Origin of the sequence: Sulfurovum sp. (assembly GCF_036568385.1) — a bacterium.
In the GTDB taxonomy this organism is placed as follows: domain Bacteria; phylum Campylobacterota; class Campylobacteria; order Campylobacterales; family Sulfurovaceae; genus Sulfurovum.
On record NZ_DATCSP010000061.1, the window covers coordinates 1 to 49,257 of the forward strand.

Annotated in this window: 52 protein-coding genes; 18 read left to right on the plus strand and 34 right to left on the minus strand. The window is 46.8% G+C overall.

Features of this window, described 5'->3' with window-relative positions; all coding sequences use genetic code 11:
• On the plus strand, positions 1–1,964 hold a 1,964-nt coding region (locus VIM88_RS06570; RefSeq protein WP_331862089.1), incomplete at its 5' end, for an ATP-dependent Clp protease ATP-binding subunit.
• Between the two features lie 65 nt (positions 1,965–2,029).
• Here VIM88_RS06570 and mltG read toward each other — a convergent pair.
• Positions 2,030–3,115: an endolytic transglycosylase MltG gene (gene mltG / locus VIM88_RS06575; RefSeq protein ID WP_331862090.1), complete on the minus strand. Its 1,086-nt coding sequence runs from the start codon at positions 3,113–3,115 to the stop codon at positions 2,030–2,032.
• 140 nt (positions 3,116–3,255) lie between these two features.
• Here mltG and VIM88_RS06580 point away from each other — a divergent pair, with 140 nt between their 5' ends.
• Positions 3,256–3,828, plus strand: a complete 573-nt coding sequence (locus tag VIM88_RS06580) for a class I SAM-dependent methyltransferase (protein ID WP_331862091.1) — start codon at positions 3,256–3,258, stop codon at positions 3,826–3,828.
• 17 nt (positions 3,829–3,845) lie between these two features.
• Here the strand turns inward: VIM88_RS06580 and VIM88_RS06585 are convergent, their stop codons facing one another.
• The 3 genes from VIM88_RS06585 to VIM88_RS06595 are packed head-to-tail and all read right to left on the minus strand — an operon-like array spanning position 3,846 to position 5,002.
• Positions 3,846–4,310 carry a YaiI/YqxD family protein gene (locus VIM88_RS06585; protein ID WP_331862092.1) on the minus strand — a complete coding sequence of 155 codons (465 nt, stop codon included), beginning with the start codon at positions 4,308–4,310 and terminating at the stop codon, positions 3,846–3,848.
• Complete coding sequence (locus tag VIM88_RS06590) at positions 4,307–4,501, minus strand: YwbE family protein (RefSeq protein ID WP_331862093.1); 195 nt, start codon at positions 4,499–4,501, stop codon at positions 4,307–4,309. Before VIM88_RS06590 ends, VIM88_RS06585 begins: the two co-directional genes overlap by 4 nt.
• Before the next feature lie 3 nt (positions 4,502–4,504).
• The gene (locus VIM88_RS06595; protein WP_331862094.1) at positions 4,505–5,002 is read right to left on the minus strand and encodes a hypothetical protein; all 498 of its coding nucleotides are present in this window, start codon (positions 5,000–5,002) and stop codon (positions 4,505–4,507) included.
• Positions 5,003–5,168: 166 nt separating this feature from the next.
• Between VIM88_RS06595 and VIM88_RS06600 the strand changes: the two genes are divergently transcribed.
• A complete protein-coding gene (locus tag VIM88_RS06600; RefSeq protein WP_331862095.1) occupies positions 5,169–5,957 on the plus strand; it encodes a hypothetical protein in 789 nt (262 codons plus the stop codon).
• Between the two features lie 56 nt (positions 5,958–6,013).
• Here the strand turns inward: VIM88_RS06600 and VIM88_RS06605 are convergent, their stop codons facing one another.
• The 4 genes from VIM88_RS06605 to VIM88_RS06620 form a co-directional block, all read right to left on the minus strand.
• Positions 6,014–6,322: a sulfite:cytochrome C oxidoreductase subunit B gene (locus VIM88_RS06605; RefSeq protein ID WP_331862096.1), complete on the minus strand. Its 309-nt coding sequence runs from the start codon at positions 6,320–6,322 to the stop codon at positions 6,014–6,016.
• The gene (locus VIM88_RS06610; protein WP_331862097.1) at positions 6,322–7,527 is read right to left on the minus strand and encodes a molybdopterin-dependent oxidoreductase; all 1,206 of its coding nucleotides are present in this window, start codon (positions 7,525–7,527) and stop codon (positions 6,322–6,324) included. Before VIM88_RS06610 ends, VIM88_RS06605 begins: the two co-directional genes overlap by 1 nt.
• Before the next feature lie 183 nt (positions 7,528–7,710).
• The gene (gene upp, locus VIM88_RS06615) at positions 7,711–8,340 is read right to left on the minus strand and encodes a uracil phosphoribosyltransferase (protein ID WP_331862098.1); all 630 of its coding nucleotides are present in this window, start codon (positions 8,338–8,340) and stop codon (positions 7,711–7,713) included.
• Positions 8,341–8,388: 48 nt separating this feature from the next.
• Positions 8,389–9,618 carry an APC family permease gene (locus tag VIM88_RS06620; RefSeq protein ID WP_331862099.1) on the minus strand — a complete coding sequence of 410 codons (1,230 nt, stop codon included), beginning with the start codon at positions 9,616–9,618 and terminating at the stop codon, positions 8,389–8,391.
• 134 nt (positions 9,619–9,752) lie between these two features.
• Between VIM88_RS06620 and VIM88_RS06625 the strand changes: the two genes are divergently transcribed.
• The 4 genes from VIM88_RS06625 to VIM88_RS06640 all read left to right on the plus strand — a co-directional run bounded on the left by VIM88_RS06625 (position 9,753) and on the right by VIM88_RS06640 (position 13,720).
• The gene (locus VIM88_RS06625; protein ID WP_331862100.1) at positions 9,753–11,099 is read left to right on the plus strand and encodes an AAA family ATPase; all 1,347 of its coding nucleotides are present in this window, start codon (positions 9,753–9,755) and stop codon (positions 11,097–11,099) included.
• Between the two features lie 134 nt (positions 11,100–11,233).
• The gene (locus tag VIM88_RS06630; protein WP_331862101.1) at positions 11,234–12,199 is read left to right on the plus strand and encodes a TIGR00341 family protein; all 966 of its coding nucleotides are present in this window, start codon (positions 11,234–11,236) and stop codon (positions 12,197–12,199) included.
• Between the two features lie 87 nt (positions 12,200–12,286).
• Positions 12,287–13,486: a cation:proton antiporter gene (locus VIM88_RS06635; protein ID WP_331862102.1), complete on the plus strand. Its 1,200-nt coding sequence runs from the start codon at positions 12,287–12,289 to the stop codon at positions 13,484–13,486.
• A gap of 90 nt (positions 13,487–13,576) precedes the next feature.
• Positions 13,577–13,720, plus strand: coding sequence for a hypothetical protein (locus VIM88_RS06640; protein ID WP_331862103.1), 144 nt, complete (start codon positions 13,577–13,579; stop codon positions 13,718–13,720).
• Between the two features lie 41 nt (positions 13,721–13,761).
• Here the strand turns inward: VIM88_RS06640 and VIM88_RS06645 are convergent, their stop codons facing one another.
• The 11 genes from VIM88_RS06645 to VIM88_RS06695 all read right to left on the minus strand — a co-directional run bounded on the left by VIM88_RS06645 (position 13,762) and on the right by VIM88_RS06695 (position 26,301).
• The gene (locus tag VIM88_RS06645) at positions 13,762–14,133 is read right to left on the minus strand and encodes an HIT family protein (protein WP_331862104.1); all 372 of its coding nucleotides are present in this window, start codon (positions 14,131–14,133) and stop codon (positions 13,762–13,764) included.
• Positions 14,133–14,579, minus strand: coding sequence for a Sua5 YciO YrdC YwlC family protein (locus tag VIM88_RS06650; RefSeq protein WP_331862105.1), 447 nt, complete (start codon positions 14,577–14,579; stop codon positions 14,133–14,135). The genes VIM88_RS06645 and VIM88_RS06650 overlap by 1 nt, the downstream gene beginning before the upstream one ends.
• A gap of 92 nt (positions 14,580–14,671) precedes the next feature.
• A complete protein-coding gene (gene carB, locus VIM88_RS06655; RefSeq protein ID WP_331862106.1) occupies positions 14,672–17,935 on the minus strand; it encodes a carbamoyl-phosphate synthase large subunit in 3,264 nt (1,087 codons plus the stop codon).
• An 84-nt stretch (positions 17,936–18,019) separates the two neighbouring features.
• Entirely contained in the window at positions 18,020–19,081 is a 1,062-nt protein-coding gene (gene mreC / locus VIM88_RS06660) for a rod shape-determining protein MreC (RefSeq protein WP_331862107.1), read from the minus strand.
• The gene (locus tag VIM88_RS06665) at positions 19,071–20,105 is read right to left on the minus strand and encodes a rod shape-determining protein (RefSeq protein ID WP_331862108.1); all 1,035 of its coding nucleotides are present in this window, start codon (positions 20,103–20,105) and stop codon (positions 19,071–19,073) included. Before VIM88_RS06665 ends, mreC begins: the two co-directional genes overlap by 11 nt.
• Before the next feature lie 27 nt (positions 20,106–20,132).
• Complete coding sequence (gene clpX, locus VIM88_RS06670) at positions 20,133–21,353, minus strand: ATP-dependent Clp protease ATP-binding subunit ClpX (protein ID WP_331862109.1); 1,221 nt, start codon at positions 21,351–21,353, stop codon at positions 20,133–20,135.
• Positions 21,350–22,150 carry an acyl-ACP--UDP-N-acetylglucosamine O-acyltransferase gene (gene lpxA, locus VIM88_RS06675; protein ID WP_331862110.1) on the minus strand — a complete coding sequence of 267 codons (801 nt, stop codon included), beginning with the start codon at positions 22,148–22,150 and terminating at the stop codon, positions 21,350–21,352. The genes clpX and lpxA overlap by 4 nt, the downstream gene beginning before the upstream one ends.
• A gap of 8 nt (positions 22,151–22,158) precedes the next feature.
• On the minus strand, positions 22,159–22,608 hold the full coding sequence (gene fabZ / locus VIM88_RS06680; protein ID WP_331862111.1) for a 3-hydroxyacyl-ACP dehydratase FabZ: 450 nt from the start codon (positions 22,606–22,608) through the stop codon (positions 22,159–22,161).
• Between the two features lie 56 nt (positions 22,609–22,664).
• Positions 22,665–23,744, minus strand: coding sequence for an epoxyqueuosine reductase QueH (locus VIM88_RS06685; protein ID WP_331862112.1), 1,080 nt, complete (start codon positions 23,742–23,744; stop codon positions 22,665–22,667).
• Between the two features lie 62 nt (positions 23,745–23,806).
• Positions 23,807–24,850, minus strand: coding sequence for a lipid-A-disaccharide synthase (lpxB, locus tag VIM88_RS06690; protein ID WP_331862113.1), 1,044 nt, complete (start codon positions 24,848–24,850; stop codon positions 23,807–23,809).
• Between the two features lie 104 nt (positions 24,851–24,954).
• Positions 24,955–26,301 carry a Na+/H+ antiporter NhaC family protein gene (locus VIM88_RS06695; RefSeq protein WP_331862114.1) on the minus strand — a complete coding sequence of 449 codons (1,347 nt, stop codon included), beginning with the start codon at positions 26,299–26,301 and terminating at the stop codon, positions 24,955–24,957.
• 51 nt (positions 26,302–26,352) lie between these two features.
• On the opposite strand from VIM88_RS06695, the gene VIM88_RS06700 reads away from it, so the two are divergent.
• On the plus strand, positions 26,353–27,051 hold the full coding sequence (locus VIM88_RS06700) for a hypothetical protein (protein WP_331862115.1): 699 nt from the start codon (positions 26,353–26,355) through the stop codon (positions 27,049–27,051).
• 40 nt (positions 27,052–27,091) lie between these two features.
• Here the strand turns inward: VIM88_RS06700 and VIM88_RS06705 are convergent, their stop codons facing one another.
• A complete protein-coding gene (locus VIM88_RS06705) occupies positions 27,092–27,997 on the minus strand; it encodes a TonB family protein (RefSeq protein ID WP_331862116.1) in 906 nt (301 codons plus the stop codon).
• A gap of 108 nt (positions 27,998–28,105) precedes the next feature.
• Between VIM88_RS06705 and hemL the strand changes: the two genes are divergently transcribed.
• From hemL to VIM88_RS06730, 5 genes are all read left to right on the plus strand, one after another.
• Positions 28,106–29,401: a glutamate-1-semialdehyde 2,1-aminomutase gene (hemL, locus tag VIM88_RS06710; protein ID WP_331862117.1), complete on the plus strand. Its 1,296-nt coding sequence runs from the start codon at positions 28,106–28,108 to the stop codon at positions 29,399–29,401.
• A 78-nt stretch (positions 29,402–29,479) separates the two neighbouring features.
• A complete protein-coding gene (locus tag VIM88_RS06715; RefSeq protein ID WP_331862118.1) occupies positions 29,480–29,794 on the plus strand; it encodes an AtpZ/AtpI family protein in 315 nt (104 codons plus the stop codon).
• Entirely contained in the window at positions 29,781–30,332 is a 552-nt protein-coding gene (locus tag VIM88_RS06720) for a hypothetical protein (protein ID WP_331862119.1), read from the plus strand. The genes VIM88_RS06715 and VIM88_RS06720 overlap by 14 nt, the downstream gene beginning before the upstream one ends.
• A 27-nt stretch (positions 30,333–30,359) precedes the next feature.
• Positions 30,360–31,073, plus strand: a complete 714-nt coding sequence (locus VIM88_RS06725) for a peptidoglycan recognition family protein (protein WP_331862120.1) — start codon at positions 30,360–30,362, stop codon at positions 31,071–31,073.
• Positions 31,073–32,593, plus strand: coding sequence for a sodium:solute symporter (locus tag VIM88_RS06730; protein ID WP_331862121.1), 1,521 nt, complete (start codon positions 31,073–31,075; stop codon positions 32,591–32,593). The genes VIM88_RS06725 and VIM88_RS06730 overlap by 1 nt, the downstream gene beginning before the upstream one ends.
• A 2-nt stretch (positions 32,594–32,595) precedes the next feature.
• Here VIM88_RS06730 and VIM88_RS06735 read toward each other — a convergent pair whose 3' ends face one another.
• Complete coding sequence (locus VIM88_RS06735; RefSeq protein ID WP_331862122.1) at positions 32,596–33,681, minus strand: S1C family serine protease; 1,086 nt, start codon at positions 33,679–33,681, stop codon at positions 32,596–32,598.
• A 114-nt stretch (positions 33,682–33,795) separates the two neighbouring features.
• Positions 33,796–34,212 (minus strand): hypothetical protein, encoded by a 417-nt coding sequence (locus tag VIM88_RS06740; protein WP_331862123.1) that lies wholly within the window; start codon positions 34,210–34,212, stop codon positions 33,796–33,798.
• A 126-nt stretch (positions 34,213–34,338) separates the two neighbouring features.
• Here VIM88_RS06740 and VIM88_RS06745 point away from each other — a divergent pair, with 126 nt between their 5' ends.
• From VIM88_RS06745 to VIM88_RS06755, 3 genes are all read left to right on the plus strand, one after another.
• Entirely contained in the window at positions 34,339–35,424 is a 1,086-nt protein-coding gene (locus VIM88_RS06745) for an anhydro-N-acetylmuramic acid kinase (RefSeq protein ID WP_331862124.1), read from the plus strand.
• A gap of 34 nt (positions 35,425–35,458) precedes the next feature.
• Complete coding sequence (gene murU, locus VIM88_RS06750) at positions 35,459–36,127, plus strand: N-acetylmuramate alpha-1-phosphate uridylyltransferase MurU (RefSeq protein ID WP_331862125.1); 669 nt, start codon at positions 35,459–35,461, stop codon at positions 36,125–36,127.
• A 61-nt stretch (positions 36,128–36,188) separates the two neighbouring features.
• Positions 36,189–36,410: a hypothetical protein gene (locus tag VIM88_RS06755; protein ID WP_331862126.1), complete on the plus strand. Its 222-nt coding sequence runs from the start codon at positions 36,189–36,191 to the stop codon at positions 36,408–36,410.
• A gap of 41 nt (positions 36,411–36,451) precedes the next feature.
• On the opposite strand, the gene VIM88_RS06760 is transcribed toward VIM88_RS06755, so the two are convergent.
• Together VIM88_RS06760 and VIM88_RS06765 are read right to left on the minus strand one after the other, a co-directional pair.
• Positions 36,452–37,276, minus strand: coding sequence for an HAD family hydrolase (locus tag VIM88_RS06760; protein ID WP_331862127.1), 825 nt, complete (start codon positions 37,274–37,276; stop codon positions 36,452–36,454).
• Positions 37,276–39,021, minus strand: a complete 1,746-nt coding sequence (locus VIM88_RS06765) for a YgiQ family radical SAM protein (protein WP_331862128.1) — start codon at positions 39,019–39,021, stop codon at positions 37,276–37,278. The genes VIM88_RS06760 and VIM88_RS06765 overlap by 1 nt, the downstream gene beginning before the upstream one ends.
• Before the next feature lie 140 nt (positions 39,022–39,161).
• Here VIM88_RS06765 and ftsH point away from each other — a divergent pair, with 140 nt between their 5' ends.
• The gene (gene ftsH, locus VIM88_RS06770; RefSeq protein ID WP_331862129.1) at positions 39,162–41,006 is read left to right on the plus strand and encodes an ATP-dependent zinc metalloprotease FtsH; all 1,845 of its coding nucleotides are present in this window, start codon (positions 39,162–39,164) and stop codon (positions 41,004–41,006) included.
• Between the two features lie 33 nt (positions 41,007–41,039).
• On the opposite strand, the gene VIM88_RS06775 is transcribed toward ftsH, so the two are convergent.
• The 4 genes from VIM88_RS06775 to VIM88_RS06790 all read right to left on the minus strand — a co-directional run bounded on the left by VIM88_RS06775 (position 41,040) and on the right by VIM88_RS06790 (position 44,757).
• Complete coding sequence (locus VIM88_RS06775; RefSeq protein WP_331862130.1) at positions 41,040–42,713, minus strand: potassium channel family protein; 1,674 nt, start codon at positions 42,711–42,713, stop codon at positions 41,040–41,042.
• Positions 42,714–42,717: 4 nt separating this feature from the next.
• Positions 42,718–43,095, minus strand: a complete 378-nt coding sequence (locus tag VIM88_RS06780) for a DUF6394 family protein (RefSeq protein ID WP_331862131.1) — start codon at positions 43,093–43,095, stop codon at positions 42,718–42,720.
• Between the two features lie 171 nt (positions 43,096–43,266).
• Entirely contained in the window at positions 43,267–44,286 is a 1,020-nt protein-coding gene (locus VIM88_RS06785) for a cytochrome-c peroxidase (RefSeq protein ID WP_331862132.1), read from the minus strand.
• Positions 44,287–44,373: 87 nt separating this feature from the next.
• Positions 44,374–44,757 (minus strand): S24 family peptidase, encoded by a 384-nt coding sequence (locus VIM88_RS06790; protein ID WP_331862133.1) that lies wholly within the window; start codon positions 44,755–44,757, stop codon positions 44,374–44,376.
• A gap of 88 nt (positions 44,758–44,845) precedes the next feature.
• Here VIM88_RS06790 and VIM88_RS06795 point away from each other — a divergent pair, with 88 nt between their 5' ends.
• The gene (locus VIM88_RS06795) at positions 44,846–45,241 is read left to right on the plus strand and encodes a hypothetical protein (protein ID WP_331862134.1); all 396 of its coding nucleotides are present in this window, start codon (positions 44,846–44,848) and stop codon (positions 45,239–45,241) included.
• Positions 45,242–45,352: 111 nt separating this feature from the next.
• Here VIM88_RS06795 and VIM88_RS06800 read toward each other — a convergent pair whose 3' ends face one another.
• From VIM88_RS06800 to VIM88_RS06825, 6 genes are all read right to left on the minus strand, one after another.
• On the minus strand, positions 45,353–46,228 hold the full coding sequence (locus VIM88_RS06800) for a formylmethanofuran dehydrogenase subunit E family protein (protein WP_331862135.1): 876 nt from the start codon (positions 46,226–46,228) through the stop codon (positions 45,353–45,355).
• 230 nt (positions 46,229–46,458) lie between these two features.
• Positions 46,459–47,178: an arylamine N-acetyltransferase family protein gene (locus VIM88_RS06805; protein WP_331862136.1), complete on the minus strand. Its 720-nt coding sequence runs from the start codon at positions 47,176–47,178 to the stop codon at positions 46,459–46,461.
• 287 nt (positions 47,179–47,465) lie between these two features.
• Positions 47,466–48,167: a DNRLRE domain-containing protein gene (locus tag VIM88_RS06810; RefSeq protein ID WP_331862137.1), complete on the minus strand. Its 702-nt coding sequence runs from the start codon at positions 48,165–48,167 to the stop codon at positions 47,466–47,468.
• Positions 48,168–48,308: 141 nt separating this feature from the next.
• Complete coding sequence (locus VIM88_RS06815; RefSeq protein ID WP_331862138.1) at positions 48,309–48,767, minus strand: nucleoside deaminase; 459 nt, start codon at positions 48,765–48,767, stop codon at positions 48,309–48,311.
• A 77-nt stretch (positions 48,768–48,844) separates the two neighbouring features.
• A complete protein-coding gene (locus VIM88_RS06820; protein WP_331862139.1) occupies positions 48,845–49,054 on the minus strand; it encodes a hypothetical protein in 210 nt (69 codons plus the stop codon).
• Between the two features lie 13 nt (positions 49,055–49,067).
• Positions 49,068–49,257 (minus strand): fumarylacetoacetate hydrolase family protein (locus VIM88_RS06825; protein WP_331862140.1); only part of this gene is annotated, 190 nt, incomplete at its 5' end.

Genomic DNA, 49,257 nt, shown 5'->3' on the forward strand with positions numbered 1-49,257 from the left:
TGATAGGGGAACCGGGTACAGGTAAAACGGCGATCGTGGAAGGACTTGCGCAGCGTATCGTGAACAAAGAGGTACCGCTCAGTCTGCAGAACATGCGCGTGGTCTCGCTGGACATGAGCAGGCTCATCGCCGGTGCCAAATACAGAGGTGAGTTCGAGGACAGGCTCAAAGCCATCGTGGATGAAGTCAAAAAAGCTGCCAATGTCATCCTGTTCATCGATGAGATCCATACGATCGTCGGTGCAGGTGCAAGCGAAGGAAGCATGGATGCTGCCAACATACTCAAGCCAGCACTGGCACGTGGGGAGCTGCATACCATAGGTGCCACCACGCTCAAAGAGTACAGAAAGTATTTTGAAAAAGATGCGGCGCTGCAGAGACGTTTCCAGCCGGTGAAGGTGGATGAGCCGAGCATCAATGAGGCACTGCAGATCCTTAGAGGTATCAAGGACAAGCTCGAAGCACACCATAACGTCAACATCACTGACTCTGCACTGGTAGCCGCTGCAAAACTGAGCGACCGCTATATCACCGACAGGTTCCTGCCGGATAAGGCCATCGACCTTATCGATGAAGCTGCAGCGGAATTGAAGATGCAGATAGAGTCTGAACCGACGGACCTTGCGAAATCAAAACGTGATATATCAACACTGCAGGTTGAAAGAGAAGCGCTCAAAATGGAAGAGAGCGATAAGAATACCGCCCGTCTTCAAGAGATAGAAAAAGAGTTGGCCGACCTGGAAGAGAAACGTATCTCGCTGCAGAACCAGTTCGACAATGAAAAGAACGTCTTTAATGAGATCGCTGAAGTGAAGACCAATATCGACTCACTTAAAACACAGGCAGAACATGTCAAAAGAGAAGGTGACTTCAACAAGGCGGCGGAGATAGAGTACGGACTTATCCCTGCAGAGAAAGAGAAACTCAAGAATCTTGAAGAGAAATGGTCGCAGATGATGTCTGAAGGTACGCTGCTCAAGAACTCTGTGGATGAAGAGATGATCGCCAGCATTGTCAGCCGTTGGACCGGTATCTCAGTCAGCAAGATGCTTCAGGGCGAGAAAGAGAAGATACTTGCGATCGAAAGTATCCTCAAAGAAGAGGTGGTCGGTCAGGAAGAGGCACTGAAAGCCGTGGCACGCGCCATTAAACGTAACAAGGCCGGATTGAGCGATGTCAACCGTCCTATCGGCAGCTTTATGTTCCTTGGGCCAACAGGTGTAGGTAAAACGCAGGTCGCGAAAACCCTTGCGAAATTCCTCTTTGACTCGGAGAAGTCACTGATCCGTATCGATATGAGCGAATATATGGAGAAACATGCAGCCAGCAGACTGGTCGGAGCACCTCCGGGGTATGTAGGGTATGAAGAGGGCGGACAGCTTACCGAAGCGGTCAGAAGAAAGCCTTATTCGGTCGTACTGTTCGACGAGATCGAAAAAGCACACCCGGATGTCTTCAACACCCTCCTGCAGGTACTCGATGATGGACGCTTGACGGACAATAAAGGTGTCACCATAGACTTTAAGAACACGATCATCATCATGACGTCGAACATCGCATCTGACAAGATCATGACGATCACGGACAAAGAAGAGAGAAGGGCAGCGGTCAGTGATGAACTGAAGCGACATTTCAAACCGGAGTTCCTGAACCGTCTTGATGATCAGGTGATCTTCAACCCGCTGGATCTGGATGCCATTACGAACATTGTGGATATCCTGTTCAAAAGTATCCAGGCAAAACTGGCCGAGCGTGACATCAGCATCACATTGAGCGACAGTGCCAAAGCATACATCGCAGAAGCCGGATTCGATCCTGTATACGGTGCCCGTCCGCTTAAAAGAGCACTCTATGAAGTGGTGGAGGACAGACTCGCAGAGCTGATACTGGAAGACAAAGTGGTCGAAGGTTCAAGCGTTGAGTTTGATGTACAGAACGGCGAGATCACGGTGAATATTAAATAATATAAACAAAACGTTTCCCTGCTGAATTTCCGCAAAGCAGGGAGACACTCTGCAACCTGCTGCGATCAATTGACCGTGGTGTTCTTATCTACTGATTTTACAGAGAGGTTTGTCCTATCGACAGGCTTGATCTCATGCACTTTGGCACTTTTCTGTTTTCCCCTTTCTGCCAGATAGACCCTGAACGATCTGATGTTCTGCAGATGCTCTTTATAGGTTTCGGTGAAATCATGTGTGCCTGAGGAATTGAGCATAAAGAAAAGATAGTTACTTTCTGCCGGCTGCATGGAAGCCTTCAGTGCGTCTATGCTGACCGTGCACAGAGGATCCGGCGGTAATCCTTTATACTTATAGGTATTATAGCGGCTCTTGTCACTTTTGATGCGTTGGGGTGTCACGATGGTACGTGAATACTTGCCGTAGTTGAGGGTACCGTCCATTTGCAGCTTCATACCTTGCTCCAGCCGGTTATATATCACCGAAGAGATCAACGGCATTTCGAGCACTGAGTTACTCTCTTTCTGGATGATCGAAGCGACTATATAGAGCATTTTCAGCTTCATGGCATCCGGCATTACGTCAAATGACTCTTCCAGCAATTTTTCCCAGGTACGGTCCGACGCTAAAAAGATATATTTCATGGTCGCATCTTCATCTGCCTTACGTGCGATGGTATAGCGTCCGGCAAGAATATCCGCTTCCTCAAAGCGTGCAAGGCTTTTGTAGACCTTTAAGAGTTTCTGCTGATCCAGTTTCATATCATTGGAGAGTCGGGCGCTAAGCTCATCTTTTGTCTCTCCTGCATAGACCACCACATCCATAAGGTCTTTGGTCTTTTGTTTATAGAGGTGCTGAAAAAACAGGATCCGGCCATACTTACGCGGCTCAACGCTGTACCATCCTTCTGTAGGCGTTTTTCTGAACATCAACATCATTTTGTCGAACCAGGTGACCTCATATCCGTTTGACTTGAGTGTCTCTACCACATCATCAATATGCGAAGAGGCGATGTAGAAGGTCCTGGTCCCTTCATTGACAGGCACAGCGTTATAGGCAATAGGAACGAGCAGTATGATCACATAGAGTTGAAAGTAAAATACAAAATGTCTGTATCTCTTAGTGAGAGTAGTGAGTGTCTTTTTTATGAACATATATTACTTTCAAATATAAATTTATGATTTATTATAGCAAAATTGCTTTATACAGTATGGATATCTTTCAAATTGTCATAGTTTTGAAGTTTATATATTATAATGAGAGCTAACCATTTTATGAGATAGAAGGATCAGGTATGATGCCGTTTAACCATTTGGGATGGGTCTTCAAATATCTTGGACCATTGATCTACCCCCATGCCATACGTGAGTCGCTCTGCAGTTTTTTAAAGCCACTTTCGAGGCATGCCGCGGTACTGGACCTGGGGTCCGGTACCGGGGTCATGAGTGAATTTGCTCATGCGTGCAGGGCTGACCTTCAATTCAGTGCCGTTGATCCTGCAGCGGGGATGCTGAAGTTCTCTGCGGCGTATATAGAAACCCATCAGGCATATGCGGAGCTGCTCCCTTTTGATGATGCCGGTTTTGAAGCGGTACTGATAGGTGAAGCCCTGCATCATTTTCAGGATGTGGACCACTCCGTAGAGGAGATCGTACGTGTGCTTCAACAGGAGGGAAGGCTTTTTATCTATGATTTTGATCCGACTACCTTTATGGGTAAAAATCTTTGCAGGATAGAAAAACTGTTCGGCGAGCCTGGAAACTTTTTCCCGCCTGAAGTGCTAAGGCAGAAACTGGAAAGCCACGGCTTTTCGGTCTCTGTCAGTCATTTTGGGTATCGTTATACGATTGCGGCACAATTGCGCTAGTGCTGTGTGTTACCGTATCAGGCACGGGAAGGCGGCAGGTCTTTTTTTGCCAAAAACGCATTGAACTGGTTGGCAAAAGCGTGGGCATCTTTGGTGCCAAAAGCCTTCGGACCTCCGATCATCTCGCCACTCTCTCTGATACTCTCCATCAGGTTTCTCATCGCCAGGTACTGTTTGATATTATCTACACTGTAGAGTTCACCTCTATGGTCAATGGCATGGGCCTGCTTACTGATGATCCTGTCTGCCAAAGGGATGTCGGCAGTGATCACCAGATCCTCCGCTTCACACAATGCAACAATATGATGGTCGGCTTCATCTGCACCCTGATCTACGATGATATACTCTATATGTTTAGATGAGCCTATATCTATCTTTTTATTGGCTATGACCTTGGTCGTCAGTGAGAGACGTTCAATGCTTCGCAGCACGATAGGCTTGAGAAGGTTGGGGAAAGCATCCCCGTCGATGAAAAGCGTCATACTATCTCTTTGACCCGTCCGACCTCACCGGTGTTCAGACGTACCTTTATACCGTGAGGATGGGTAGGGGAATTGGTGAGGATCTTCTGTACTTTTCCGTAGGTAAGCCTTCCCGTGGCCTGATCTTCTTTGAGTACCACACCCACATCCATACCATACCTGATGTTTGCTCTTTTTTGTCCGCCTGTCATCCTTTACGCCTTCGGTTCGTAGTTCAGGACTTTTTTAACCGTCTCGACAGAACAAAAGAAGACGGCATCAAAGAGAGGGTTCAATTTCACTTTATGCTCATCTATCATATCAAAAGGCTGAAAGAAAAAACCTGGGCCGTCTTCCTTAACGACCGGTTTGACATGAAAAACGATGGGTTTCAACGTACGTACCACATTGAGTATCTTTTTATACGCTTTCGTATCCGGAGTTGGCAGGAAATTGTCCTGCTTGCTCTCATTGATACGTGCTTTCAGTAAGAGTTGGAGTTTGTCATTGAAGATCACCTTGTTCCAGGTGACGGTCCCCAGTTCGATCCTGAATTCGCAGTTTCTTGCGGTAAGCGGATGAGGCCTGGTTTCACGTATAGCCTCTAAGAGTTGAAGAAAAAAGTTCTTTCCGCCAAAGTTCATTGCACACTCAAGAAGTTCCTCATGGTACCGTTTTTTTTCTTCTTCGGTCAATGCATTGAAGTCACACATAGCACTTCCTTCTGTTTTTGTCTAATTATACCTAAAAAGGCTGGGGTGGGGGATCGATTCTTATGGTTCTGTTGCTTCTATGGAATAAATTAATCATCAAAAGATGCTATACACGATGTTTCCACATTTATACTTTATGATATACTAAATGACAAAAGGATTGATCATGTTACATAAAAAAACAAAATATCTGGGTTTGGCAGTGGCAGCATCCTCAGCACTGTTCTTTTCGGCCTGTACGCCAGTGCATAACGGGTACTATGATGGAAGATACTATGATGCGGGATACTATGATCCGGCTCCCTACACGAGTGTAAGAATATCGCTCTCAAGCTATAGCTATCCATATTATTTCGGCGTACCGTATTATTACTACAACGGGATCTACTATTATGGTGGAACGTACAAAAATGGTTATTACTATTTCGGTAACCGTAAATTCCGTCAAGGCCACTACTTCCACGACGGATATAGATACCATAACAGACGCCGTTATCGTGCACAAGAGGGGAACTACGGATACTACAGAAGCAAAACTGCCTACCAAAATTCCAGTCACTACAGAAACCGTGCCCGCAACAGTGTCTTCGACAGTAGAGGGAATATCAATACCAGAACCAATACCAGAGATACTGTCAGAACAAGGACCAGGGTCAACCAGAACGGGGAGCGTGTCAGAACGCAGACCAGAGTGAACCAGGACGGACAGCGTGTCAGAACACAGACGAGAGTGAACCAGAACGGCGAACGTGTCAGAACACAGACCAGAGTCAACCAGGACGGACAACGTGTCAGAACACAGACTAGGGTCAATCAAAATGGTGATCAGGTCAGAACAAGAACCAGAGTCAACCAGGAGGGACAGCGTGTCAGAACGCAGACCAGAACTAATCAGAATGGTGATCAGATCAAAACAAGAGATAGAGTGAGGGAGAGAGACACTACCCAAAGATAAACAGGGCAGTGTAATTATCTGAAAAAAGCCACCTCATATGAGGTGGACCCGGAAATTTATTCCAATTCTCCGTTTCCGTAATGTTCAAAGAGGTAGTCTGTGGTGACTCTCGCTGCTTCTTCATCCATTGGTGCCTTGAAGTGGTCGATCATTTTATCCACTTTCCCGCGCCAGAACTTCTTGGACTGTCTTCTCTGGTTTGTAATATATCCGAAAGAGTGACACATGAGACAGTGTGTCTGTATGGCATCAAATCCGTCCCCCATCTTGATAGGAAAAGCTACATAAGGTACTTCAACTTTCTCTTTCACCTGTGCAAAAAGCGGTGATGCCAGCAGTGCTGCAACTAAAATCAGTTTTTTCATTATACTACCTCCACAGTAACTTCATCGATACCGTTATATTTGTATCCGCCGTGATTCCACTTGATATCTTTGGCAAATGGTTGTTCTTGACCTATTTTATTGATCGCTTTCGCCATGATCGTCACTTTTCCAAATGTCGTCGGTTTATAGGGATACCTGAAGGCTCTGTAGGCATAACGGCCGAGCTTACCGTCATCGAGGATCGCTTTCTCCCATGTTTTTCCACCGTCCGTAGAGATAAGTACATCCTGTATCCCATGTCCGTCATCCCATGCCACACCGCGTATGACCACGTGAGACTTGTGCGATACCAGGGAATCTTTTGTCGGATAGCCGATCACAGACTTCACGTTCATTTTTTTGATAGGTTTCGTTTTCGGGAATCTTTTTTCCGGTGTTTCTGATTCTGTTTCATTATCCGGCACACGGTAGGCAACATCCATGAAGAAGAGCTTTTTGTATTCATTCGTCACGGTGATGTTGGAAAGCATTTTTACCCATGAGTCAGAGTAGTATCCCGGAAGTACAAGTCTGAGAGGATACCCATTGAGGTAGGGAAGGTCCTCCCCGTTCATTTCGTAGGCCAGGATCACATGGTCATCCAGCTCACTCAGCTCAAGTTCACGTACAAATTCAGGTGTTTCGTAATAGGCAGCTCTTTCAGAACCGTTGAATCCGATCCACTTTGCGTCTTTTTCCAGTCCGGCCAGGTTGAGAATATCTCTTAGACGTACCCCTTTCCATGTGGCACAACCCATGGCTCCTGAACCCCATTGAATACCGCCTGCGATCGGTTGAAAAGCAGAACGGCTGTTCCCGCCGCATTGCAGTACGGCCGTAACTTCTACCTGTTCGAACTTGGTCTTGAGGTCATTTAGTGAGATCTTCAGTTCATTTTTGACCAGACCATTGACATGGATGGTAAAGGTATCAGGGTCGATGTGGGTAGGAATATCCGGCATATGCCAGCGCACGAAAAACTGGTCATTCGGCGTAAGTACATGTGTGAAAACATCTCTCGGAGTCTCCAACAACGGCGGTCTGTCAGAGTACATGATCAGAGGTCTTTTCTCAGGGAAGGCGACAGGTGATATTTCTCTGTCATCTATAGGCTGCTGGGTCACACCAGCTTCTGCTGTATTGGTACCAACAGCGGCTGCACCGGCTGCGATAGCTGCTTTTTTAAAAAAGTCTCTTCTTTCCATGGGTTGCCTTTCAGTGATAAATATTATGTGTGATTATCTGTAAAATTATCTTAATTGATACTGAAAGCGTCCTTGATACGGTCATTATAGAGGGAGGGTGTAACGTTTTTTGAACCCCTGGATGCTTTATCATCAATTGTTTTTACTTATGTAAAATAAAATATTGATAAATCAGATTTATGTTTAAGGGGCCTCTACCGTATTATACGCTCTATCTCCAGCATCTCCCAGTCCCGGAACGATAAACATATGTTCATCAAGTTTTTCATCGATCTGTGCAATGAAGAGTGCCACGTCCGGATGTTTTTGTTCCAGAATATCCATGCCTTCAGGAGAACCGACAATGTTCAGCGACAGGATCCTCTTGGGAGATTTTCCTTTAATGACAGAGATGGCATCGCACAGAGATCCACCGGTTGCGACCATGGGATCAAGCACTATCACTGTTTTGTCTTTGCATTCAGGAATACGGTCATAGTAAAGCACGCTCTGATGGGTTCTTTCATCCCGTTTCATGGCCAGAAATCCTGATGAGGATTTGGGGAAAAGCGCTGTGACAGACTCTATCATAGGAAGTCCGGCACGTAAAATAGTGACGAAAATGAGATCTTCCTCTTTGATGAAGCCGAATGTTCTCTCCCCCTGCCATGTCGTAATGATCTGATCTTCCAGTGCGTCATCTTTGAGCGCTTCATATGCAAGGAGACGGCTGAGCTCATGAAGGATATGCCGAAAACGCAGGGCATCGGTTTGTGTTTCTCTTAAATGGTTCACCAAGGTCTTTATCACCGGATTAGTTAGTTCATGGATCATACTATGCCTTTGTGTTTGAATATTTTTTTATTATATCTAAACTTGCTCTCATGTTCCGAATCCGGAAACGATCTGAAATCCGAGCAGTATGAGGTTTAGCGCGATCGCCGTGACAGGGACCATCATCGGATAGGTTCTGATATTTTTCGGGTGAGGGTCCCTGCGCTTGATAATAAGAAGTGAAGTGTTGACAAGCGTAAAGATGATAAAGATCAGAAAGCTGCTGGACTGTGCCAGGGTGACAATGGGGAAATAGGTTGAAAGAAGAAAGACGATGGTTCCGGCAAGTATCGTAGCGTTCACGGGGGTATGTGTTTTTGGATGGACGATGCTGAGAAAGCCAGGTATCCAGCCATGGGTGCTCATGCCATAGAAGATCCTGGATGCCATGATGATCTGCACAAGGGCACCGTTGATGACTGCGAACAAGGCTATGATGCCCAGGGTTGTTGCTTGACTGTGGGTGGCTGTCTCATACACTTTTGCCAATGGTGCGCTGGAGCCTGCAAGTTCTTCAACGGAGATGACAGAGATGGAAACCAAGGCAACAATGATATAGACGAAGGTAGCGATGGCAAGCGTGATAAGTATGGCTTTGGGCATAGTATGGGTGGGGTCTTTGACCTCTTCGGCAATATTGACCATGTCCTCAAAACCTATAAAAGCATAAAAGGCTAAAAATGCTCCTAAGATAACCGTGCTGACCAAAGCAAGATCCATGGGCGGAACAAAAGACCTAAAGGTTTGCATATCCCATGAGATATCCCCAAAACCCACAAAGATCACCATAAAAAGACCAAAGGTCTCAATCAGTGTCAATAATGCCGTGATCATGATCGATTGGGAGATTCCCCATATCGCAATACCGCTGATGAGCATCACAGTGACCAGCGTGGTGATGCTCTCAGGTACCTGTATGAACATACTCAGATAGCTCTGAAACCCATCTAAAAGTGTCGCAGCGGAGAGCAGACCTGATAAGGCGATGGTAAGACCCACGAGCGTAGAGAGATGTGGACTGTTGAATCCGGCATTGATATAGACGGCAACTCCGGCACTTTGCGGAAACCTTGAACTGAGCTCTGCATAGGTCAATGCGGTGAAAAATACGACGATGCATGCCAGCAGAAAGGAAAGGGGCAAATAGATCCCGGCTATACCTGCTATCTCGCCTATCAGTACATAGATGCCCGCACCGAAGATATTACCCAGTCCATAAAAAATGAGCATGGTCAACGTGACATTGCGTTTTAACTTGGGTGTATGTTCATATCTCATATTGGTACTATAACTTCTATTCACTTTATGGCAGTATATATCAGTCTAAATTAGATGTACCGGTTATTTGACCTTTGTACCAATTATAGCTAGAATAAGACTACAGTTAGAGATAGAATAGAGAAGGTCTAGAGATGGCAACCAAAAAAACGAAAGATGTTCCAAAAATAAAACAATCCAAGATCGGCTTTGATGATGTAGTAGGGCATAAGCAGATAAAAGATCGTCTCAAGGGGATCATCAAGATCATTGAAAAGCCGGAGATGCTTGAACGCTTCGATACCCCCATTCCCAAAGGCCTGCTGCTCTACGGACCGATAAGCGTCGGTAAAAGTCTGCTTGCCAAAGCATTTGCAAAAGAGGCGGGACTTTCATATTTGGAAATATCAGGCTCTAAACTTTTTGAACTTGAGTATATCAAAGAGGTCTACGATACAGCATCGAAACATGCTCCCTGTGTCGTGATATTGGAAGATATTGATATCAAAGGCATTATGCAGGGAGCGATCACCAATGTTTCGTTCTCTGATATTGCCAAGGTGATGGAGTCGTCTGATGAGCGCGTTTTTACCATCGCCACTGCTGAGAGCCTGGATGAGATCGATCCTGTATTGACCTCGTCGCAGAAGCTCGATTTTCTGTTGGAGGTTTTGGAACTGGACAAGGATGCCAGAAGGTTCTTTATAGAAAAGATCATGGAAAAACCGCATGATCCCGATATCAATGTGGAACGTATCGTACGCTACATTACCGGCATGAGCGCGCTGGAGCTTGAAAGAATAGGGCGTATGGCAGCACTGAGCGTCGTGGAGCAGGACAAAGAAGTTATCACGGAAGAGATACTGATAGAGCAGATAAATATTATAAAATATGGGCACAAAGTTGAAAAGAAAATGGTTGAAACGCTTGAGAAAGAGCTGAAAATGACAGCCTATCATGAAGCGGCGCATGCGGTGCTTTCCGTACTGCTTTTGCCTCATATCAAGATCGAGCAGGTGACCATTTCCCCTCGAAGCAAAATGCTAGGTTTCGTCTCTTACAACGAAGAGGATCCTTTATCCAATATCTCAAAGATCGATCTCTTCCATGATATTTGCGTGCTTTTGTCCGGCCGAATAGCAAAAGTGAAAAAGATGGGAGATGATCAGATGGACAGCGGTGCACAAAATGATCTTGCACAGGCCTCTTTACAGGCCTATGCTGCCATTACCACACTGGGAATGGATAAAGAACTGGGCTATATCAACCTCAATGCTATCAATAGTCTGGATAACTATTTCCTGGAGCAGCAGATAGAAAAAAGGTTCCTGCATTGGATGCATGTCGCAAAACAAAATGCAGAAAAATTGGTCGATGCCCACTGGGACAAGATAGAAACCCTGGCTCAAAAGCTCATAGAACAGGAGATCGTAGAGAGCGATGAACTCTCCTCCATCATAGGGGAGGAAGAGTTCACCCATAAGATCCCCGACAGCATATAACTGTTGTATGGACTTGTTCATTTGTGCTATACTTTACTAGACAGATCGCATATCATCCTCTTGCGAATAGCTGAATCTGAAGTTTGTTGCAGTGGTTCAAGCCGAAACAGCAGCCATGTAAAAAGGTAAAATGAATGAAATATCTTGAAGTGATCATCAGTGCCAACAGTTTCGATACCGTTCAAAAGATCGCGGAAAATGTCGAAGCGGAAGATCTGCGTTATGAGCCCGAAAATGAGGATGGCATGCAGCTGTTCCGTATGCTCGTAAGTGACGACGAACTGCAAAAAGCACTTGACAGTTTTTCCAAGATCATCGGCTCCCAGCCAACAGCAAAGGTGGTCGTTCTGCCTGTAGAAGCATGCCTGCCGTTACCCGAAGAGGATGAGCAGGAAAAAGAGAATAAAGCAACAGCTGCGAGAGAGTCGATCTATGAAGAGGTAGAGAAGAACGCACACATCAACATCAACTTTATTGTGCTGGTCACTTTGTCAACGATCGTTGCCGCCATCGGCCTGATCGAAAACAACGTCGCAGTGGTGATCGGTGCCATGGTGATCGCGCCGCTGCTTGGTCCGAATATTGCATTGAGTTTTGCAACGGCCCTTGGAGATATAAAACTGATGATCGCTTCGGTCAAGACCACTATATTGGGCATTAGTATTGCCATCTTTCTGTCGTATGTCATAGCGCTCATTCTCCCTATGTCTTTGGAGAGCCATGAGGTTCTGATGCGGACAAATGTAGGAGTTGATTCGGTGATCCTGGCCTTGGCGTCGGGTGCCGCTGCAGCGCTCTCGATCACCACAGGACTCTCCGGTGTTCTCGTAGGTGTCATGGTCGCCGTCGCGCTCCTTCCCCCTGCAGCAGTATTAGGATTGATGCTCGGAGATCAGCGTTTTGATCTGGCTTTCAATGCGGGAATGCTGCTTGCGATCAACATCGTCAGTATCAACCTATCGAGTAAGATCGTTTTTGTATTGAAGGGTGTCACACCTAGAACATGGTTTGAAAAAGAGAAAGCCAAGCATGCGATGATGTGGTATATCTCTGTATGGATCATTACACTGATCGTCCTGATGCTTTTGATTTACCTTTAAACTGCCATGCAAAACGTTCCATGATCAGTCACAGGATGTAGATATAGGAATGGTAGCGATTTTATCTAATTTGCTGTACAATAAAATATGGATGTACATAATTTTTTTCTGATACTTTTTTTAATATTGGTCACAGCAAGGATCCTGGGGGAACTGTTCGCCCGCCTGGGCATTCCCTCGGTGATGGGTGAGCTGAGCGCCGGTATACTTCTGGGAGTTTCAGGACTAGGACTCATAGAGGTGAACGATGTACTGAAAGTACTTGCAGAGATCGGTATTCTCCTGCTGCTCTTTGAGATCGGATTGGAAACGGATATCCACCGTCTAAAGCAGGCAGGGGGGAAAGCGACCATTGTTGCATTGTTCGGTGCCGTGTTCCCCTTCACGGTTTCCGCCCTGATCGCCTACTATCTCTTCGGTCTGTCACTGGCAGTTTCACTTTTCATCGGCGGTACGCTCACTGCAACGAGCATCGGTATCACCATGAGGGTGTTAAAAGACCTGCAGAAAGAACACTCAGAAGTTGCACAGGTTGTCATCGGTGCAGCAGTACTGGATGATATCATGGGTGTCATTATCCTGGTCTTCATTTACGATTATGCCACCACGCAAGCGTTATCTCTGAGCAATACACTGAACACTACGGTATTTATCCTGCTGTTCCTGCTCATTGCACCGGCTTTTGCCAATTTCATCTCTACATTTATGAAAAAATTCGATGAGCACCAAAAGGTTCCCGGCTTCATCCCAACGGTCATCATCTCACTGATAGCACTCTTTGCCTATTTTTCGCATCTTTTCGGCGCACCTGAGATCTTAGGTTCTTTTGCCGCCGGTATTGCGCTCTCAAGACGTTTTATACTGCCTTTCGGTATGGGACTGAGGAACGATGAAGTCTTTTTGGAAAAGGTAAAGAACGCTATCACCCCCATAGCACAGATGTTCACACCGATATTTTTCGTGATGGTCGGTTTATCGATGAATCTAAAGGTCATAGATCTTACATCGTCAAGGTTTTGGACCCTCGCATTTGTGTTCCTGCTTATCGCCATTATCGGAAAATATATGGGAGCCTTGCTGCTGAAGAACACTACCGCATTGAAAAAGGCACTGATCGGTATCTCCATGGTCCCGCGCGGAGAAGTAGGGCTGATATTTGCCGAAGTAGGGCGGATGAACAGTATACTGAATGACGAGATCTATGCGGTGCTTATCTTCGTTATCATTGTGACAACGGTAGCCCCGCCATTTTTGCTGAAGTTTCTTTTTAAATACGAGAAGGAATGACGCATCTGTTTATTTTAATTTACTTTTAGAATAACTACAATAAATTTTATGTTATACTAAAAAGTAATTTTAAGTTAAAAAGGAGTTGTCATGGAAATGATATATGTTGTAATTGGTATCGTGATAGGTGTAGTGGCCGCTATTTTTCTTGATGTAGATTCTTTATCGAATCTATGGGCGAAGAAAGAGGAAGAGATCGATGATAAAGTAGAGCATGACGAGGCGGGAAAATAATGTAGAACGTGTCTCCTCAATAACCATCGGTTTTGAGGAGATTACGCTTCGCTGATCTTACTTACCACTCTTTCACAAAAAGTGCCGAAATCAGGCAATTCCAACTTACTTTCCCGCTGTTTTGTTCCCCACATCGGTTCAGGGAAATAGCTGTCTTCTTCAAAACGTGCCATTATGTGCCAATGGACATGCGGCACGTAGTTGCCAAAACTGGCAATATTGATCTTTTTGGGATCATAGTAGGCGATCATCTCTTTCTCAATGGTATCCAGAAGATCATAAATTTCAAATTTGACCGATCCCGGAACTTCGCTCATCTCTTTATAGGGCATTTGCGTAAAGATCTTCAGCCAGGGTATTTCACTGGCCTCTACTTCTATCTTGATGGTTTCGTTTTCATAGATGACCGACATTAACGTATCCTTCTTAGTCTTTTGTTGCCTAGTTTGTATATATGCGAAGGCTGTCCGGTTGCTTTGATCGGCTCGATGATCACATCTGCTGCCTTTCTGGCAAAATACCCGTCATAGGATTCACCGCTAAGGTTCGCAGAGCTGGTATAGGCCCATTTCAGACGATCCAGCAGTAAAAGATGGTGTGTGTCCTGTATCACCCGATAGGATTTTCCATCAGGCAGGATAAATGTCGTTTTTTTCGATCTGCGAACCCTCTTTTTATGTGCAGTCGGCACACGTACAGTTTGTGTAAGGGTCTGCAGTGAATTGACCGCTTTGATGTAGTGTTTGTGAGGGGGGCGCTGCTTGATAGTGGTAATTCTCTCTGCATTTTGTGAGACAAAACCGATGGTGGTATCTGTTTGAGTCAAAAAAACCTTATCTTTAAAAGGATCATTCTGCATCTATCTTTTCCTTAGCACAGCAAACGCTTAAGCCCGATCCGGCAGTGGAACTGCAGACCGATCATCATGATCTTTCCTGTCTCTTACAGAGATCAGGAGAGATAATCCTGTAACGCTTTAGGATCGAGCGAACCATCGATAGCCTTCAGCTCTTTGATCGCCATAGCCGTTGCTTTGGCAGCGGATATCGTGGTAAAGTACGCAACATGGTTGGCCAGAACGGACTCTCTGATGGTCTTGGCATCTGTTTTGCTTCCTGCATTGTCAGAGGTATTGATGGCCAGGGCGATCTCTTCATTGCGTATCATGTCATCGATATTCGGACGGCCTTCCGAGATCTTCAATACTTTCGATGAAGCCACTCCTGCAGCTTCCAGTGCGGCATGCGTACCCGAAGTTGCAACGATCTCGAAGCCAAGGTCCGTGAACATTTTGCCTACTTCCCCTGCATGCGGTTTGTCATTTTCAGTGAGGGAAAGGAAGAGCTTGCCTTCAAGCGGAATGTTGTTCTTGGAGGCGAACTGACTCTTGGCAAAACTCATACCGAACGTACTGGAGACACCCATGACCTCACCGGTAGATTTCATCTCAGGTCCCAGGATAAGGTCAGAACCTGGAAGTTTATTGAAAGGGAAGACCGCTTCTTTGACGGCGACGTGGCCTTTGAGTGTCGGTTCCATGATCTTTTTGTCAAAGTTCACTACATTGAAGGTATCATAGAACTTCAAGGCTTCTTTCAGGTCACCCTGTATCATCACCCTTGTGGCTACTTTTGCCAAAGGTACACCGGTTGCTTTGGAAACGAACGGAACGGTTCTTGAGGCTCTGGGGTTCACTTCAATAAGATAGATCTCTCCTTTATGAATAGCGAACTGGATATTCAGAAGACCGATCACACCAAGACCAAGTGCTATCTTCGCAGTCTGCTCTTTTACCTCTTCCTGCAGTGCTTCAGAGATGGAAACAGGCGGCAGTGAACATGCAGAGTCCCCAGAGTGGATCCCCGCTTCCTCAATGTGCTGCATCACTGAACCGATATAGACATCTTTGCCATCGGAAATTGCATCAACATCAAGCTCTATCGCATTGTCAAGGAACTTGTCTATCAGTACCGGTGCATCATTGGAGACACGGACCGCTTCATCCATATAGCTTCTCAGCTCTTTATCACTGTAGACGGTTTTCATACCACGGCCGCCCAGTACAAAACTCGGACGTACCAGTACAGGATATCCGATGCGGTTGGCTATGGCCATCGCCTCGTCTTTTGCAAAGGCGGTACCGTTATCCGGCTGTTTCAATCCAAGCTCATTGATGAACTGCGAGAACTGCTCTCTGTCCTCAGCAAGGTCGATCACTTTTGCAGAGGTTCCGGAAATATTTGCTCCGATCGCTGTAAGGTTCTTGGCCAGTTTGAGCGGGGTCTGTCCACCGAAGTGCACGATCACGCCGTCTGGTTTTTCAAGCTCAATGACATTTCTGACATGCTCGAAGTCTATCGGTTCAAAGTAAAGTATATCTGACGTGTCATAATCGGTAGAGACCGTTTCCGGGTTGCAGTTGTACATGATGGATTTCACACCCATGTCCTTCAGGGCGAACGCTGCATGGACACAGCAGTAGTCAAACTCAATACCCTGACCGATACGGTTCGGACCGCCGCCGATGACAAGCACTTTTTTCTCCTGCGCATCACTGAAGTTTTCCGTTTTCGGCAGTTTGGTAATGTTGGTGGTAGAGTAGAGATACGGCGTCAATGCTTTATACTCCGCAGCACAGGTATCCACTTCATTGTATTCAAGCGTGATACCCATTTTTTCTCTGGCCGTATAAATATCATTCTCCGTAAGAGACAATCCCTCTTTCTTGTTGATGACTTCAGCGATCATAATGTCAGAGAAACCTTCACTTTTGACCTCTCTGAGACGTGTAGCGTCGGAGAGCAGGGCAATGTCCATCTCTTTCTCACGCGATGCCAGTTCTTCCAGCTGATAGAGGAACCATCTGTCTATTTTACAGAGCTCAAAGATCTCATCGACGGACATGCCGCGTCTGAGCCCTTCAAAGACATAAAGCATTCTGTGTTCATTGGGACGACGGATCTCACGTATCAGCTCTTCTTCTTCGCACTGAATGGGGTTAAACCCTGTAAATCCTGTCTCGAGTGAACAGAGTGCTTTTTGGAACGACTCTTTGAAGGTACGTCCTATGGCCATGGCTTCACCCACAGACTTCATCGCGGTCGTAAGGGTTGAGTTCGCATGCGGGAACTTTTCAAAGGTAAATCTGGGAAGTTTGGTCACGATATAGTCGATCACCGGTTCAAATGATGCAGGCGTGCCGGTAATATCGTTCGTGATCTCATCCAGCGTAAAGCCGACCGCAAGCAGTGTCGCCACTTTGGCAATAGGGTAGCCTGTCGCTTTGGATGCCAGGGCAGAAGAACGGCTTACCCTCGGGTTCATCTCAATGACGATCATACGTCCGGTATCCGGGTTGATGGAGAACTGCACATTGGACCCGCCTGTATCGACACCTATTTCACGCAGGATCTTGAAAGAGGCATCCCTCATCTTCTGGTACTCTTTATCTGTCAGGGTCAGGGCAGGGGCGATAGTGATGGAGTCTCCGGTATGTACGCCCATAGGATCAAAGTTCTCAATAGAACAGATGATGATACAGTTGTCCGCTTTGTCACGTATCACTTCCATCTCGAACTCTTTCCATCCGAGCAGAGATTCCTCTATAAGGATCTCGGAAATAGGGCTCGCTTCCAGACCGCTTTTGACGATCTCTTTGTATTCATCCATATTGTACGCGACACCTGAACCGCCGCCCGCCATCGTGAACGATGCGCGGATGATAAGCGGGAATCCTATGTTCTTGGCAGCATCAAGGGCTTCGTCCATACTGTAGGCATATTGAGAGATAGGCAGGTCCATCCCGATCCTGATCATCGCTTCCTTGAACGCTTGTCTGTCTTCGCCTTTCTTAATGGCTTCAGGGTTTGCACCAAGAAACTCAATACCCTCCAGCATACCGGCCTCATGCATATCCATAGCCACGTTCAGCGCCGTTTGTCCACCCATCGTTGGCAATATGGCATCCACCTTTTCCTGTTTGATGATCTTATCGATCACTTCAGGTGTGATAGGTTCAATGTAGGTACGGTCAGCAAATTCGGGGTCTGTCATGATCGTCGCAGGGTTGGAGTTGATCAGGACCACTCTGTAGCCCAGTTCTTTCAGTGTTTTGGCCGCTTGTGTTCCGGAATAATCAAATTCACAGGCTTGCCCGATAACTATAGGCCCCGAACCGATAAGTAAAATGGTTTTGATGTCATTGCGTTTTGGCATAGAGAGATACCCTTGATTTTTAGTTTAATATTATAGCTGAAGCAGACAAATAAGCCCCTTAAATAAAAGCAGCATTTCGCTACTTTAGAAGAGGTCAAAGCTGCTTATATCAGGTTTCGGTCTGGCTGGTCTGACAGCATTGTTCTGTCTTTTTTTAGCTACTTCCGGTACTTCTGCAGGCGACTCCGGTTCTATCACTTCCTCCTGTGTCTGATCGATCCGGCTGGGGATGCTCGAAACTCTTTCCGTGCTCGCATTGAGGTCTTTCAGTCCCATTTCCTCTTTGAGAGAAGAGAGATTCTGTTCTTCACTGCTATTTCCCGCAGTGAATACGGGTTCCAGCTTCGTGGCATTGGAGTCAAAGCCTTCGGCAAGGGTAGCCTTTGCATCATTGATCAGAAAAAATGTTTTGGGATGGAATACGTCACTGTATGTTTTGATGTGGGCCACCGCATAGGAGCTCTGTACTTCGATCTTGGAGACGATGCCTACAGGAACATTTTCAAAAAATATACCATCCAGGCCTGAGGTCACTACTTTGTCACCTTCCTTGATTTTATGCCATTTCGGAATGAACTTGACGATCATTTCATTTTCACTCTTCCCAAGTGCAATACCCGGTGCCTTCTTCTCTCCTATAAAAACGGAAAAACGGGATTTTTGATCTGATGTGAGGTATCCGTAGAGCTGACCGTTCTGAATTCTGGCTATGCCTGCAACGACATACCCCTGCATAAGACCATAAAGCTTATTGTTTTCCAGCCCTTTTGGATTGGTCAGTATGATCTGGGAAAAACTGTTCAGTTTGACATAAGAGATGGTTTCAACGATGGAAATGCTCGGCACAGGCAAGCGACTTAGTCTGGGCAGGACATCGTAGATACTTTTTACCTGTTCGATGTAGTGCATCTGCTCCAGCAGACGTTTTCGCAAAACACGGTTCTCTTTGCTCAGTTTTTCTATGGACTCTTTTTGAAAGATATAGCTCTGGCTTTTGTCTTCCAGGTCCTGTGTAAAGTTTTGATAGGATTGTTTGATAGGGTTAATGATACCCAGAAGGGTACCTGTGATGCGCTCATCATTTCGTGAAAGCAATATTGTCAGGATCAGCAACAGTATTGCTATGATGATAAGTCTAGTCTTCATAGGCCATTTGTTGAAGTATATCTATTTCATCCAGTGCGATACCTGTACCTCTGGCAACTGCAAGAAGGGGATCTTCCGCAACATAGACAGGAAGTTTTACCAGGTCTGAAAGATACTTGTCCAAACCTCTTATCAGTGCACCACCGCCGGTAAGAACGATACCGTTCTCGACGATATCGCCGGCCAGTTCAGGCGGGATCTGCTCAAGCACGTCTTTCAGCGCTTCCCCAATAGTTTCGATAGAATCATGCATGGCTGCTCTTATATGCTCTGAAGTGATTTCCACAGCAATAAGACTTCCCTCGATCTGATCTCTACCACGTACAGTCGTAGTGAGCTCTTCCTTCAGCTGAACAGCGGTACCGATATTGATCTTCAGCTCTTCAGCAACACGTTCACCGATCAGCAGGTTGAAGTTCTTTTTAAGGTAGTCAATAATAGCCAGATCAATATGGTCACCTGCTACACGAATAGACTTGGATAGAACAAGTCCTCCGAGAGAGGTAACACCGATCTCTGTCGTACCGCCACCGATATCAACGACCAGGTTACCATTCGGGTCTTTTACCGGGATACCGGCACCGATCGCAGCTGCCATAGGCTCCTCTATCAGATAGACATATCTTGCACCGGCATTCGCAGCGGATTCTTTCACTGCCCGTCTTTCAACCTGCGTCAATCCGTAAGGCACACAGATGATAATACGCGGAGAGAAGAAACCTTTTCGTTTATGTGCTTTTTCAATAAAATAGCGGATCATCATTTCAGTTATTTCAAAATCAGCGATAACACCGTCTTTCATAGGACGAATAGCTTTGATGTTCCCAGGTGTTTTACCTACCATGTCCTTTGCTTCCTGCCCGACCGCAAGTATTTTCTGTTTACCGTGTTTATCATATTGAATAGCCACCACAGATGGCTCATTAATGCTGATACCTTGTCCTTTTACCAGTACAAGAGTGTTTGCTGTTCCCAGGTCGATCGCCAGATCGTTAGAAAACATCCCTAATAGTCCTTTAAACATTTATATATCCTTTTTTATTTATTGTCATTATGCTGTTTTTTTATCTTTTATATACAAAGGTTTCGCCCCTGACTCCACCACATCATTGGTGATCACTACCTCATAACCGGCCAGTTCAGGCAACTCATACATGATATCCAGGAGGATCTCCTCAAGTATGGTACGCAACCCTCTTGCACCCGTTTTTCTATCCAGTGCTTTTTGTGCGATCGATGCCAGCGCATCCTCTTCGAAACTCAGTTTCACATCATCCAGTTCAAAGAGTTTCTGGTACTGTTTGAGCAGAGAGTTCTTAGGCTCGACCAAAATACGGACCATGTCTTCCTTCGTGATCTCGTTTAATGTAGCAAGCACATGCAGACGGCCAATCAGCTCGGGGATCAGTCCGTAGGTGACCAGGTCATCCGCTTCAACCAGATGAAGAAGGTTCGCCTCTTCCTTTTTGGAACGTTTTTCCTGACCGAACCCAAGTACGTTCGCACCAAGCCTTCTTCTGAGTATGTCGTTCAGTCCGTCAAATGCACCGCCGCATATGAAGAGTATATTGGAAGTATCGATCTGTATGAAATCCTGGTTGGGGTGTTTTCGTCCGCCTTTTGGCGGAATGTTCACCACGGACCCTTCGATAAGTTTCAGGAGGGCCTGTTGAACACCTTCACCGGAAACGTCACGTGTAATGGAACGGTTTTCTCCCATTCTGGCGATCTTGTCCACTTCATCAATGAAAACGATACCCTGTTCAGCACGTTTGGGGTCACCGTCCGCAGCCATCAACAGTTTGGTCAGGATATTCTCTACATCTTCACCCACATAGCCGGCTTCTGTAAGATTGGTTGCATCAGCTATGGCAATAGGCACGTTCAAAAATCTTGCGATCGTTTGTGCCAAAAGTGTTTTACCCGAACCGGTAGGCCCGACAAGCAGGACATTGGATTTCGCTATTTGTGTCTCGTCGTCCGCGTTCACCCTGAAAATACGCTTATAGTGGTTATACACGGCAACAGAGAGTGTTTTTTTTGCTTTTTCCTGACCAATGACATATTCATCGAGCATCATGTTGATCTCTTTGGGTGTATAAAGCGTCTGTGGACCTAACCCTTCTGTCTCCTCATCCTGCTCTTCTTCTCCAAAGAGAATCTTGTAGGCAGAGATGACACAGTTTGAGCAAATGTAGGCATTTTCACCAGCGATGAGCGGATTTTCTTCACTCTCTTGTGCTTCACAAAAGCTGCATGCTTTGGTTGTCATTTATTATCCTCTTTATGTTTTGTTCGTGTGAATGGGATGCCTCTTTTAGAGTTCATGATAAATTCGCACAATTGTTTTACTTTTTCCGAACTGCTGGTCTTAAAAATACTTTCCGCTACTTCCTGGAGGGGGTTTCCCTGTTCAAAAAGTTCTCTATAGGCGGTTTTCAGCGCATTGATCTCTTCTCTCTCGATATGTCTGCGCAGGCCGGTGAGGTTAAGTCCTCTTAAATTTGCACGGTTACCCTCGGCCAGACAGAAAGGAGGGATATCCTGCGCCAGGGCACTGGCCCCGCCGATCATGGCATAGTCACCGATCTTCACGAACTGATGTACCGGCGTAAGCCCGCCGATCACGACATGATCGCCCAGTTCGACATGACCCGCCAGTGTGGCACCGTTCGCAAGTATACAGTGGTTCCCCAGGATCACATCATGTCCCAGGTGCACGTAGCCCATCAGAAGATTTCCGTTTCCGATCCTTGTCACAGAGCCGCCGCCTTCGGTACCCGGATTAAGAAGGGTAAATTCTCTGATCGTATTGTTATCACCGATGATGAGCTCTACATGTTCACCGTGATATTTCAAGTCCTGCGGTATCGTACCTACCGCGGCATGCGGGAATATGCGGTTGTTCTTGCCGATGGTGGTATGGCCTTCGATCACCGCATGCGAAGCCACAGTCGTATTGTCGCCTATTTTGACATTGTGACCGATATAGGCAAAAGGACCTACGGAAACATTGTCTCCCAGGACTGCTCCATCTTCTATGACCGCTGAAGGGTGAATTAAAGACATCCAGGCACCTATTTGTCTACGATCATAGCTTTAAGTTCAGCCTGCGCGACCACTTTGTCATCCACATAGGCTTTCGCATCCAGCTGCCACACGGCACCTTTGTTCTTGATCACAGAGATCTTGTAGACCAATTGATCACCCGGTGTGACCGGTGATCGGAACTTAGCGTTGTCAATGCTCATGAAGTAGACCACTTTGTTCTCTATCTCTTCCTGGCTGCTTACATCCATGCTTTTAAAAGCCAATACACCACCGGCCTGAGCCATGCCTTCAATGATCATTACACCAGGGTAGATCGGATGTCCCGGAAAATGTCCCTGGAAGACAGGTTCTGATATAGAAATGTTCTTAAAACCTTCTATATACTCTCCTTCAGAAAGTTCAGTGATCCTGTCGACGAGTAAGAATGGATATCTGTGTGGTAAGATGTTTTGAATATCTACAACATTGTAAAGCATAAAAAACCTTTATTTAAAAATTCATATATTTTATCCAAATGTTGGTAAAAAAAGGTTTATACGTTGACCAATACCTCTTTCACATCGCTGTAGGTTTTGCTTTGGCAGAGGATCTCTATTTTATTGTCCGGTATCTCTTCTGTGACCAGGATCACAGAGAGGTCGTACGGTGTGATCCCCAGTCTGGAACGCACTTCTACCTCTTTGCTGAAGGCAGGCGGCGCATAGATAAGTTCTGTGACCGTCTGATAGTCGGTACCCGCGAGCGAGTTGTAGGTATCCAGCGTGATGAAGCGTACCTCATCACGGTTCATATAGTGTACTTTCCCTATACTGTATTCGATCTTCCCTCTGGTGTACTCCCCTCTGAGGGTCGAGTAGGGAAGGAAGTGTGCAGGAACGACCTCTTTGCGCACACGCAATAGTCCCATCGTCAGGCGCCAGTTTAAAAAACGCTGTTTGATGATCTTGTGGGGAATATGCTCTTCCTCCATCTGCCAGCGCTTCTCATACATTTCGATACGTTCTTCTATGGACTCCGGCTGGACCTGTCCTGAAATCGGCACAAAAAGTTCGTCCGCAAGCTTTGACTGCTGGTCACGCTGAATATTCAGTCCGAACATACACCCGCAGTAGTCCTGCCGGTAGAGGGCATCCTCTTTGGCCATGATATTCTGTTCCTGTGTCCCGGAAGCTTTTCTGTAGTCAGGTGCCACAAAAGAGATCCCTTCGCGTGCAGCCAGTGCATCACCGGCTGCCTGGAGCTGCTTGAGGGATTTTTTGGGGCTTGTCAGCAGGGTGGAGGTAAAACTCGTTTCCCCCATTTCCCTGGCCTTTTGTGCGGAGATCTCAAAACGCCGGTCAAAGCAGACACTGCAGCGTGAGCCTTTTTCAGGTTCATGCTCCAGGCCGCGTACCGCTTCAAGCCAGTTCTCCACATCATACTCGCCCTCTATCAGATCGATCCCCAGCATCTTGCAGCTTCGCTTCACATCCAAAAGACGCAAATAGTACTCAGAATAGGGATGGATGTTCGGATCGTAAAAGAATCCTGTCAGTTTCTCTTCCGGATACTCTGTCTGCAGTTTTTGTAAAAAGTAGTGGCTGTCGACCGAACAGCAGATATGTACTAGCATAGTGCCTCTTTGTAAGTCAAAGTGAATAGTGAATAGTGGATCGTGAATCGTTTCATTGTATCTTATTCCATGATGATCTTCGCGACGTTTTCGGAACTGCCGTGAGAAAGATAGGTTTTCAACTCTTCTGCCTTTTGAGCGAAGATCTGTCGGTCGGTATTGTAGTACTCTTTGAGCAGGTTGTCAACCGTGACCTTTTCCTGGAGTAACTCGTTGTGTAGGGTGGTGTTGTTGTAATGCGTCAGGATGATATTGGCCAGCCCCACCTGTTTGATGCCAAGCAGTCTGGTGCCTATAAAAAAGTCCACCTTCTTGGCTATATAGGCCAGGGTGAAGGGTGTACCGATCAGTGCAGCCTCCAGGGTAGCCGTCCCGGAACAGATAAATGCGAACTCAGCACGTCTGAGCGCCTCATGGGTGTCACGTACCACTTCGAATTCCCGGTTCCCTTTATAGAGTTTCGCGACCTTGTTTCTTGAAAAGGAAGGGGGAATGACCAGTAGGGGTCTGATATCGGGGAACTTTCTGCGTAACTCCAGGAAGATCGGCATAAGACGGGTGATCTCGCTTTTGCGGCTTCCGGGCATGAATGCGATACACCCCTTCGTCTCTTCCTCGTTTCTGTGCACGTTGATCTCGTCCAGCAGGGGGTGTCCGACATACTGTGCCTTGCCACTGCTGTAGTAGTCTATTTCAAAAGGCAGAATGCCCAGCAGTCTGTCACAGTACTGCTCCAGTTTCTGCACACGCTTGGGACGGCTTGCCCACACCTGGGGAAGAATATAGTAGATGATCTCTTTGTCCGGGTATTTCGCTTTGAGCTTTTTTGCCAAGGGCAGGTTAAATCCCGAAGAGTCCATGAGTAGTACCTTGTCTGCCTCTGAAGCCAGTGCCACCATTTCATCCGCTACTTTGAAGAACCAGCGAAGTTTCCTGATGGCGTCCACCACGCCCATGATCGCCATTTCGCTGATATCGTACAGCGGCGTGCCCTGCGGAATATGCTTGTCGAAGATCCCTATCAGCTCCATACCCTGTGTATGCTTGAGTACTTCTTTTAAATGGAGATTCGACGATGGCTCAAGTGCGGAGACGAGAAGTTTCATGGTTTATGGTTTCCTGGGTTTGATTTCATGCCATTTTATCATATTTTTATCTGAGCGCCTAGTGAACCAATAGAGCCCTGCGCGTAAAGAAAATTTTTAAAGTTTCACTGCGTGAACCATCCCGCGGCCAGAAACGCTGCCGACGCGAGCAGTCCGCCCAGGAGGGCATAGGGAAGCTGTGTTCTGACGTGTTCTACATGGTCACACCCTGCGGCCATCGAAGAGATGATGGTGGTGTCGGAAATAGGGGAGGCGTGGTCTCCAAAGATACCGCCCGAAATGACCGCAGCGATGACCAATGGTATATGCAGGTCCATGGTCGCACCCAGCGCCAGTCCGATAGGCATCATAATGGAAAATGTCCCCCAGCTTGTTCCGGTAGAAAAAGCTGTGACAGCAGCCACCAAAAAGATAAGCATCGGCATCAGCAGAGGAGAGATATTCCCATCCAGAAGTTGTGCCAAGTATTCGGCTGTCCCAAGATCGCAGATCACCTTTCCGATCAGCAGAGCGAACACCATGATCATACCTACAGGGGTCATGTCGGCTATACCTTCATAGAGACCTTTAAAATAGCGCTGGTGCGTGAGTGTGCCAGAGGGTACAAAATAGAGATAGATAAAGAGCAGGGTGACGATCACCGCATAGTAGACGGACGTAGAACCCGACCCCTTGAAAATATCGCCGTTCCCCGAGAAGTAGAGCCCTACCGGGACCATCAGTACCATCACCAGTATCGGTAAAAGCATCTTATAGGGCGTGGCTTTGGGTTGGGCCTCATTCTCCTTGGGTAGATAGGATACCGGGACGGCATGCTTCATCGGGCCTATATTGATATTTAAAAATATAACTGCCAGTACGATGGCCAGTGTAAAGAGCGCATAGAAGTTATACGGGATCGAAGCGACCAGCAGAGATATCCCGTCTCCTGAGATGACATGGGAGTCAATGGCGGTGACGATAAGCCCCAAAAGCAATGCGCCCCATGCATTGAGCGGTATGAGTGAACAGATAGGTGCGGAGGTAGAGTCGCAGATGTACGCCAGTTTCTCTCTGCTGACCCCGTTCTTGTCGCAGAGCGGTTTGGCTACCGTACCGGCGACCAGTGCCGTGATGGATGACTCGATAAAGATCACGACACCGATCAAATAGGCAAGGAGCATGGCTCCGATGGAAGAGTCGATCCTCTTTGCTTTTTGGCTCAGATAGAGCACAAAACTGTCGACCGCTCCGCTGATCGACAATAGTCTGATGATCGAGCCCACCAGGACGATAAAGAAAAGTGTTTTTGCGATCCACCCTTCAGAGAAGAGTGCAACGATACCGTCAAAAAGTGCGATAAAGGCAGCTACGGGGTCGTACGCATTGAGTACCAGAAGACCGACGAATATACCGCCCAAGAGCGAAACGATCACATCTTTGGTTATAATAGCTAAAATGATTGTCAGCAACGGGATTGCTATTGATACGATTCCATATTCCATAAGAAGGATTATAACATAATGAAATTATTCCTGATACTCTGTTCTGCACTGTTCCTCTCCCATGCTTCCGATATGCCAAGATCAACACAGCTTTTAGTGGTCACTACGGAAAACTGGTCCGCACCTACGGGCACGCTGCAGCGATATGAAAGGTCCGGCCAGATCTGGAAAAAAGCAGGCAAAGCGATCGAGATAAACCTGGGAAGAAACGGACTGGGCTGGGGGATAGGGTTACATCAGATACCAGAAGATGCGAAGATCCTCAAAAAAGAGGGGGACGGCAGATCGCCTGCAGGTATCTTCCGTCTGAGACAGGCCTTCGGCTATGCACCCTACCAGATCAACTATCCCTATGAGGTCTACAAAGAGACGGACCACTGTGTGGACGATGTCCATTCTGTCTATTACAACAAGATCGTCGACAGTACCAAGATCCAAAGGGATTATAAGAGTCATGAACGTATGAAATTTCCCGAAGACTACTACAAATACGGCATCGTCGTGGACCACAACCATATCACGGAGGGCAAAACCTCCCAAAAGGGTGCAGGTTCGTGCATATTCATACACATCAAGAGCATACCGACCGCCGGATGTACCGTGATGCGCGAGGAGGAGATCAAAGAGATACTCCTATGGTTGGACCCAGCGGCCAAACCGCTTTTGGTACAGGGAACCCGCCAGGAGATAGAGAGCCTTCTGAAACAGGTACCCTGACACGGCTTGCATATCCTGCCGTTAGGTCTCTCTTAGGGTCTCAATAGAGACTGTAGTTCACATTAAAGATGATCTTGGTCTTTTTATTGGGCAGCGGATAGTCTTTATAGGCTATGCGTATCACCTCCAACGTATTTTCGTCCAGAGCCGCATAGCCAATGTGCTTTTTAAGTTTAAGGTCAGAGATGTCACCGTTGGGATGCAGGTAAAAGGAGACCACATTGACCCCCTGCTGTCTTGTACGCACGGCGATCTCAGGATAGCCGTTCCGTGTCAGGGTGTTTTGCGTGATCCTGTGGATCGTACCCAGATTGTTTTTGATGTACTTCTTTTGCGTCTCGGTGAAAGAATTGAACTCTTCTCCATAGAGCGTATGGATCATTCTTTCGCCATAGCTGCCTGAAGAGGAGGGACGGCGGGTATTTTTGGCAGGGTACATGGAAGTACCGGAACCCATCAATGCATTGGCCAGAGGATCGCCGGAACGTTTGGGCCGTCTGGGTGCTGCTGTTTTTTGTAGCACTGGTTTTTTTGCGACAGGCCGTTCTGCCACTTTTTTCAGAGGTTTTTTCTCCACCTCTTTTTTCTCCACCTCTTTTTTTGCGATCTTCTTTTCAGGCTTTGGCACCGGTTCGGTGAGGTTGTGCTCTTCACTGCTTTTTTCTGCAAATACTTTTGCACGCTCATCCACGTGCTTTTGCTTGAGAGCCTCTCTCTTTGGTTCAGGCCTGTCCTGTTTTTCGACGACGGGCTGTGTCACCGGCGGGGTCACGACAGGCTGGGGTACGGGAGGCACTGTGACCGGCTGTGCTTTGGGTTTTGGCGCTGGAGGGGGTGTGATCTGCTGCAGATCCAGGCTTATTTTCTTGTCCTGTGCGGGAGGAGGGATGAGCTTCAGGTCTTCCCATTTTTTTACGAAGAGCCACAGGATCAGCAAATGTAACAATAAAGAGAGCAAAAATCCTTTCAGCGTTCTGATGGTGGCTCCTTGTATATAGCCCTAAGTGCCGTTATTGTATAATCCCTGCAATTATACATGATGAGGATTAATAATATGGCATATGACAAAAGTATAGCAGCATTTGAAGAAGCCTATAAGGTGATACCCGGTGGCGTGGATTCACCCGTACGTGCATTTTCAGGGGTAGTAGGCACACCGCCTTTCATAGATAGAGGCGAGGGCGGATACCTTTTTGATATAGACGGCAACAGATATATCGACTATGTGCAAAGCTGGGGACCCCTTATCTTTGGTCATGCAGATCCAGATATAGAAGCCTCGGTCATTGAAGCGGTCAAGAGAGGGCTCAGTTTCGGTGCGCCCACTACGGTAGAAACAGAATTGGCGACGGAGATCGTGACACTTTTTGACTCTATCGACAAAGTGCGTTTCGTCAGTTCCGGTACGGAAGCGGTGATGTCCGCCATCCGTCTGGCCCGCGGTGTCACAGGCAGGGACAAGATCGTCAAATTTACAGGGTGCTACCATGGGCATTCGGACTCCCTGCTCGTACAGGCAGGTTCCGGACTGGCCACATTCGGAAGCCCGTCAAGTCCGGGTGTGCCTGCAGACCTTACGCAGCATACCCTCCTGGCAACGTATAACGACATCGCTTCGGTCCTGGCATGTTTTGAGGAGTCTCCGGACGGGATAGCCTGTGTGATCATTGAGCCGATCGCGGGAAATATGGGTCTTGTCCCTGCAGATGAAACCTTTTTGGAAGAGCTGCGCTGTCTCTGTACGAACCACGGTGCCCTGCTGATCTTCGATGAAGTGATGAGCGGGTTCAGAGCATCGCTCAGAGGAGCACAGGGTATCTCGACAGTGAAACCCGATATGGTCACACTCGGCAAAGTGATCGGCGCAGGGATGCCAGTCGGTGCATTCGGTGCATCCGCTGAGATCATGGCGCATCTCTCTCCTGAAGGTCCGGTCTACCAGGCGGGTACACTTTCGGGTAACCCGGTTGCCATGACCGCGGGTCTGACCAGTCTTAAAAAACTCAAGTCCAACCCTTCACTCTACGTACTCCTCGGGAATAAGGCGAAAAAGCTTATGGACGGTTTCAAAAAAGCGGCTGATTCAGCAGGCATTCCTTTGGTGACAGATGTAAGAGGAAGCATGTTCGGTTTCTTCTTCTCGGAAAAACCTGTCAGAAACTTTAATGATGCCCTTGAAAATGATTCTGCGATGTTCGCAAAGTTCCATAAGGGGATGCTGGACAGAGGTATCTACCTTGCCTGTTCTTCCTATGAAGCAGGGTTCATCTCCGCAGCTACCACCGATGAGATGATCGATGAAACGATCAAAGCTGCCTATGAGGTCATGGCTGAAATAACCAAAAAGTAAGGAAGCTCTGTACGAACGGGACTGCAAGCGAAGCGGCCCGGGAGTATGACAGAAAAAATGCATAACGAAAGAGATAGCATGCAGCAAAACAATGAAGAACCCAAGTTTAAAAAAATAGTCAATGCCGCTGACGGACTCAGTCTGGGGATCTCCATGGTCGTTGCCGTACTTATGGGTATCGGTATCGGACTGGGGCTGCGCAAGTTGACAGAAGCGGACTGGACCCTCTGGATAGGGGTGTTCATCGGGATCGGCGCAGCCATTTCGAATGTCTATAAAGCCTATGCCAAACAGAAAAGATCTTTTGACGAACTGGCAAAGGATCCGAGATATACCTACAAAACCGAGCAGCAAAAAAAATACGACGCTGAAGACGATGATGAGCAGTACTAACCGAAAGATCCTGTTCGTCCTTCTTTCCGTCGATATACTGCTGCTGCTGATCGCTGTAATATTTTTTGATATTAAAATAGTGTATAACACCCAGATTGGCTATATCACCGCCACGCTGGTGATGGTTGCCTCCATTATAAGCTACAGACGTATGGTCAATGCGAGGATCAAACACAACATCGTGACCATGGATGACAGCAGGGATGTCATCGATAAACTCGAAGACCCCTATGATCTCTACAGCGAAGAAGTGACAGAGATTAAAGAGAAAGATCTTGCCCAAACCATCAAGGAAGAGAAGAAGAAGCTCAAAGAGAACAGACGTACGGTCTACCAGACGATCAAAGATACCAAAGCGGCGCTCTCCATCTACAGGCTGGGAGCCTATGCCGTACTTATCCTGGGCTTCTTCTATCTGAAAAGACAGGAGATGCTGCATATTCCCAGCTACATCATCTCTTTGGGGATACCGACCGTCATTCTCGTATGGGTCCTTTTAAAAGAAAAAGAAAACCATAGCCAAGATACGATAGAATAGATCCAATTAGAACCCAGGATTTATTTTATGACAAAGATCTTACTGCTATCCATTGCACTTTTCAGTTTCACCGCCTGTGGCAAAGAGGAGGCTAATCCTCCCGTCTGTACCACCAAACCCATCCAGCCTCTCCAGATCATCGATAAACCTATAGCGTTCGGACCGGAACGTATAGAAATGACCAAAGCGTACATCAAGACGCATTACGGAAAGGATGTAGAGAACATCGAGATCACACCGAAGATCATTCTGGTGCACTGGACGGCAGATATGGACTTTGACCGGTCCTTTGAACGTTTACGGCCTGAGAAGCTTCTTTCCGACAGAAAAGACATTGTCAAAGCTTCCGCACTGAATGTCTCCTCCCAGTTCATGGTCGCACGTGATGGGACCATCTACCGTCTGATGCCGGAGAACTGGATGGCACGCCACGTGATAGGGCTGAACTATTCAAGCATCGGCATAGAGAACGTCGGAGGAAAAGACAACAGGATAGATGACCTCACCCCTGCACAGCGTCAGGCCAACATAGACCTGGTGATGTATCTCAAAGCCAAATATCCCACGATCGGGTATCTTGTCGGCCACCATGAGTATCAGCAGATGGAAAGCACACCCTTGTGGCTGGAAAAAGATGAAGGGTACAGAACGGTCAAATCCGACCCTGGAGAGCAGTTCATGTCAGAACTCAGGGATGCCGTCAACTGTCTCGAACTCAAAGCGCCGCCTGAAGGAAAATAATGAACTCGGCATTCAGTACGCTTGACTGGGGCGTCTTTTTTACATATTTTTTAGTATTAGCCATCACATCGGTGCTTTTGAGCCGTGTGAAGGTACAGAATACCCGTGACTATTTTGTGGGCGGCAATACCGTGCCCATGTTTGCCGTAGCGATGTCGGTGCTGGCCACGACACAGTCAGCCGCGACCTTCCTGGGCGGCCCCGAGTACTCCTACGGGGCAGACCTCACTTTCCTTGGGTTTTACCTCTCGTCCTTTTTAGCCGTACTGATCGTAACGAAAGTCCTGATACCCCGTTTTTATGCTATCAGGGCGGTCACGGTCTATGAACTGCTCGAACAGCGTTACGGTGCCTCCGCGAAGCAGCAGGCGGGGGTGATGTTCCTTGTCGGGCGTCTCTTTGCGTCAGGGGCAAGGCTCTACATAGGCGCGCTGGCCATCTCCATGATACTTTTCCTCGATATCACGCCTGAACATGTGGCCGTTTCCATCGGGATCCTGATCACCGGCGCATTGGCCTATGCCTACTTCGGCGGTGTCAGGTCCATTATCTTTTCTGACATCATTCAAGCCATTACCTTCATCGGAGCAGGGATCGCGGTACTTGTCTATCTCTATATGGCGCTCCATACAGACTTTTCCGCCATCGTTTCGACACTTCAGGCAGACAATAAGCTCAGAGTCCTTGACTGGTCCCTGTCGGGCGGTTTCTCTGTCTGGGCACTGCTGGGGGGATGGCTGCTGCTGAACATTGCAGCTTACGGACTGGACCAGGACATCACACAAAGAGCATTGACCTGTAAAAATGCCAAAGAAGCCCAAAGTTCGATGATGCTGAGCATCTACCTGACCATCCCTGTAGCGATACTCTTTTTGATGATCGGTCTGCTGCTGTATCTCTTTTACCAGCATCCCGAACTCTCCGGTTTGAGCACGGAAGTGGTACAGCAGTTTGACGGGGAGAAGATCACGATCTTCATGTACTACATTTTGCATGAGATGCCTGAAGGGATGAGGGGACTGGTGACCGTAGGTGCCGTTGCGGCTGCCCTGTCAAGCTCCAATTCCGTGCTCGGGGCCATGGCATCTGTCGCGATAGAGGACCTCTATAAACCCTGGAAGCAAAAGAGATCTGAGGCAGAAGAGATGCATTTTGTCAAAGCGGGGCGGAATGCTGTGCTTCTCTTTGCCCTGGCGCTCTCGCTGATGGCCATGCTCTCATATTACTGGCAGCGCTATACGGAACTGCCGCTCCTGAACTTTGCACTCGGGGTCATGGCATTTGCCTATACCGGACTGCTGGGTATTTTCGGGGCCGCACTCTTCACCAAACGGGGAAGCAGTACTGCCGTGCCTTTTGCTCTGCTTGGCGGCTTTTTGACCGTACTGCTGCTTCAGCCTTATCTGCTGGGCAGTACCCTTGAAGCATGGCTAGATCTCAAACTGGGATTTGCCTGGCAGATACTGGGAGGTACAGCGGTGGCATTCGGGATCATGATGACAGCGAAAGGCCGACACTAGGATCACTGGAGTTCCACATCCACCTTCTGTACGCTATCCTCTCTGATGACCTCGAGCGTCACGGTCTCTCCGCTTCGGTGTTCATCCAGCAGACCGAAAAGGTCCTCAATGCTTTCAACGGACTTCCCATTGAGGGAGGTGATCACATCTCCGAAGATGATCCGCCCCCTCTCGTCTGAAGTGGCCGGTCTCAGTTGTTGTGTCGCAGCGGAGGTATGCGGCAGTACCTCCACAACCACCACACCCTTTTGGCCGCTGGATTCCTGATAGAGTTCGTTCATTCTGCTGCTGACACTGATACCGATGGAAGGCCTGACATAGCTGCCTTGTTCGATAATGGAGTGGACCACACTTTTTAGGGTATCGATAGGGATGGAGAATCCTATGCCGGCATTCGCGCCGCTGGGACTTAAGATCATATTGTTCACGCCGATGACCTCGCCCTGGCTGTTGATCAGAGGACCGCCTGAATTCCCGGGGTTGATGGAGGCATCCGTTTGTATCATGTGTCTTATCGTCGCACCATTGTTGGCATACATACTTCTATCCAGTGCCGATATGATCCCTTTGGTCATCGTCCAGTCCAGTCCGAAGGGGTTACCCAGCGCATAGACCGTCTGTCCGACCATCAGGTTCCTGCTACTACCCAGCGTCACCGGTTTGAGGAGATGCATGACCGGGGCTATCTTCAACACCGCGATGTCATAATCCGGTGCGGTCCCGACCAGGGCGGCATTGTATTGTCTTCCGTTCTTCAGGGTCACTACCGCTTTGTTCGCATTCATGATCACATGATAGTTCGTAACGATATACCCCTCCTTGTTCCAGACAAATCCGCTTCCTGCCCCCTGCGGAATATCTATCGTGCTCCTGTTCCAATGATCGACGATCTGCTGGTGAATGGAGATAAAAACGACACTGTCCTTCACATGCTCAAAAATGGAGATATTCTGTCTCTCTTCTTCCGTGACCGTACAGTTTTTAGATAAAAGCACGTTCTTCTCTTCTATTTCTATGGACAAGGCATAGAGTATGAAGAGGGCTGACAGGATCACGATCAGGGCCGATTTAATGTCAAACGTTTTCATGTTTTCCTTTCACAGGATCATAGAGGCTTTATCATATAGTAATAAGCATAATGGACTATTAACGAACACTTTCAAGATCTGAAAGAGGGTAAAACATCAAAGTCCCGTATCCGTTTAACAGACATTTTCCATCATCTCGAACCAATCCCTGTCAAATACTGTTCTGATATAGGACTCATGGTGAGGAACGAGACATTTTGAGCAGTCCTGATGGATGGCATCTTCGGTGATGAACTGTCCTCCCTCTTTTGAACTGATGCTGCAGGCAGAGTAGAGCGTTTTGCCTTCCCGTGTATGAAACCCTTTATCTTTAAACCGGAAGTTGGGACAGCCGCAGAGGTAGCAGTTCAGCCCTTCCGTATCATGACATTTTTTATTTTCTTTGTAGAGGGGGCAAAAGTCCGGCTCTTTTTCTACCATGTTCTCAAACCTGAAATAGGCAATGACCTCCTGATCACTCAGGTGGGTGAGCTTATCCATGATCGCTTTGTGTTTTTTGCCGTGTTCATAAAACCAGTCAGAGTATGACATTGTGATTCCTTCAGTCGCTGTAAGCACTTTATTGTTGTCTAAGTATAGCCTATATCGTTACGATGTCAAGCATCTTTGAGATAGAAGAGGGTACACTTGTATTAAAACTAGACGATGGAAAGAACCATGGATAAAGAACGATATATAGGTATCATGTCAGGTACGTCACTGGACGGTGTGGATGTCGTACTCTGTGAGATCGGTACCGACGGTTGCGACCTGATCGCATCACTGGCGTACCCCATACCCCTGGAACTCAGAGCTGACATCCTGACGATCATAGAGGGGAAGCATACCCTCGAACAGGTCGGCCAGCTGGACCACCGTTTGGGGGTGTTGTTCACACAAGCTGTCGGCGCCTTGCTGATACGCGAGCATATCGATGCCGGCAGCATCAAGGCTATCGGTTTGCACGGGCAGACACTCTGGCACGCACCTGACGGGGCATATCCGTTTTCACTGCAACTGGGAGACCCCAATATTCTGACTGCCAGAACAGGTATTCCCGTAGTCGCTGACTTCCGGCGCAAAGATATCGCGCTGGGCGGCCAGGGTGCACCTTTCGCCCCCGCCTTCCATGAATTTATATTTAAGAATATTAATGCTCGTCTCTGTGTGGTGAACATCGGCGGCATGGCAAACATCACCGTATTGCCCAATCCCGTGAATGACAAGCTGATAGGGTACGACACAGGCTGCGGCAATGTGCTTCTGGACCTGTGGACAGCAGAGCATCTGGGGGAACCGTATGACAAGGAGGGCGAATGGGCTAGGTCCGGCAACGTAGAGTACGGGCTTCTGGATGCGATGATGTCTGAACCGTATTTTTCCTTACCCTACCCAAAGAGCACGGGCAGAGAAAAGTTCAATGCGGAGTGGCTGCAGTCCTGCCTGAGAGGCAAAACACACGCTCCTGAGGACGTACAGAGAACACTGCTTGAACTCACTGCCCTCAGCATCACCAATGAAGTACTGCAGTTCCATACAGACATAGCACTGCTTTGCGGCGGCGGGGCAAAAAACGGTTTTTTGGTCGAACGTATCAAAGCACTGATGCCCAATGTAGAAGTAGCCATAGCACAACATGCCGATGAGATCGAGGCGATGACCTTTGCCTGGCTGGCATACAAACGACTGCACGAAGAAGCCGTCAACCTGAAAGAGGTCACGGGAGCCAGTGAGAATGCAGTTCTGGGCGGTATCTATGTATGATACCCGACCCTCTGTATATGCAAAAGGAGCATAGATGAAAGCCATGATACTTGCTGCAGGCCTTGGGACCCGCATGAGACCGCTTACGGACAAAACACCAAAACCGCTTCTCAATGTAGGCGGCATACCCCTGATCGTCTGGCATATAGAGCGTCTTGCACATGACGGATTTACCGATATCGTCATCAACATCGCTCACCTGGGATACCAGATCCCTGAAGCCTTGGGTGACGGTTCGGAGTGGGGTGTCCACATTACCTACTCGGATGAGCAGGAAGAGGGGGGCCTTGAGAGTGCCGGAGGTATCGTCAAAGCCTTGCCTCTGCTGGGAGAAGAAACTTTTTTGGTGGTGAACGGCGACATCTGGACGGACTATGACTTTCAAGAGAACAGAAAGCTCGCAGAGGGCATCCTGGCCCATCTCATTCTTGTGCCCAACCCTGAGCACAATCCCGAGGGGGATTTCGCTCTGAACGGCCAGCGTGTGGTGGATGCGAAGCAGTACACTTTTTCAGGCATAGGCTACTATTCGCCCAAACTCTTCGAAGCGGTGCCGTATGGCAAAAGCGCTCTGGCTCCTTTGCTCAGAGCCGCTATGAAAGAGGGTAAGGTGACAGGAGAGCTCTACGAGGGAGAATGGCTCGATATAGGGACGCCCGAGAGACTGGAGCTTTTAAATGCACAGCTCATGAACCGGTATTGACTTAAAATGGAGAAAATGATATATAATTAGTAACATGTTTCCAGTCAAATAGGAGTGAACCATGACTATAGCTGATATTGAATTCGAAATGAACATACATGATGTGGCGGAAAAAGATATTTCAGAGATCATAGAAATATGCAAGAAATCCGGATTCAGCATGGAAAGTATTGATGAGGAGCTTCAGAAAAGAGGGTATTCCAAGATCTTTACCGTCGATTATGATGAGATGAGCGATGAGGATTATGATGAGGACTATGACGATGAGGAGTGGGAAGATTGACCTTTTCTCTCAGAGATCGAAGTACACCTCTGCACTAAATCTTACCTGCTCTCCAAATACTTCGCCACACCATCTTCATCGTTGGAGTGGGGAAGCACTACATCCGCCAGCGCCTTCACCTCTTCCAATGCATTCGAGACAGCCACAGAGGTACCCGCGAGCTTGAACATCCCTATGTCATTCACACTGTCCCCGAATACGGTCACATCAGCAGCGTCACGCTCCATATGCTCCATGACCTTCTGCACGGCATGTGCTTTGTCGCCTTCGGGATGGAGGATCGTTAGAAAGTATCCGTCCGAGTATTTTTCCGGGGAGAGTTTGCACTCTATGGCATCTTCAAAGGTCTTCTTGAGTGCCTCCGTAAGCGGTTTCAGTGTCGCATAGTCACCGAAATAGACGATCTTCAGGTTCATCTCCATCGTTTTGTTTTCGGGATTGAACTGCAGACGGGGATCGTCCTTATATCCTTTCAGGACGAACTTCTGATGCTCGTTGAGTTTGCGGGGATACAAAAAAGTTTCATTGAGCTGCATATCCCTGAGCCCTATGATGAAGGGGTCTATATCGAACGTCAAGCCTACTTCGACGATAGCATCACCGAGGGCTTTATTGATCGTCTTCAGGTCTATGAGCTTCTTGTCGGGAGAGACGATCATCGTTCCGTCCAAAAGTATCATCGGAGCATCCAGGTGCAGCTTGTCCAGAAAATCATGGGTTTTCTGGAAACTTCTTGCCGTGGCGACCGTGAGTATGGCATCTTTGCTTTTCGCATTCCATATCTCTGTGCTGAAGCTGCTGATACTCAGGTCTGTGCGTAAAAATGTATGGTCAAGGTCTGTGATATAGATAGGTCTGTTGGGCATTAGCTTGCAAATCCTGATTTAAAATCTGTTTTCGCCTGAACGATGGCTTTTTGTTTCTCTTTTCTGTGTATATCTTTCTCCACAAATATCTTCTTGCGTGTGACCGGGTCCATTTCCGTGTAGTACATCACTGCAGAGTAGGTACCCGGTGTCGGCGTAAAGATCTGCGCCTGTTCAGGGTTCATTTTAAGCTCTTCGGTCGTAAACCGTTTCAGCTCATGCATATCTTTCTCTTCACACCCCGGATGGGCTGCAATAAGATAGTAGGTGAGGTACTGCTTTTTCCCCATATCTTTATTAAGCTTGTCATAGAGATGTTTAAAGTCTATCAGTGTCTGTTTCCCCGGTTTTCCCATAAGGTCAAGGACATGCTGCTGGGTATGCTCGGGCGCGACCTTCATCTGCCCCGAAATGTGGTGTTCCACCAGCTCTTTCAGATAAGAGTAGCCTTTGCGTTTGTCTTCATTGATCAGGTCATACCGTATCCCTGAAGCCACGAATGCCTTTTTGATCCCCTCTATATTGCGTACCTGCTTCATCATGCCTATCACACGGGTATGGTCAGGCTTCATCGAGGAGCACAGATGTCTTGAATCGACACAGCGCTGATGGTCACAGGTACCCAGTTTGAGTTTTTTATTACACTCATACCCGTACATATTGGCCGTAGGGCCGCCAAGATCAGAGATGATGCCCTTGAAATCCTTGTACTCTTTGAACTGGTTGGCCTCTTTGACGATGGACCCTTCGGAACGTGTACGGATCGTACGCCCCTGGTGCACGCCGATGGCACAGAAGTTGCACTCGCCCCAGCATCCCTGGTGTGTCATGATGGAAAACTTGATCGTCTCCAGACACTTCACCTTTCCTTCCGGACGGTGGTAAGGGTGCAGTTCTCTTGTGAAAGGCAGGGCGGAGACTTCATCCATCTCCGGCTCGCTCAGATAGTCGCAGGGCGGATTCTGTATGGAGTAGCGCGTGTCCACCTTCTGGCAGAGTCCTTTGGCCGCTATGGGGTCGTTGTTGTCATAAAAAAGGTCGAAGAGGTCTATGTACTTCTCTTTCTCATCCAGACACTCCTGGTGCGAGGGAAGCTGGTGATAGTGTTCGACAGGCTCTTTGCTGATGTAGCAGACACCGCGTATATCTTTCCACTCTTTTCCCTGGTCCAGTGCCTGTGTCAGGTCGCGTATGGCCTGTTCTCCCATGCCGTAGATCAGTATGTCTGCCTTGGAATCAAAAAGGATGGGCTTTCTGAGTTTGTTGGTCCAGTAGTCATAGTGCGTCACACGTCTGAGGCTGGCCTCAATCCCGCCCAGTACGACAGGGACCGTGTTCTTGAAGTTCTGGCGTATCAGGTTGGTGTAGACCAGTACCGCACGGTCGGGACGCTTGGTGTTCTTTCCTCCGGGGGTATAGTCATCGGAGTTCCTGAATTTCTTGGTTGCCGTGTAGTTGGCCACCATGGAGTCTATGCTTCCGCCGCTCACTCCCCAGTAGAGACGGGGCTCGCCCAGCCGCTTGATATCTTTGTCGCTCTTGACATCAGGCTGGCCTATGATACCGACCTTGTAGCCGAGTTTCTCAAGCATACGTCCTACCACGGCCACACCGATAAAAGGGGAGTCAATATAGGCATCTCCGGAGACAAGTATCACATCGCACTGCTTCCAGCCCAAAGCATCCATCTCTTCTCTGGTGGTAGGTAAAAAATGTTTTGCTTCTCTAAGATCGAGTTTGCTCATGGGGCTGCCTTGTGAATACTTTTCCGTATTATATCCAATTCATGGAAATACGCAATATGGCAGTCAGGTTCCACATAACCAACTTCCTGTGTATTTTGGTACAATAATACTATCCTCACCGTATCCCAAAGGAAGTAGACATGCAAAAAGAACCGCAACCACCATCAGAAGAGAACCGATCCGCTCCTTTCCCCAATATATGGGTGGTGCTTATTCTGATGATCATCGGATTTCAACTCTTCAACTATCTCTATGTCGATCAGCAGGGTCGTACACTTACCTATAATCAGTTCAAAGAGAAAGTCGAACAGAATATCATCAAAGAGGTGCGTATTGACGGGGACCAGGTCGTAGCCACGGTCAAAGGAGGTCTGGGAGAAAAGCCGACCTACCTAAAAACAACACTTCCTCCTTTCGAAGACAAGACTCTGCTGGAACTGCTGGAAAAGAACCAGGTGGAGATGCACATCAGGTCACAGAAAGAATCCGGTTTCTGGCTCTCCTTTTTGATGCTGCTGCCTCTTTTTCTCTTCCTTGCGTTCATCTTTTACAGTTCGCGTCGTCTCAAGGAACAGATAGGCGGCATGGGTGGCGGTGTGTTCGACTTTATGAAATCCACGGCCAAAAAATATGAGAAGCAAAAGGTCTCCGTGACCTTTGATGATGTGGCAGGGGTGGAAAATGCAAAGATCGAACTCTATGAGGTCGTGGATTTTCTTAAAAACCCTGAGAAGTATGAGAGGATAGGCGCCAAGATCCCCAGAGGTATTTTGCTGATGGGCTCGCCCGGAACAGGGAAAACCCTTTTGGCGAAGGCTGTGGCTGGGGAAGCGGAAGTCCCTTTCTTTTCCATCAGCGGTTCAGAGTTTGTCGAAATGTTCGTGGGGGTAGGGGCGTCGAGGGTGCGTGACCTCTTTAGAAATGCCAAAAAAGAAGCGCCCGCGATCATCTTCATTGATGAGATCGATTCCGTGGGACGTGCAAGAGGGGCTGGTGTAGGGGGAGGACATGACGAAAAAGAGCAGACCCTGAACCAGATCCTGGCCGAGATGGACGGTTTTGAGTCAGACGAGCAGGTCGTGGTCATCGCTGCGACCAACCGTCCTGATGTGCTGGACTATGCACTGCTGAGACCCGGAAGGTTTGACCGAAAGATCACGCTCACCCTGCCGGATGTCAAAGCAAGGGAAAAGATACTGAACATCCATATCCGAAAGGTCAAGACAGACAGCTCCGTAGACCTGGAGAAGGTAGCCAAGATCTCCATCGGGTTCTCCGGTGCGGACCTGGCCAACCTTGTCAATGAAGCGGCCATGCATGCAGCCAGGGAAGGGCAGAGCGTGGTGACACAGGATGACTTCATGTATGCGCGTGACCGTATCATCATGGGTGTGGAACAGGAGTTCGTTCTGGATGAAAAGGACAAAGAGAGGGTCGCGATCCATGAGAGCGGTCATGTGCTTGCAGCCATGCTTCTGGAGCATGCAGACCCCATTGAAAAGGTAAGTATCATACCAAGGGGTCAGGCACTGGGTATGACAGAACAGCTGCCTCTTAAAGACATCAAGAACTTTCCACAAGCCTATCTTCTCGATAAAATAGGGGTCATGCTTGGCGGAAGGGCTGCCGAACAGACACTGCTGGGTGACCTCTCTTCAGGTGCGGCCAGTGACCTCAAAGAGGCGACCAGTCTTGCAACCCATATGGTGAGCCAATGGGGTATGAGCGAGCTGATCGGACCGGTCTACTATCAAAAAGGCGAAGAGCATGTCTTCCTGGGCCGCGAAATGGCGATGCCGAAAGATTTCAGCGAAGCGACCGCCAAACTGATAGACGATGAAGTACGGAAGATCATTACGACAAAAGAGGAAGAGGTGTTAAAGCTTTTCGCTGCACACAAAAAAGAGATCAAGGCGCTTTCAGAGAGACTGGTGGAAAAAGAGCTGTTATACCTTGATGAGATCAAATCGATCGTCTCCCTGTAGCTCTGTGATCCTACAGAAGCATTTCACAGACCTTTATGGATGTGCTGCTTCTACAGGCTGAAAATGGTTGGTGACGTACGCCAACTCTATGATATTCTGCGCGATATACTCTATATCGTTGATCGCCTCCTCATCGGCCGCAAGCAAAAGCTGGTCACCCACTTCCAGTTTTGTGTCTTCAGAGGGTAAAAGGGTCAATGTGCTCCCTCTTTGCAGGAGGAGTACCATTGCTGCATTTTCTGCAGTATTATCTTCTCTTTTTAAAAGCAGATGCTTCAGAGTGACTGTTTTCTCCTCATGCAAGGACGTAACGATGGCAAAGGCCGATCGCTCGTCTATTTTCAGTTCATAGGTTTTCGGTTCACCGCCGATCTTCTGAAGCAGCTTTTCTATCAGCTCCGCTGCAGCATGCTCTGTCTCTTTCTTCATCAGATCCAGAAACCTGTCCGACATCGGATTGACAAGGGCATTGATCGTTTTATGGATCAGTATCCTTGAAGGCATGAACAAATAGTCGATATTCGAATATTGAAAGATCGAATAGTTCTCAAGCTCATTCTCTCTGGCAATGGTCAGGATATCCGGATTAAGTTTTTTCGCAGTTGCCAGCAAAGAGAGGTTGGTCGTGTCGTTGTTTGTTCCTGCGATGATGACGCTTGCTCCTCTGATCCCCTGTCCGATCAGAATATCTTTATCATCCGCATCTGCGATCACGATATCGTGTGTATTGGACTTAGAAATTTTCGCAGGATCTATTTCGATGAAACTCGCTTCAATGTTGTTTTTCTCCAGTACTTTATAGATCTCCTTGCCCATTCTTCCGTAGCCGCAAACGATGTATTTTCCTCTTGGAAGCTTCAAAGACTGCTTCTCCAGCGTATCGAGATTGAATATCCATTTGGCCAGCTGATGGATAGAAGGGGAGTTGAGACTCAGGTCTATTTGATTGGAAATGATATCAAAAGGGTTTTCTATGATCTCCACTCCTACGTCCTTGAGGTTTTCCGTGAGGTTCTTGGTAGTTGATTTGATGGCGAGAGGGACATCAGGATTGATAATTTTTGTGGTGATCGCGATCCTGAGGTTGAGGCTGTCATCTTCGAACAGTGAGACCAGCCCTTTGCAGTAGGGTGATTTGATACCCGCGGCCTCAATGGCATTCGGGTCATGGATGTCTGCCTGCAGTACATGTACGACCGGTGTATAGCTCTGCAGATGCAGCTCGCTTACCTTCTCTTCGTTCTTTTCGATCACTACGACCCTGAATCCCTTCTTCAGGGATTTTTCAATGATCTTTTTGGTCGTTGCGTTGTATCCGAGTATAATGAAAAAATGCTCATCCAAATGTCTGATCTGCCTGATAAACCGGCTTTTGGCTATCTCTTTGCGAAATACTTTATCCTGTATCAGCGAGATAAGCGAGCCTATACTGTAAAACCAGCCTATGACGGTCAGGTAAATGATCATGGAGACCCATATTCTCTGCTGATAACTGAACGTGTAGGGTGTTTCTCCGAATCCTATCGTCGTAGCTGTATAGGAGATAAAATAGAACGCATCAAAAATGGTCATCCGGTAAGGGTTGCCCTCGTTATCTATCCCGTCGATCGATACAAGTCCAATGATGGCGATCGTGTAGGTGACTATAAGTACCAAAAACGGGGCTCTCATCTTTTGAAGGATGAGAAACAAAGCACTGTTATTCACGCGCTTACCTTTTGGATTTTATCGTATCGCCGATATAGAGAATGACCGATGTGATGTTCGCCAAAAGCGCTCCACCGGAGAGTGAAATGATAATACCGATCATTCCTGCATCCATACCGCCGTTATACTCCGCAATGGTCCAGATCGTTGCTGCGGCGATCAGCTGGATATCTGCCACCAGTGATGTCGCCAAAAGCACGGAGCCCATCTGGGTTCTGTCCCCAAGCTTCAGCGTGGTCGCTATCAGGTTAACTACGATCGCTGCAAAAAGTTCAAATTTATGATGGTGCACCATAGAATCCATATCGCCATAAAAAAAGCCGAAATTCAATGTCATAGCCAGTATAATAAAAAATCCGGCCCTTACTTTTCCCAAATTCATATCTATTCTCCCGATCTGTTTTTTTAATTATACACTACATTGGGGATTATTGAAAATAAAGTTGAATTTCGCAAAAAATTTTATAGGGTGGGAAAGTGAGCGGGTGATAAAAAAAGCAGTGAAATGCTAGAGCAGGAAAGAATCTCCTGCTCTATAGAGAAAGTGTGTGGATCAGTTAAAATCAGGTTTTGGTGTTTTAAGTGTACTTTCCGGAAGCTGCGGATAGATGATCTCAGGTTTTTCACCTTTCAGCGCTTTCAGGAAGGTGACGATCTTTTCTGCATCCGCATCAGAGATATCTTTTCCAAGCTGTGTGCTTCCCATCTCTTTTACTGCTTCTGCCAGGCTCCAGATCTGCCCATTGTGGTAGTACGGTGCCGTTTCAGTGATGTTTCTCAGCGTCGGTACTTTCACCATGCCGTTCTTATCGCCTTTGAAGTCACCGACATTGGCAAATTTATATGGTTTCACCATTGGGAAAGGCATCATCGTTCCGCCCAGTGCTACACCGCTGTGGCATTGCGTACACCCTTGATCGATAAATACCTGAAGACCTTCTTTTTCAGCATCGCTCAAGGCATCGTCCTTTCCGTTCAGGAAGTCATCATATCTTGAAGGTGTCACCAGTGTTCTCTCATAGATACCGATCGTTGATGTGATCGTTTCAAAATCAACTTTGACATCTTTCCCGTATGCCTTTTTAAACTCCTCAACATACTCAGGAATAGAGTTGATCCTGTCCACTACGAGTGAAGCCGGTGAAGCCATTTCAGGCGCTGCCTGCATCGGTCCCTGTGCCTGATCTTCCAGGTGCGGACTTCTACCGTCCCAGAACTGCGCTTTGAAGAATACCGCATTGTATACGGTCGGCGAATTGAGGTGGTGCGGATTTGCTACCCACATATGTCCTACAGCTGCCGGAGCACCGTCCGCTCCCCCAAGTCCAAGATTGTGACAGGTATTACAGGAGATAATTCCACTTTTTGAAAGTCTCGGTTCAAAATAAAGCTTTTTCCCCAGTTCGACTCTTTCCGGTGTGATCGTACCGTTCGGATCGATCAGTTTTGAAAGCTCGGCTTTGTCAGCAGGGATCGGCTGAAGCCCCATTGTTTTTGCTTTTTCTGCCAGCTGACCGGCAAAAAGTACAGATGATGCTACCAGTGATGCAGCAATGATCTTAGATATTTTCATACATTCTCCTTATAAGTGTGATCAAATATTATATAGTTGTTAAACTTACAGCTTAGTAATAAAAATTATCATTTAATTAAGTTTTGTCTATATATTTTGATCCCCGTCAAAGTGCAATAAGACCTTTGCAATGATCCTGCAGTCATCTGTCTCATATACCAGATGGGAATAATCCGGATTGATGGATACAAAGAACGCTTTATTGTCTATGTTCGATGCTTTTTTTATCCACATGTTCTCATCTTTCTCGATCAGGAAAATGCCTTCATCTTCGAACTCTTTTTGGGAGAGGTCCGCTACGACCAAAGATCGGTCTTTTATCAGCGGCTGCATAGATTCCCCATGTACGGTTGAAACAAAAAGGGATTTTTGGGAGTATGGAACCTTCAGGAGGTCTGTCTGAAACTCCAACTCTTTTCTTACGGCATTTTCATCTATGATCTGATGATATTCCAGTTTAATTGTATCCATGAACGTTCCTTGATCTTGTTATTGTAGCTGAATTTACGCAATGCACTAAATTATGTTAAAATTCCACCTTTACAACAGGATAAAATGCATGGGAATTTTTGCTTTACAGTCACTTGCCGGAGGTTTTTTAGATGAAGATCTAAAGCATTTCAATAAGGTTTTTGATGATTGGTGTGTACAGTTCGATAGTCTGGAAGATGCACAGCTTATAGTAGATACCCTGGAACAGGGTGACAAGATCAAGATCGTAGAGATCACACCCCTGAGCTATCCAAAATATTTTTTCCCTGACCTGCAGGGTATCATCCACGCCACACGAGAGTATGAAGGAAAGATCATCTGCGTCGTTGAACCGCAAATGGGCATGGGCTTCCGCATAGCTGTCTGTGACTTGAAGACAAAAAAGGTGAGGGTGCTCCGTACACGCTACAAAAGCGCACCAAGTGTCGAAGGGGTATTTGCAAACCTCTCTTTTGAATTATGACATTGTTTTACTTTCTCGCTCTCAAACTGATTTTAAAGTCGAAAATCGCAGAATCTATTGAGATGTATGTGTTTGCAATATTAGATAGCAGCATCACTGTATTGAAACAGATCATTTTGTATCTAATACAGGCTTTTCGCGATACGGGTGATTCTTTAAACGTGTATCAGATCTTACAACCGGCTTTGCAATGCTTTTTGTATTATCCACCCAGTCGTCCCAGTTGAAATCTTCAATTACTTTGGCTTGGTAGCTTTCATGTAATGGATGACTCAGAATATCGTTCACATGTGTCCATTGATAGAAACGTAAAAGATCGACCTGGTAGGGAGTAGGGGTCCCTTTTGCATTTTTTACTTCTTGCTTCAGTGCAATGACATCCTGCATGTTAACTTTTGTTGTCCAATTGATTTTTTCGGGCAGCACAACCGGCTCACCGGGAATATTATTGATACCTTTCTTCCATGTCGCCAGAACGGCAACCTTGGTGTCTGTACGATACAGTAAAATGGCATGGTTATACTCTTTGTTCTTGAAGAATCCGAGATTGCCATATTGAAGTCGAGCACCGGTCAAGAAAGCCACAGCATCTGACCAGCAGGGACCGGTTCCGGAAATACCCTTGAGGACACTTCTATCTATAATGCCGTCAGGAAAAAGGATTTCAAATGCGACTTTCATGATGTTAGCTGCATGGGTGGTTCCTTCACAATCATGGCCGTGCCACTTGATCATATCCTTTATCGTTAAGGCATAAGTGTACGGGTAATATCTGCCTTGAGTTCCTTTTGTGGCAAGTATTTCAAAAACAGGTGCATAAGGCTTAGCCACCATGGGCGCATACCACGTGGGGACATTATCTGGTTGTGTTACACCGGTTTCTATGAATGTATTCACCCCTTGCTTATACGTCGGCTCCTGTGCGTATGCAGTATGATCACATAGTAACAAAATCAAGATTTGTGGGAAAAGTAATCGTATTTTCATGTGGAATCCTTTTATTGTTTATGAGTTCCGTGAATGTATACTTTCTTTACTGACATTAAAGTTCAGGCACGCAACCATTTACAAGCCCAATTACTTATTAGAAGTATTCATAGTATACAAGAAATAAATGGATAATTCAAGAAATATGGCAATGTAGTGAGTTATGGACATCAATGTCTATTTTATAAGACATCTTTCTCGTTCCCTATGTTTTGTTATTAATTTTCTAATCACTTATTGGTTATTCCAAACAACTTGGCACTTTGTTCCTCTGTGATCGGTATAAGAAAATCATCATTGATAATTGAATACAATTGCCTATGATCGGTTATATCTATTATCTCCGTATTATTTTTGCCTATTTTATGATAACTATGGTTTCTCAATGAAAGGGTGGTATCTTCAAGCTTTAAAGCAATCACAAGATTATTTACAAAAACTGCATTTGGATGATTCCAAGAATAAAAATTTCCCATGATACAGTCTGCCTGTGTATAGTGATGCAGATCGAACTTATACAAAGTAAAGTATCCTTGCGGGGTTAATACTTCTAGTTGAAAGTCATTGTCTTGATTTTTGATGATCCGATACTCTTGATCAGAATCATTTGATAGTTCTATTTTAACAGGTGCTTTAGGAGACATTGCACCAAAACCGGCATCAACGATATATTGATCACCATCCAACTCTAACAATGTAATACGATGCGTTCTTGGTGTATCTATATCTTGACCGTTCACTACTCTTGCTACCAACGTACGCACATCGAATCCTAATGATCGAAGTACATCGTGGATCAGTTTATTGTGCTCAAAACAATATCCGCCAAGGTTGTTGATCACAACTTTATTAATAATATCTTCTATTTCTAATGATATGGGTTGGTTTAACAGTACAGAAATATTGTTAAAACTAAAACGCTCAAGGTGTTTTTCCAGTATATCTTTCACTAATTGTAATGATGGTCGTACTTCTTGAATATATAGTTTTTTATAGTAAGGTTGAAAAATGCTCTATCCTTTTTTCGATGAATCATGCGTATAACGTCAACTATTTCTCTCTAAGTGGTTGTTTTTCTCGTTACATACCGGGAGATATTCATCGTTCCCTTCGTCCCGATTGGAACGAGGAGAAGCGACGTTTTGGCTGTCCGCGTGAATTTGCCTTGTTAGGCGATGTCAATGATTACATGTTTAATTGATCCTGCCCTTTTCCCTAGACGCGATCGTATCATTGGCTATTTATCGACCGAGATTAAGACCTCAAGACGCAAATTTTTCATCCTTGTCAAGCACCTATTGTTATTTTTTTCGTGTACGTTCTCATTCGGGCCGACAAAAAAGAAGCCATAATTTGGATGAGTACCATTAAGCCAACCTCGGACCGTATCTGAAACATTAATACCTGTCGGCGGATTTATTCCTGCTCCAGTATCCCATGATGATATCTCCTCACCTGCGGTCGTCTTCTCCTCTTCCCAAGGCTCAGTAGCCCGATATATTTTAGCTATACAGTTGCCACTGTTAGTGGCCGTGTCTCCTGCACTTATCTCAGTGATAGGGTCCCATTTCAACGTAGCCGCACCAAGCCCAACCTGTTTGAGTTGAGAAACATTGAAGCCAACGTGCCCTCTATAGGCACAATCAACATATTCCCAGCAAGCGCAGGGTTGGGTTCCTGCATCATAACGATGGGAGTAACCAACAATAGTTGAGTCATCTTCAGTTAACCCCGGATCACAGTTAGTACCCATTGTAGCAATGCAAGACCCTATGACGCATGTACTGTTATTATGTCCATTCCCACTCTTCCAGTTCACAAATCTCTTGCTATCTGGTTTTATAACGATGGTTTTAAACTCCCTAGTACAGCCAACATTAAATATAGTTAATGATGCGACTGCCACACATACGAAAAAATACTGAATAACATTCTTCATCTCGTTTCCTCCTTCATGAAGTAAATAACATTAAAAACCAAGTTCCCCTCGTCCCCAAGCTTCATCTTGGGGACGAGGGGAGAAAAGTTCAGCGTAGTATTAACATCACCTATGCTCTATGAGATATGGAATGAGTGAGAGTCAGTAGATCTGCTTGTCCTCTTTCGCATTCCATTGTTCAAAGATCTCTGCGCACGCTTCGTGATCGATCTGTTTGAGCACCACATCATTGTTTCCGCCCTTTATCATCTCGTAAAAACGTGCATCGTCGAAGCCGCCTTTGGCCGCATCCAGTTTGGTCGTACCGTAATAGACCGTCTCTATACGCGCCCAGAAGATAGCCCCGAGGCACATAGGGCAGGGTTCTGTGGTGGTGTACAGGGTACATCCGGAAAGATCGTAAGTGCCGAGCACCTGCGAGGCTTCCTTGATGGCGGTCATTTCGGCATGGGTCGTCGGGTCATTGGTCGCCAGCACACGGTTGTGGGCTTTGGCAAGGATCTTGTTGTCTTTGACAATGACGGCACCAAACGGCCCCCCTTCATTGGCATTCATCCCTTTTATCGCTTCGTCATAGGCTATCTGCATCCATTTATTCATGGTTAGATTATAGCATGATAATCATGGAACCTATATACAGAAACTGATTCGTTCTGTATCGGGAGATTTGGAACGGGTTAAGAGATCTGTTCTGCCAGATCATTATCCGTTGGATAGCCTGGAACGGCAAAACCATCCTCATCAAAATAATGTTTTCTGCCTGTATCCATACTGATGCATACCAGAGCGTACTCTTCGTCCTCGTGAATCTCTTTGATGATAAATCGATGACCCATTCTGGTCTTCCATCTCTGACCAGCTTTGAATTCTATAAACTCATATTCCATTGTTTTACTTACCTTACTTGGCTTGCCACGTTTGAGAAAGTAACACTTCTTCATCGCTATAAAGTTCGATCTGAAAAGTATCTCCTCTTTTATAATTCGCCACCCCTTTAGGTGTACCTGACATAATAACATCCCCATCCTCTAAGCTCATAAAAGATTGGATCTCTTCCAGCATCTCTAAAGGTTTATACATCATCAGTTCA

Excerpts from the sequence above, each read along its gene's own strand:
- mltG (WP_331862090.1), bottom strand. The coding sequence starts at position 3,115 with ATGTTCATAAAAAAGACACTCACTACTCTCACTAAGAGATACAGACAT.
- VIM88_RS06580 (WP_331862091.1), top strand. The coding sequence starts at position 3,256 with ATGATGCCGTTTAACCATTTGGGATGGGTCTTCAAATATCTTGGACCA.
- VIM88_RS06585 (WP_331862092.1), bottom strand. The coding sequence starts at position 4,310 with ATGACGCTTTTCATCGACGGGGATGCTTTCCCCAACCTTCTCAAGCCT.
- VIM88_RS06590 (WP_331862093.1), bottom strand. The coding sequence starts at position 4,501 with ATGACAGGCGGACAAAAAAGAGCAAACATCAGGTATGGTATGGATGTG.
- VIM88_RS06595 (WP_331862094.1), bottom strand. The coding sequence starts at position 5,002 with ATGTGTGACTTCAATGCATTGACCGAAGAAGAAAAAAAACGGTACCAT.
- VIM88_RS06600 (WP_331862095.1), top strand. The coding sequence starts at position 5,169 with ATGTTACATAAAAAAACAAAATATCTGGGTTTGGCAGTGGCAGCATCC.
- VIM88_RS06605 (WP_331862096.1), bottom strand. The coding sequence starts at position 6,322 with ATGAAAAAACTGATTTTAGTTGCAGCACTGCTGGCATCACCGCTTTTT.
- VIM88_RS06610 (WP_331862097.1), bottom strand. The coding sequence starts at position 7,527 with ATGGAAAGAAGAGACTTTTTTAAAAAAGCAGCTATCGCAGCCGGTGCA.
- upp (WP_331862098.1), bottom strand. The coding sequence starts at position 8,340 with ATGATCCATGAACTAACTAATCCGGTGATAAAGACCTTGGTGAACCAT.
- VIM88_RS06620 (WP_331862099.1), bottom strand. The coding sequence starts at position 9,618 with ATGAGATATGAACATACACCCAAGTTAAAACGCAATGTCACGTTGACC.
- VIM88_RS06625 (WP_331862100.1), top strand. The coding sequence starts at position 9,753 with ATGGCAACCAAAAAAACGAAAGATGTTCCAAAAATAAAACAATCCAAG.
- VIM88_RS06630 (WP_331862101.1), top strand. The coding sequence starts at position 11,234 with ATGAAATATCTTGAAGTGATCATCAGTGCCAACAGTTTCGATACCGTT.
- VIM88_RS06635 (WP_331862102.1), top strand. The coding sequence starts at position 12,287 with ATGGATGTACATAATTTTTTTCTGATACTTTTTTTAATATTGGTCACA.
- VIM88_RS06640 (WP_331862103.1), top strand. The coding sequence starts at position 13,577 with ATGGAAATGATATATGTTGTAATTGGTATCGTGATAGGTGTAGTGGCC.
- VIM88_RS06645 (WP_331862104.1), bottom strand. The coding sequence starts at position 14,133 with ATGTCGGTCATCTATGAAAACGAAACCATCAAGATAGAAGTAGAGGCC.
- VIM88_RS06650 (WP_331862105.1), bottom strand. The coding sequence starts at position 14,579 with ATGCAGAATGATCCTTTTAAAGATAAGGTTTTTTTGACTCAAACAGAT.
- carB (WP_331862106.1), bottom strand. The coding sequence starts at position 17,935 with ATGCCAAAACGCAATGACATCAAAACCATTTTACTTATCGGTTCGGGG.
- mreC (WP_331862107.1), bottom strand. The coding sequence starts at position 19,081 with ATGAAGACTAGACTTATCATCATAGCAATACTGTTGCTGATCCTGACA.
- VIM88_RS06665 (WP_331862108.1), bottom strand. The coding sequence starts at position 20,105 with ATGTTTAAAGGACTATTAGGGATGTTTTCTAACGATCTGGCGATCGAC.
- clpX (WP_331862109.1), bottom strand. The coding sequence starts at position 21,353 with ATGACAACCAAAGCATGCAGCTTTTGTGAAGCACAAGAGAGTGAAGAA.
- lpxA (WP_331862110.1), bottom strand. The coding sequence starts at position 22,150 with ATGTCTTTAATTCACCCTTCAGCGGTCATAGAAGATGGAGCAGTCCTG.
- fabZ (WP_331862111.1), bottom strand. The coding sequence starts at position 22,608 with ATGCTTTACAATGTTGTAGATATTCAAAACATCTTACCACACAGATAT.
- VIM88_RS06685 (WP_331862112.1), bottom strand. The coding sequence starts at position 23,744 with ATGCTAGTACATATCTGCTGTTCGGTCGACAGCCACTACTTTTTACAA.
- lpxB (WP_331862113.1), bottom strand. The coding sequence starts at position 24,850 with ATGAAACTTCTCGTCTCCGCACTTGAGCCATCGTCGAATCTCCATTTA.
- VIM88_RS06700 (WP_331862115.1), top strand. The coding sequence starts at position 26,353 with ATGAAATTATTCCTGATACTCTGTTCTGCACTGTTCCTCTCCCATGCT.
- hemL (WP_331862117.1), top strand. The coding sequence starts at position 28,106 with ATGGCATATGACAAAAGTATAGCAGCATTTGAAGAAGCCTATAAGGTG.
- VIM88_RS06715 (WP_331862118.1), top strand. The coding sequence starts at position 29,480 with ATGCAGCAAAACAATGAAGAACCCAAGTTTAAAAAAATAGTCAATGCC.
- VIM88_RS06720 (WP_331862119.1), top strand. The coding sequence starts at position 29,781 with ATGAGCAGTACTAACCGAAAGATCCTGTTCGTCCTTCTTTCCGTCGAT.
- VIM88_RS06725 (WP_331862120.1), top strand. The coding sequence starts at position 30,360 with ATGACAAAGATCTTACTGCTATCCATTGCACTTTTCAGTTTCACCGCC.
- VIM88_RS06730 (WP_331862121.1), top strand. The coding sequence starts at position 31,073 with ATGAACTCGGCATTCAGTACGCTTGACTGGGGCGTCTTTTTTACATAT.
- VIM88_RS06735 (WP_331862122.1), bottom strand. The coding sequence starts at position 33,681 with ATGAAAACGTTTGACATTAAATCGGCCCTGATCGTGATCCTGTCAGCC.
- VIM88_RS06740 (WP_331862123.1), bottom strand. The coding sequence starts at position 34,212 with ATGTCATACTCTGACTGGTTTTATGAACACGGCAAAAAACACAAAGCG.
- VIM88_RS06745 (WP_331862124.1), top strand. The coding sequence starts at position 34,339 with ATGGATAAAGAACGATATATAGGTATCATGTCAGGTACGTCACTGGAC.
- murU (WP_331862125.1), top strand. The coding sequence starts at position 35,459 with ATGAAAGCCATGATACTTGCTGCAGGCCTTGGGACCCGCATGAGACCG.
- VIM88_RS06755 (WP_331862126.1), top strand. The coding sequence starts at position 36,189 with ATGACTATAGCTGATATTGAATTCGAAATGAACATACATGATGTGGCG.
- VIM88_RS06760 (WP_331862127.1), bottom strand. The coding sequence starts at position 37,276 with ATGCCCAACAGACCTATCTATATCACAGACCTTGACCATACATTTTTA.
- VIM88_RS06765 (WP_331862128.1), bottom strand. The coding sequence starts at position 39,021 with ATGAGCAAACTCGATCTTAGAGAAGCAAAACATTTTTTACCTACCACC.
- ftsH (WP_331862129.1), top strand. The coding sequence starts at position 39,162 with ATGCAAAAAGAACCGCAACCACCATCAGAAGAGAACCGATCCGCTCCT.
- VIM88_RS06780 (WP_331862131.1), bottom strand. The coding sequence starts at position 43,095 with ATGAATTTGGGAAAAGTAAGGGCCGGATTTTTTATTATACTGGCTATG.
- VIM88_RS06785 (WP_331862132.1), bottom strand. The coding sequence starts at position 44,286 with ATGAAAATATCTAAGATCATTGCTGCATCACTGGTAGCATCATCTGTA.
- VIM88_RS06790 (WP_331862133.1), bottom strand. The coding sequence starts at position 44,757 with ATGGATACAATTAAACTGGAATATCATCAGATCATAGATGAAAATGCC.
- VIM88_RS06795 (WP_331862134.1), top strand. The coding sequence starts at position 44,846 with ATGGGAATTTTTGCTTTACAGTCACTTGCCGGAGGTTTTTTAGATGAA.
- VIM88_RS06800 (WP_331862135.1), bottom strand. The coding sequence starts at position 46,228 with ATGAAAATACGATTACTTTTCCCACAAATCTTGATTTTGTTACTATGT.
- VIM88_RS06810 (WP_331862137.1), bottom strand. The coding sequence starts at position 48,167 with ATGAAGAATGTTATTCAGTATTTTTTCGTATGTGTGGCAGTCGCATCA.
- VIM88_RS06815 (WP_331862138.1), bottom strand. The coding sequence starts at position 48,767 with ATGAATAAATGGATGCAGATAGCCTATGACGAAGCGATAAAAGGGATG.
- VIM88_RS06820 (WP_331862139.1), bottom strand. The coding sequence starts at position 49,054 with ATGGAATATGAGTTTATAGAATTCAAAGCTGGTCAGAGATGGAAGACC.